A 57671-nucleotide genomic window follows, 5' to 3' on the forward strand; every position below is an offset into this window, starting at 1 on the left:
ACATTCCCCGCATTTCTTTGAGATTGCCTGCTTATCATACCATTTCCCAATAAGCGGCGCAAGAGAGCGCCCGTTCTCCTTCGACACGGCCCGCTCTCTGCCTAGGCCGCATCATACGAGAACCGCATTCCTCCTACGCTGATGTTTTTTCAGATACGGTGGCCCCATCAAGACCAACCCAGACTCATTTGTCCAGGCATAGCCTCCAAAATTTTTGACAAAATTATGTGAACTTTGCCGCATTGACATTGTGGATACAGCTCGTTATTATGAATGCAGATGGAACGTTCCCACAGAAAGGATAGGTGAGGGCACACGTGATTACGATTAAAGATTTGGCAGCTGTATCCGGCATGTCAAAGTCCACGGTTTCCCGGGTGATCAACAATGCGCCCAACGTAAAGCCAGAAACGCGTGAGCGTGTGATGAAAGCCGTTCAGAAGCTTGGCTACCAGCCGGATATTCTGGCCCGCGGCATGGTCACTGGTACGCTTCCCATGGTTCTTGTAATCGTCGGTGACATCCAAAACCACTTCTTTACCCAGGCTCTGGCCGGTATTGAGACAACCCTGGAAGAGAACGGTTTCATGGTTGTTGTTTTTGACAGTGGTTATGAGCATAAACGTGAAGTGACTTCCATCCAAATGGCAAAAATTTGCCATTTTGCAGGAATTATTCCGATGACCGGCTTTAACAGCGATCAGGTAAACCAAGAATTAAAGGAATCTGGTTGTCCGGTGGTGCTTTTGAATTGCCATCGGGAAAACGACCTGTTCGATCAGATTTTCGGTGATGACTACCAAGCCGGACTATATGCCACCAAGGCTTTAATTGAACGTGGATATCGGAAAATTTACCATTTTTCCGGTAACTCCACGATGTCTTTCATCAGCGCCGAGCGAGAGCGCGGGTATCGCCAGGCAATGGAAGATGCCGGGTTGCCGGTGACGCCGGATATGGTTCGCCGCGGCAATCTTCGGCAGGACAGCGGCTATATGCTGGCCCAGCAGTGTCTGAAGCAGGGTACCGACTCCGTGGCTCTTTGCTGTAATAATTTTCTGATGTGCCTTGGCGCCATGACCTATGCCCAGCAGCATGGCCTGGTGCTTCGAAGGGATTATGGAATGGCCATCTGTGAGCAGCCTCCAAGTTTCTATGGAGAGGGCGAGTTCATCTATGCGGGTCCAAGGCTGCAGGAAATCGGCAAGGCCGCAGCAACCCTCTTGCTGGATCGCATAAATCGCCCTGAAAAGGAAAAGGAAACACAGTTGTTTTCCTCTCTGGACGTATACAATCCCTGATCCCCTGTTATACCGGCGCAAGAACATTTTTCTTTCCTCCGTTGACAGGGGATGGTTTTTTGCCAGTATTGGGAACGGTCCCACTAAACAATTTTTATGCCATGTTTTCTTTGGTTCTCCCTGCCGCTATCTGTATTGCTTTTTCTTTTTGAAGCATCACAAGCACGCGGTTTTCATTTTTCTCATTTTTGGGAGCGTTCCCATTCTTGAATTTTACTTTGGGTTGAAGCTCCTTGTATTGTCCCGACAAAGTCTTTTGTTGAAATGTTATAGGAAATGCTTCCGCATTTTCTGAAACATATATTTTGAAAAAGAGGGTTTGGTTATGGAAAAGAAATTTGGCAAGCAAATGAAAAAAGTCACCGCGCTTCTCCTATGTACCGCAATGTTCGGCACGATGCTGACGCTGACTGGCTGCGGCAGTTCCAGTACCCCCAGTGATTCCGGAACTTCCGGCAGCGACGCCCCCACACAGAACGATTCTTCTGACGGCATTGTTTGCAAAATGGCCACTGGCGGGCAGGACACGCTCCCCAGTTACGCCACCGCTCTGGACGTCATTGACGACATTGAAGCCAACAGCGACATTCAGTTCTCCTACTTCGGTGCGCGCCAGCTGGGCGATGACGCAGAAATTCTGCAGCAGGTTATGGCCGGCACCATTCAGATGGGTGGCACTGCAGCCTCTGCCTTCAGCACTTACACCAACTTGTTGGACGCTTTTGCAGTTCCTTTTGTCCTGGACTCCTATGATAAGGAACGCGCGGCCATGCAGACCGAGGAGGCGCAGGCGATTTTTGATGCCGTGGAAGAAGCCACCGGCGTGAAGATTCTGGTCTCCTATGACTCCGGTATGCGGTACCTTGCTAATAACAAGCACGCCATTGCCAATTTGGAGGATCTGAAGGGGCTGAAGATGCGGGTGGTCCCCTCTGATCTGCTGATTGATTCCTTCTCCGCTATGGGTGCAAACCCCTCCAACCTGGCTTACGGTGATATCTATACCGGTCTTCAGAACGGCACCATTGATGGTGAAGAGATTAATATCACCTCCATTTATTCTGAAAAGCACTATGAGGTTCTGAAATATTTCAGCGACATGGGCATCTATCCCTTCGCGACCTGCATCTTTGCCAACGCCGAGTGGTTCAATTCCCTCTCCGCTGAGGATCAGGAGGTTTTGCAAAGCAGCTTTACCAATGGCTACAACTACCTCTTTGACCAGCACCTGCCTGAGGCGGAGGCCGCCGGTATGGAGGCGATGGAAACCGCCGGTGTGGAAATCACCGCTATCGAGGATCCCACGCCTTTCAAGGATGCCGTTACGGATGTGATTGAGGCCTATAAGAGTAAAGATCCCCTGATCAAGGCCTTCATTGAGATGGCAGAGGGGCTGTAAGTATCTTCATTCAACCTGCTGAAAAGGAGGATTTCTGTGAGAAAAGTTTTTGCGGCCTATGAAAAGCTGATGGGTGCGATCTATTCTTTGATCCGAGCCTGTATCGCCGTTATTCTGGTGGTCATGGTCTGTGTCACCTTTATGGAAGTCATCCGCCGCTATATTTTCGGCTTGTCCTTTATCTGGGCAGAAGAGCTGGTCCGCTTCCTTTTGGTTGCAACCTCCTTCTTTGGCGGTGCCGCAGCCTATCGCGCCGGCGCATTGGCCTGCCTTGATCTGGTAACCAGCCACCTTGGGGAAAACATCAAAAAGGCAATTGATATCGTGGTGACCATCCTGATCATCGGCGTATGCATCTATCTTTGTGTCCAAGGGTACACCTATTCATTCACGCCCCAGATTGCCAACATGTACAGCACGGGACTGAAGCTGAAAATGACCTACGTCTATCTGACCATTCCCATTGGCTTTACTCTGCTAGTTCTGTTCGCCATTGAGCATCTGTTCGATGCGTTTTCCTCGGATCTCACCCCCAAGAACACAAAAAGCGAAGGAAAGGAGAGCTGAGAAATGGGCATTGTTGCAATTATATTTGTCATTACTCTGCTCGCCGGCGTTCCCATGGCCTTTGTTTTGGGCCTGGCGGGCATCACGCACCTGTTTGCCATCGGCGAGCCGGCGTACATGTCCATCATCACCCAGCGCCTATTTACCGGCGTAAACTCCTTCTCTCTAATGTGTATTCCCTTCTTCGTCCTGGCCGGCGAACTGATGAACAAGGGCGGTGTTACCAAGCGGCTTTTGAATCTGGCACGGGAGATGGTTGGCTGGATTCCCGGCGGCATGGCTTACTGCTGCGTCATTTTGGCCATGGTGCTCTCCGCTATTCTGGGGTCTGCCAATGCCGTCACCGCCATTCTCTGTGCGATTCTCATTGCAGAGATGGCAAAGGATGGCTACGACGCTGATTTTACTGGCTCCCTAATCGCTGCATCCGGCGTGCTCGGCCCCATCATTCCACCCAGCATGACCTTTATTATTTACGGTGTGCTCACTGGTGTATCTGTCTCCAAGATGTTTATGGCAGGTGTGGTTCCCGGGGTTCTCCTGGGTGTCGGCTATGCAAGTGTCATCGCCTATTACACGAAAAAACGGGGCTATAAAAAGTCCAAGGAGCGCTTCGATCCCCAGGCCTGCGGCATCGCTTTTGTAAAAGCCATTCCCGCTCTGCTGGTTCCAATTGTCATCATCGGCGGTGTCATGGGCGGTGTCTTTACCCCTACCGAATCTGGTGCCGTGGCTGTGGTGGCCGCAGTACTTGCCAGCTTGATCTACCGTTCCTTTGATGTAAAGGCCATGCCCAATGTGCTGTTGAATACCGGCATCACCACGGCTGCCATTATGCTGATTGTTGCGTTCGGCAATATCATCGGCTGGAGCATGTCCATTGACGACATCCCCAATAAAATCACCAACGCGATTCTCTCCGTCACCAACAACCCGCAGGTGGTCATGCTTTTGATCATTGTATGTCTGCTGGGCATCGGATGCGTGATGGACGCCTTTGCCGCCATGTATGTTTTTACCCCGGTATTCTATCCCCTGGCAGCTGCGGTGGGGATTGATCCCATTCACTTCGGTATCATCTTCTGTCTGATGCTGACCATCGGTCTCATCACGCCGCCCGTCGGCATGCTGCTGTTCGTAACCTCCAATATCTCTGGCGTACCACTGGCCAAACTAAGCAAATCCGTTTGGCCGTTTGTCTTGGCCGCCATGGCAGTTGTGCTGCTGATGGCATTTATTCCCCAGTTGGTGATGTTTATTCCCAATCTGTTTTCCGCCACTTAAAATTGCAACGCTTCAATATAGAAAGGACTGGATTTCAACAATGAGCTTTTCCAAACGCATTCTGGAGGGATTTGTGGACATGCACGTTCACGCGGGTCCCTCTGTCGCCGTGCGCAGAGTTGACGCAGACGAAATGATGGAGATGGCCGGCGAGGCTGGTTACCGCGCCTTTCTGGTGAAGGATCACTACTTCCCCACCATGATGGGAACCCGGATGATTACCGAGCACCACTCCAAAAACGGCTGCCAGTGCTTCGGCGGGCTGGCTCTGAACCGCTCTGTGGGCCTGTTCAATGTCTATGCGGTGGACGCCGCCTGCAACATGGGCGCCAAAACCATCTACATGCCCACGGTCTCCTGCGTCAATCACATCGTCGGCCATTCCGGCGGCCACAAATTCGTTGGGTCCGGCGACAGTTCCGTGGTGGATAACGGCATCAAGTATGTGGATGAGGCCGGCAAGCTGAATCCCGCAGCAGAGGAAGTCATTGCCTTCATTGCCAACAAGCATCCCGAAGTCGTGCTGTGCACCGGCCACGGCTATGCCCACGAGGTAGACGCTGTTGTCCGCAAGGCGGCGGAACTGGGTGTAAAGAAAATTTGCGTCAACCACCCCCATTTTCTGGTCAACGCCACCTATGAGCAGATGCGGGAGTGGGCGGATCTGGGCGCCTACATCGAGCTGAATGCCGCCGTGTTCAGCTCCGTTGCAAAGTCCGGCACCTGCCCGGATGAAATGGCCGGCAAAATTCTGGAGACTATTCCCACCGAGAAAATCGTGCTGGACTCCGATCTTGGCCAAAAGATCAATGTGGATCCCATTACCGGCATGCTGCAGTTCATCAACCTGCTGGCGGACAAGTTCGGTGTCACAGAGGAGCAGATCAACCTCATGGGTAAGAAAACCCCCGCCATGCTGCTTGGTCTGGACTAATCCCTTTTACCTGTTTCCTTTTTCATTTTTAATAATTTTAATAAACATATCAATTGAATTTTTGGAGGTAAGTTATCATGGCAAAGGCAAGTGAAGCCGTACACGGCAATTTCTACGAATCCCCCTGGCAGCCCGTCCGCGCCGGTATCGGCCGCGTGGTATTTGCAGGCGCCCACACCAAGGGCTGCACATTGGCTGTGGCGGAGTGCCAGAACGGCAACGCCGTTCGTCCCCACACCCATCCCCATGCGCAGCTGGCTATCGTCCTGCGCGGCCAGTGTGATTACTATGTGGAGGGAAAGGCCTACCGCATGAAGGAGGGTTCCTGGCTGTGGGTGCCCGCCGGTGTGGAGCATTACATCCACGTTTATGACAGCGACGTGCCTGTCATGAATCTGGACGTCTTCTTCCCTGACCGCATGGAATATGTGGATGCTTACGACGAGTTCGTTGCCGGACTGGAGAAGTAACCTTTGATTGGCCGGGCCTCTGGACAGAGCGGAAAGGCCGCGGCCACTTTCACGGCATCTGCCTGCGGCCGCAGGCAGATGCCGTAAAAACATACGCGCCTTAAAAAGAGGGCGGTGTACATAGGAGGAATTTTACATTGGTCAACAAAGTGAAAACCGCACGGGAGGCGCTGAAGGGCCTCCACGATGGTGCGGTCATCATGATTGGCGGTTTTGCCGGCGCAGGGTCTCCAAACCAGCTGTGCGCGGCATTGGCCGAAATGGGATACAAAGATCTGACGGTTATCAGCTGTGACGCAGGACGTGCCGGTATCGGCGCAGGCGCCCTGCTGCGAAAGGGCCAGGTAAAGACCTTGTACGCTTCCCATGTGGGTGTGAATACGGAAGTCGGCAGCCGCAAACCCGGCGATGTTGTATACGACGTGGAGTATCATCTGATTCCCCAGGGAACCCTGGTGGAGCAAATCCGCGCGGGCGGTGTGGGGCTTGGCGGCGTGATTACGCCGGTTGGACTTGGAACCGTGGTAGCCGAGGGCAAGTCCACCATTGAAATCAGGGGGAAAACCTATCTGGTGGAAGAGCCTTTTCATGCGGAGTTCGCCCTGATCCGCGGCAGCATTGTGGATAAAAGCGGAAATGTTTTCTACAACATGGCAACCCGCAACTTCAACCCCGTGATGGCAATGGCGGCAGACCACGTCATCGTCGGTGCCGAAAAGGTCGTCGAGGTGGGCACGCTTGATCCCAACTATATTATGACGCCAGGCATTCTTGTGGAATCGATTGTAGAGGGGGAAGAGCCATGCTGGATTTAAAGGATCGGATTGCCCGCCGCGTAGCACAGGAGCTGAAGTCCGGTGATGTGGTCAATCTGGGGATTGGTCTCCCCATGAAGGTCGCACAGTTTATTCCGGCAGATATCGATGTGACATTTGAATCCGAAAATGGTTTTCTGGGCATTGCCACCGGCGCAGAGGTCACAGATCCCCAGCCGGATTTGCTGGATGCAGGCGGCCATTATTCCGCCATCAAGCCCGGCGCATGCTTTTTTGATTCGGCTGAGAGCTTCAGCTTGATCCGCGGCGGCCATATCGACATGACGGTTCTCGGCGCCATGCAGGTGGATGAACACGGCTCCCTTGCCAACTGGGCGGTGCCCGGCAAACTGGTGGTTGGCATGGGCGGCGCAATGGATCTGGTGGTGGGCGCCCGCAGGGTGATCATCGCCATGCAACACACCAGCAGGGGCACACCCAAAATCATGAAAAACTGTACACTTCCCCTGACGGCTGTGGGCGTGGTGGACACCATTGTCACAGAGATGGGAGTTATCAAGGTAACTCCAAACGGCCTGGAGCTGACAGAGCGGTTTGCAGACTATTCTGTGGAGCAGATTCAGGCAGCTACAGAAGCCCATTTGAGCATCAGCAAAAATTTGAATGTTCTGGAAGCTGTCTGAGCTTTCGGGTATTGACGGAAAGAAGGATTTCATGATGAGCGAGTTAAGAGATGTTGTGATTGTAGCCATGGCCCGCACCGCCACCGGAAAATTCGGCGGTTCCCTGCGGGATGTCCCCGCTCCGGTACATGGTGCTGAGTGCGTTAAAGCAGTGGTCCAGCGCAGCGGCATTGACCCCCACGAAGTGGACGAGGTCATCATCGGCACCCACTTTCAGGCGGGTACCAAGGCAAATCCGGCACGGCAATGCGCGCTTTACGCCGGTCTGCCGGAGACTACACCGGCATTTACCCCCAATAAAAATTGTGCCACGGCCATGAAAGCCATGCAGTGCGCCGCGCAGTCCATCCAGGTGGGTGACAACGATCTGGTGATTGCCGGTGGCTGCGAGACCATGAGCGCCATTCCCTACATCCTGCCGAAGGCCCGCTGGGGCTATCGCATGGGACCAGGCCGGGTGGAGGACAGTATGCTCCATGACGGTCTGGTAGACCCCTTCAAGAATTATCACATGGGCATTACCGCCGAGAATGTGGCTAAAAAGTGCGGCATCACCCGGGAGATGCAGGACCATTTTGCCGTGGAGAGCCATCGCCGGGCGGAAAAAGCCTGGGCCGGGGGCAAATACGACCAGGATATCGTGCCCATTACGGTGCGTCAGAAGAAGACGGAAGTTGTCTTTGATCACGATGAAACCTATATCAAGGACGCCCGGTACGAAAATTTTGCCAAACTGAAGCCCATCTTTATGCCCGACGGCGGCACGGTAACTGCCGGCAACGCCTCCCCCTGCAACGACGGCTCTGCCGTAGTCATGATGACTACCCCCGAAAAGGCCGCGCAGCTGGGACTCAAGCCTTTGGCCAGATTTGTTGCTGCCGTCTCCACCGCCCTGGATCCTGCCATTATGGGCTATGCGCCGGTCAGCGCCATTGAAAAGCTGGAGAAAAAAACCGGCATCAGCCGCAAAGATGTCGGACTTATAGAGCTGAATGAGGCCTTTGCCGCCCAAGCCGTCGCCTGCATTCAGGATCTGGATCTGGACCCCGCTCTTGTCAATGTCAACGGCGGCGCCATTGCACTGGGACACGCAGTTGGCTGCACCGGCTGCCGGATCAGTATGACACTGATTCGGGAGATGGCCCGCCGGAACGTACGTTACGGCATTGCCTCCTTGTGCATCGGCGGCGGTCAGGCCATGGCCACGATGTTTGAGCTATGCTGATTGGCCTTCAGAATTCGAATAAGAAGGAACAGTGATATATCCATGCATATGAAGAATCTTCTAAAGGAAAAGCTTGCAAAAAAAGATTACGTGCTGGGCGCTTTCGTTGCCTCCTGCAGCCCCACCAACGTTGAAATTTTGGGCATGAACGGTCTTGATTTTGTCATTCTGGACATGGAGCATTCTCCGCTGGGCCTGGAGACCATGGTGGATATGATCCGTGCGGCAGAGGCTTATGATATGGTAGCGATTCCCCGGGTCTATACGATAGAGACCAAGCTGATGCGCAGGATTTTGGACGTAGGTGCTCACGGTCTTTTGGTTCCAATGGTCAACAACATGACCGACGCCAAATACATTATGGATGCGGTAAAATTTCCGCCATTGGGCGCCCGGGGCATGAATGCCGGCCGCGGTCCCCGCTGGGGCGCGTATGACCATTACATCCAAGAGGCCAACGACGCGCTCTTTACCATGTTCCAATGTGAAACCTGCGAGGGCCTCCGCAACGTGGACGAGATCGCACAGATGGACGGTCTGGATTCTATTTTTATTGGTACCGGAGATCTGTCCCTGGACATGGGGCATCCTCAGGATCTCAAAAACCCGGAAGTTTCCGCTGCCATTGACAAAATTCTCTGTGCCTGCCAGAAGAACAACAAAATCCCCGGCATTGTCACCGGTTCCCCGGAGGCTGCCGCCGAGCGGATTCAGCAGGGATTCCGGATTGTAACAATTATGAATGATTTGGGAATGTTCAAAAAGCAATCCCAGCTTCAGATGGAAGCTGTACACGCCCTTTGTTCCGCTGAATAAAGATTTTTTGTTACCCGTGTGGCCATCCTAAAGTGTACACCCCAGATCTGGGCCGCTGTCCGGAAATGGGTTTCCCATTTCTCTTCCTGCTTTTTGCAGGTACAATTCCTTCCACTCGCTGCATCATTCATCGCGGTTTGAGGACTGAAAAAAGTCCGTCCAGAGTGCCCTCCCTCAGGGGGCCTGGACGGACTTTTTTTATGTCAATGATGCCTTCAGGCTCTCATCTTCCGGCTGCATTCTTTTTTCTGGCAGCCGCCGAGGCAATTCCAAGCTCACTCCGGTATTTTGCCACAGTCCTCCGCGAGAGGACAATACCAACACCGAGAAGCGCCCCGGTCAGCGCCTCATCAGAAAGTGGGCTCCGGGGATTTTCCGACTGAATAAAACGCCGGATATGCCGTTTGGCAGCATCAGGGGACACGGATGTCCCCTCTGTTGTCTGGACGGCCGCTGTGAACAGGCTGCGGAGCGCAAGCATTCTTCCGTTAAATTGGATGTATTTATCCCGTGCCGCACGGCTGACCGTGGAGACGCTTAAGGACAGTTCATCTGCAATCTGCTGCATCGTCAGCGGAATCAACTCACCATCCTCCAAAAAGTACCCTATCTGCCTTTGAACCGCTGCAGAAATCAAGCGGGACAAGGTAACCTGCCGATTCTGCACATTGGCAAGAACACTTTTTGCATCTGCAATTTTCTCTTTCAAATAGGGCTGCGCCTCGGCGCATTCCGGCTTCCCCAGTAGTGCGCAGTAGTCCTCCCGCAGGGAAACTCTTGGAATTGCGCGGGCATTCATTTCAATGGTAATCTGGCCGTGGCCGCAGGTCACCATCGCCTCTGGAAGAATATATGGTGTTTTGCTGTCCGCATAAAACCCTCTGGACGGAATAGGGTTCAGGGCCTGGATCACGTGAGCCGCCTGCTGGGCCGCCCGCTGCGAAACCTTTAAAAGCGCAGCAAGGCCAGCATAATCACCCGCGGCCAGCAGTGGAAGGCCCTCCTGCACCAAGTGGATATTCGTCTCTGTAAATTTCTCTCCCTCTGCCAGCTGCAGCAGCAAGCACTCCGAAAGGCTTCTAGCTCCTGTCCCAGGCGGATCCAAGGTCTGCACAGCGAAAAGCGCCTGTTCCAAATCGAACAGCGGTCGTTTCAGCTCTTCTGCCAATTCAGAAAGCGGGCAGTCCAGATAGCCCGCAGAATTCAAGCACCCGACCAGATAGTGGCACAGGGCCAGCATCGACGGATCTAAATTCGGCATCACATTGAGTTGGCTGTCCAAATACTCGGTATAGGAGATGGCGTGGGAAATATAAGCAGTAAAGTCCTTCCCTTCCACAGGGGACCTGTCCCAAATGGACCACTCCCCCTGCCGTTCGGCAATGAGCTCCGCATCTCCGCCGCGTTCCGCAGCCTCCAGATCCACCTGCCCCTGCGGAGTATCCTCAACTTCAAGCAGCGGGTTTGACAGGGCGGCCTCCTGCAGATAATCCGACAGCTCCATGGCAGACATTTGGAGGCACTGCAGTGATTGCCGCACAGCCTGTGTCAGGCTCAGTTTTTGCTCCTGTGTCAGATTTTGCTGAAGCTGCATAACCGCACATCCCCCGTTACATTTTTTATATGATACCATATTTTCAGGTTGCGGGCAAGGGTGACGCGTATCGTTTGCAGCAGAAGGGCTTTCCTCTGGCCTTCATTCCTGCGGCAAAGGATTTTTCCAGGTGCAGCAGAGCCGCGAGAAATTTTCACAGATCTGCTGCACCTGTCTTTACAGTACCAGGCACCACAGTGGGATCGCGGCCAAAGACAGCAAGGTGGAGACTGTCACGCAGCGGGCTGCAAATTCAGCGTTACAGTGGTACTTGACCGCCAGAATAGCGGTCGTTCCCCCCGCAGGCATCGCCGCCAGTATTACAGAAAGATTGGTGGCCAATGTATCCAAATGCATCAGGCGGCAGCCAAGCAGCACCAGCAGCGGAATCAAAACCAGTCGGATGGCAGAGTAGTACAGCGTCAGTCCGTCCAAAAAATCCCGCCAGCTTGCATCCGCCATCAGCATGCCAATCAAAAACATGCACATTCCCGTGTTGGAATTTCCCACCATGTAGATGGTATTGCCCAGTACCTCCGGAAGCTGAAATTGTGTGAGCATCAACAGCATGCCAATTCCAACTGCATCAATGCAGGGGTTCAATAAAATCTTTTTCCACACGGACTGCCTGTCTGCCCTTGTAAAAAATGACAGCCCGAGGGACCACATCGCCACCCGCTGCGGAATGAGGTAAATTGCCGCCAGCAATACACCCTGGCTTCCGAAAATGGCCTCTGCTACCGGTGTCCCCAAGAATCCTCCATTGGAGCAGATTGTGCCATATTGCAGTACTGGGCGCTGGGTGTCACTGCTGCTGCGGAACAGCACCACAGACAACAGCCAGCAAAGGATCTGAATGGCAACAGATACTGCCAGTACTTCTGCTGTCTGATAGAAAATATCCCTGTTGAATTCAACCTGAAAGGAACTGATGATGCTGCAAGGCAGCAGCAGGTCAAGAATCAGCTCTGTCAGTCCTCTTTGGAAGGATTCGCCCAGTATTTTTCGACGCTTGAAAAAGGCGCCCAGCAGCATCAGCAGGAAGAGCTGGCCCTGCAGATTGAACACGCCTGTCATGTCAATCACGTCTCTACCTCCTTACTTCCCGGCGATTTGCACATCATACGTATGATTTTTCCCCGGGGTCACTTCAGGTGTCAATTCACTTTCTTCATAAGAGAGGCGCAGTCCGATGGACTGCGCTTCTTAACCGGCTGGTTAAGAAAGAGTTTGTATCTGTTTTTTTTGTCCCAATTTGCGCTTCCAAATAGAAGGAGCAAACAGCAATAGCATGGGGAACAATTCCAAGCGCCCCGCCAGCATGTCAAATGCCAGAAGCAGCTTTGCCGGATTGGAAAAGCTGGAAAAATTCCCCATCGGGCCCACGATTTCCAAACCAGGCCCAATGTTGTTCACACAGGAAGCCACGGCAGTAAAGGTTGTGATCAGATCCATCCCCTCCAGTGACAGCAGCAGGCAGGATCCCGCAAATACCAGCAGATACACCGTCAAAAACAGATGAACGCTGCGAATCTGTGGATCCCGCAGAGGCTTGCCCTCCATACGGACCGTGGCCACTGCGTTGGGATGCAGCATCTGTCTCATATCGCATAAGGAGGTCTTCGCCAAAATCACAATTCTGGCAATTTTAATGCCGCCGCCGGTGGAACCCGCGCAGGCCCCGATGAACATCAGCAGCACCAGAATCGTTTTGGAAAATGCGGGCCAGGTATTGAAGTCCACGGTTGCATAGCCGGTGGTGGTTATAATGGAGGACACCTGGAAAAACGCGTGCCGCAAGCTGGTACCGAAAGCGTTGTAAATCTGATCAATATTACAGGCAATGGCCACCACGGATGCTGCCACCACCAGCAGATAGGTCCGCAGCTCCTCCGAGCGGAACACATCCCGAAAGCGACGAATCAGCAGAAAATAGTACAGATTAAAATTGATGCCAAACAGCAGCATAAACACGCCGATCACGATGTCAAAATATGCGTTGTCATATGCCCCGATACTCAGGTTCCGGCAGCTGAAGCCGCCGGTGCCCGCGCTGCCAAAGGAGTGGATACAGGCGTCAAACAGAGACATGCCGCCCGCCAGCAGCAGCACAATCTCCACAACTGTCATTACAAAATAGATGCCATAGAGGATTTTTGCGCTGTCGCTCATGCGGCTGACCAGCTTTCCTACCGTTGGACCCGGTACCTCTGCCCGCAGCAAATGCATACCATGGCCATCTGTCATGGGAAGGACTGCCATCACAAACACCAGCACGCCCATGCCTCCCACCCAATGGGTAAGACTGCGCCAGAACAGGATTCCCTTGCTCAGGCTCTCCACCTCTGTCAGAATACTGGCGCCAGTTGTGGTAAATCCAGACACTGTCTCAAAAAAAGCATCCACAAAACCGGGAATATCTCCGGAGATGGTAAATGGCAGCGCGCCAAACAAGGACATGACAATCCAAGCCAGCGCCACCACCGCCAAGCCATCCCGGGCATACAACGCTGTCCGCCGGGGTTTTTGGGCCCCCAGCATCAATCCGCAGAGCACCAAAAGCAGCGCAGGAATAAGAAATGGCTCCACAGATTCTCCATATAAAACTGCCACCAGCATCGGCAGCAGCAAAAGTGATGCTTCTGTCAGCAAAATTTTCCCGATGACGAAGCCAATCATACGATGATTCAAGGGATCAATCCACCTTTATTTCACTGCAGAATATCGCGGATATCATGCAGGGTCGTTCTTGTGGTGACGACGATAACGTCATCATTCAAATTCAAAACATCCTCACCGGATGGGATAATAATCTGTCCATTCTGCCGCACAATCCCCGCCAGCAGAACGCCGCTCTTCAGCTGCAAATCCCGCAGCGGTACGCCAATAAACGGCAGATCCTCTGTGATGCTGAATTCCAGCGCCTCTACCTTCTCGTCCACGATCCGGTGCAACGTTTTCACCTTGGTACCGGATGCATTCTGCATGGCCCGGACATACTGTAAAATCAACTCTGCAGTCACGGATCCTGCGGAAACCACGCTGTCGATCAGGCTCTCGGCGGACACCAAGTCTACCAGTGCTTTGCGGTTGATTTTCGCCACCACCTTACAGCCGTTTGTCTGCTTGGCGGCACTGATAGACATCAGGATATTCGCCTCGTCCATGCCGGTGATGGCTACAAAGGCGTCTGTTTGATCAAGGCCCTCTTCCTGAAGCAGTTCGCTGTCTGTGCCATCCCCGTGAATCACCAGTGCCTTTGGCAGCATTTCTCCTATTCGAATGCAGCGCTGCTCATCCTGATCGATAATTTTGACAGACATTCCCATCTCCAGCAGTTCTGAGGCCAGATAATAACAAATCTTACTGGCACCCACAATCATGACGGAGGTTGCCTTGCTGCGAAATACGCCCAAATGGCGAAAAAATTGCTCCAGCTGGTTTGGAGAGGAAGTTAAGTATATTTTATCACCAGCCTGCAAGACAAAGTCTCCTGATGGAATCATGGTCTCTCCCTTTCGGGTAACGGCACAGATTAAAACCCGGACCCGCAGATTTTGGTAAAGGGCGGACAGCTGAATGCCGTTCAGTGAGGTATCTTCCGGCAGACGGTACTCCACCAGCTCCAGCCGCCCCTTGGAAAAGGACTCCAGTTTCATCGCATTTGGAAACCGGAGCACCCGGGCAATTTCCCTGGCGGTAACTTTTTCCGGGTTAATCGCCATGGACAAGCCCAAATCACTTCGCATAAACCGGAGCTGCTTTTCATACTCCGGATTCCGAATTCTGGCAATGGTGTGATGCACGCCCATTTTTTTGGCAACCATGCAGGCCAGGATGTTAATCTCATCGCTGGAGGTTGTGGCAATCAGGAGGTTCGCATGAGCTACATCCGCCTCCTTTTGCACTTCATAGCTGGCACCGTTTCCGCATACGCCCATCACATCATAAATATTAATAATATTTTCCACAAGCTGTGGATTTTGGTCGATTACCGTGACCTTATTGTCTACAGACAGGTGCTGTGTCAATGCCACACCCACCTTGCCGGCGCCCACGATCACAACTTTCATACTGCTGCCCTCATTCTGCTTTGATATTCTTTGCAAGTTTTGCGATGGTACCATGTTGCATTATATCGGATGTTCTCTGAAAAGGGAATACCCTTCTTTGTTAAGGTTGTCGAAAAACGAAAAAAACTTTTTACATTCCCTTCCCAAATTTTACTTGACAAATTCCCTGTCCGTGCATACAATCAACTTAAATTATTTTAGTTAAATAATTTTAATTAAAATAATTTCATTACTTTCACACACAAGGAGTACTTTATATGGAATTTGAGAAAATGCGTGACATCATTGTGGAGACCTTGGGCTGCGAACCAGAGCAGGTGACTATGGAAGCCACCCTGACCGATGACCTGGGTGCAGATTCCCTGGCGTCCGTGGAGTTGGTCATGGCTCTGGAGGAGGCCTGCGGCGTTCACATTGATGACGCCGACGTGGCAAATCTCAAGACCGTTGGCGACATCTCCGCTTACCTGAACTCTCACAAGGCCTGATGAACATGCCGCCGGAGGGCTGTGCCCTCCGGCGGATGTGGTTCTTTTTGAGAAAGGAATTTTCATGACAAATCAAGAGATTTTTAGCCTGATGGACCGTTTTGAGCGCAGTTCTCTGCAGTCCATGAAGCTGTCCACACAGGAATATACCATAGAACTCTCCCGCGGAGTTTTCGGTGCCGCCATACCTGACGCCCCCACCCCGGCAGCCGCGGAGGTATCTCATGAAAGCACCAGCCCCTGTATCACCGCGCCGCTGGTGGGCACCTACTATGCTGCCTCCGCTCCGGATCAATCCCCCTTTGTCGCCGTCGGCGACCGCGTTGCCAAGGGGCAGACCGTCTGCCTCATCGAAGCCATGAAAATGATGAGCGAGGTCCCCGCCCCCTGTGACTGCGTCATCGAAGAAATTCTGAAAGCGAACGGAGACCTGGTGTCCTTTGGGGAGCCTCTGTTCCGCTACCGCACGGTGTAAGTCATGCTGAAGCGGATTTTAATTGCGAACCGTGGCGAGATTGCCCTGCGGATTCTGCGGGCCTGCCGGGAGCTGGGCATCGAAACGGTTGCCGTCTACTCCGAGGCGGACGCGGAGGCGCTCCATGTTCAGCTGGCAGGGCAGGCGGTGTGCATCGGCCCCGCCAGGGCCGCGGACAGCTATTTGAACCAGGGCGCCCTTTTGACCGTGGCAAAAGCCACTGGCTGTGATGGAATTCACCCCGGCTATGGATTTTTATCGGAAAATGCCGACTTCGCCGATGCCTGCGCCCAAGATGGTCTGACCTTTATCGGCCCATCCGGCGAGGCCATTCGAAAGGCTGGTTCCAAATCCGCCGCCCGGGATCTGATGCGGGCGGCAGGCGTTCCCGTGACCCCGGGTTCTGACGGGCCGGTCAACTGCGTCGAGGACGCTCTGGCTGCTGGAGAACGGGTGGGTTATCCTGTGCTGCTGAAAGCCAGCGCCGGCGGCGGCGGACGGGGCATTCGCCGCTGTGACAGCGCGGAGGCTCTGCCCTCCGCCTATGCGGAGGCCAGGGCGGAAGCCAAAGCCTGCTTCGGCAACGATGAGATGTATCTGGAAAAGCTGGTGCTGCGGCCCCGGCACATCGAGTTCCAGGTGCTGGCGGACCGCTTCGGCCATGTGCTTCATCTGGGTGATCGGGACTGCTCCGTTCAGCGGCGAAACCAAAAGCTGATTGAAGAGGCCCCCGCCCGGTGCCTGACTCCCCGGCTCCGCGCCGAGATGGGCGCAGCCGCCGTCCGGGCGGCAGAGGCTGTGGGGTATGAAAACGCGGGAACCGTGGAGTTTCTGCTGGATTCAGATGGAGAGCACTTCTACTTTATGGAGATGAACACCCGTATTCAGGTGGAGCACGGCATCACGGAGCTGGTCACCGGCGTGGATCTGGTGCGTCAGCAGCTGCGGATTGCCTCCGGCCTGCCCCTGGAGATTGCCCAGGAGGATGTGCAGCTGAAGGGGCACGCCATCGAGTGCCGCATCAACGCCGAAGATCCGGCTAAAAACTTCCAGCCCTGCCCCGGCAAGGTGGAGTTTCTCCACTTTCCCGGCGGGGCCGGGGTCCGGGTGGACTCCTGCCTGTATAACGGCTGTACCCTCTCCCCTTATTATGACTCCATGGCCGCCAAGCTCATGGTCCACGCCTCCTCCCGTCTGGAGGCCATCCGAAAGATGCGCCGCTGTCTGGAGGAGTTTGCCCTGGAGGGCTTCCCCACCAACGCGGAGCTCAGCTATCAGATCCTTTACCACCCGGTGTTCATTCGGGGCGCCTGCACCACGGCCTTTCTGGAGGAGCACCTTCCCGAGCTGCTGGACTTCAGCCGGCGGCTCAGTGAAAGCGGGGTGGATGCATGAACAACATCTTTGCCAAGCGCAGGGCCCGGCTTCTGGCTATGAAGGCCATCCGGGACAATCACGCCGCCGGTGAAACCGCCGTCACCTGCCCTAAGTGCGGGCAGATGAGTGATCGGAAGCTGGTGGCCCAGGAGCTCTCCGTATGTCCCAAGTGCGGATACCACTTTCCCATCGGCGCTTATTACCGTCTCAGCACCGTCCTGGATCCCGGTACCTTCCGGGAGCTGAACGAAAAATACCCTGCCGGGGATCCCCTGTCTTTTCCTGGCTACTGGGCAAAGCAGGAGCAAGCCCAGCGAAAAACCGGACTGAACGAGGCCGTGGTCACCGCCACTGGCGCCATCGGCGGGCACAAATGCGTGGTGGGCGTACTGGACAGCCGCTTTTTCATGGGCTCCATGAGCGCCGCCGTGGGGGAAAAAATTACGCTGGCCATCGAGTACGCCGGAAAGAACCACCTGCCCCTCATTCTCTTTGCCGCCAGCGGCGGGGCCCGGATGCAGGAGGGAATTCTCTCCCTGATGCAGATGGCCAAGACCAGCGGCGCTCTGGCCCGCTTTGCCGAAAAGAGGCTGCTGTATGTCTCCGTTTTGACGGACCCCACCACCGGCGGCGTTACCGCCAGCTTCGCTTCCCTTGGGGATATCATTCTGGCGGAACCGGGAGCCCTCATCGGCTTTGCCGGCCCCCGTGTGATTCAGCAGACCATCGGCCAAACGCTGCCGGAGGGGTTCCAGCGGGCGGAATATCTGGAGGAGCATGGCTTTGTGGATGCCGTGGTGCCCCGCATCCGGATGCGGGAGACGCTGATCCAGCTGCTGCGCCTTCATGAGAAAGGAGGCCATACATGAGTAACTCCTTATCCGCCGCCCAGCGGGTGGCCATTGCCCGAAATCCGCAGCGCCCCAACATCTCAGACTATATTGACGCGCTGTTTACCGACTTTTTTGAATGCAGGGGCGACCGCCTCTGCGGTGAGGATGCCGGCATTCTGGGCGGCGTGGCCCTGTTTCATGGCCGGCCCGTCACTGTCATCGGCACCCGGAAGGGCAAGACACTGGAGGAAAACCTCAAGTGCAGCTTCGGCATGCCGAACCCTGAGGGCTACCGGAAGGCCCGGCGGCTGATGCGGCAGGCAGAAAAGTTCCGCCGCCCCGTCCTCACCTTTGTGGATACCTCCGGAGCCTATCCCGGCCTGGAGGCGGAAGCCCACGGGCAGGGAGAGGCCATTGCCCGGAATCTCTATGAAATGAGCCGTCTCACCGTGCCTGTCATCTCCGTCATCACCGGAGAGGGCAACAGCGGCGGCGCATTGGCGCTGGCGGTTGCCAACCGGGTGCTGATGCTGGAAAACGCGGTATACGCCATCCTCTCCCCGGAGGGATTTTCCACCATTTTGTGGAAGGATGCCTCCCGGCACGACGAGGCCTGCGAGATGATGAAAATGACTGCGCCTGACCTGTTGGCACTGGGCGTCATCGACGACGTCATTCCAGAGCCCGACGGCGGTGCCCACCTGGCCCCCGCCATTGCCTTCCGCCAGCTGGACCGTGCCCTCAGGCACCACCTGGCGGAGCTGGACCGGGAGCGTGGGGCTGCCCTGGCGGCGGCGCGCTATCAGAAATTCAGACGAATGGGAGCGGCCGCTCCCCAGAAGGAGACGCAATGAACGGAATCAAAATCAAGGGAGCCGGCCGCTGTGCCCCCTCGAAAATTGTCACCAATGCGGACATGACCCAAATTGTGGACACCAGCGAGGAGTGGATTCTCTCCCGCACCGGCATCCGGCACCGGCATCACCTGGCCGAGGGAGAAACCATCACAGGCATGGCCGTGGAGGCCGCCCGCCGTGCTCTGGAGAGCGCCGGGGTTGCGCCGGAGGAAATCGGCGCGTGCATTGTCGCGACTTTGACGCCGGATACGCTGGTACCCTCCGCCGCCTGCGTACTGCAGCGGCAGCTGGGACTTCCCCACGACATTCCCTGCTTTGACCTGAACGCCGCCTGTACGGGCTTTCTCTTCGCCCTCCACACCATGGAGTGCCTGCTGAACGCCTCGCCCCGCAAGTACGGCCTGGTCATCGGCGCGGAGAATTTGAGCCGCATCACCAACTGGGCCGACCGGGGCACCTGCATTCTCTTCGGAGACGGCGCCGCCGGCGTGGTGGTGGAGTGTCGGGAGGGCTGGCCCTCCATCTCTGCTGAGCTCGGATGCCACGGTACCGACGAGATGCTGCGGGTGCCGGGGGTGGAAACCGGCGTCCCCAGCCTGATTTACATGGAGGGCACGAAAGTTTTCAAATTCGCCGTGCAGGCGGTGCCCTATTGTATTGACAAGGTGCTGGAGAAAACCGGAAAAACCGTGGACGACGTGGACTTCTTCGTCTTCCATCAGGCCAATGCCCGCATCATCGACCTGGCCGTGCGGAAATACCGGATTCCTCAGGAAAAATATTATAAAAACATCAGCGAATACGGAAACACCTCTGCCGCCAGCATCCCACTGGTCATCAGCGAGCTCTACGAGCAGGGCAGGGTCCGCAGCGGCAGCCGTGTGTTGGTGGTCGGTTTTGGCGGCGGCCTCACCTGGGGCGGCGCTCTGGTGGAGTTCGCGTGATAAGGAGGCTTCCATGAAAAAACTGAACGAAATTCTGGGAACCGAGTTTCCCTTTATTCAGGGCGGCATGGCCAACATCGCCACCGGAGAGTTCGCCGCCGCCTGCTCCAATGCCGGCGCTCTCGGCATGATTGCCACCGGCGGCTGGGACGGCGACCGGCTCCGGCAGGAAATCCGCCGGGCCAAGGAGCTGACGGATAAGCCCTTCGGGGTGAATCTGATGCTGATGAGCCCCTATGCCGACGACATTGCCCGCATCATTTTGGAGGAGGGTGTGCAGGTGGTCACCACCGGCGCCGGCAACCCCGGCAAGTACATCTCCGCCTGGAAGGATGCCGGCATCAAGGTGCTGCCGGTGGTGGCGGCCTCCGTTCTGGCCAAGCGCCTGGTCTCTCTGGGTGTGGACGCCGTCATTGCCGAGGGGACGGAGTCCGGCGGCCATGTGGGAGAGATGACCACCATGGCCCTGGTTCCCCAGGTCATCGACGCGGTGGATGTGCCCGTGGTGGCCGCCGGCGGCATTGCCGACGGGCGGCAGGCCGCCGCCGCCTTCGCTCTGGGCGCCTGCGGCATTCAGGTGGGCACCTGCCTGCTGGCAAGCCGGGAATGCCCCATTCACGACAACTACAAGCAGGCCGTTTTGAAGGCGAAGGATACAGACACCGTGGTCACCGGCCGCTCTGTGGGCGGCCCGGTCCGGGTGCTGAAGAACAAGATGGCCCGGGAGTATCTGGCCCTGGAAAAGCGCGGCGCCACCTTGGAGGAGCTGGAGCATGTGACCCTGGGCGGCCTGCGCCGGGCCGTACTGGAGGGCGACACGGAGCACGGCAGTGTCATGAGCGGCCAGGTGGCCGGTATGCTCCATGAAATCAAACCCGTGCGGCAGATTTTCGAGGAGCTGTACAGCGGCGGCAAAGCCGTACTGGAGGCAACCGGCAGAGAATGGCTGTAAACATCAAAGGGAAGCTGCTGCCCCTTCCCATCCTGCAGGGCGGCATGGGCATCGGCGTCAGTCTGGACCGTCTGGCCGGGGCTGTGGCGGCCTGCGGCGGCATGGGCACCATCTCCACCGCTGTGGGAGGCTTTGCGGAGCCGGATTTCACCTCCGACCCCCGGGGTGCCAACCTGCGGGCGCTGGCCCGGCAGGTGCGCAGGGCAAAGGAACTGGCCCACGGCGCGGGGCTTGTGGCCATCAACGCCATGGTGGCAACCTCCCAGTATGCAGACAGCGTCCGCACCGCGCTGAAGGCGGGCGTGGACGCCGTGGTCTGCGGCGCAGGTCTTCCGAAGGACCTGCCCGCCATTGCCCGGGAGGTGCCGGAAAGCGACGCCGCCCTGGCCCCTGTGGTCAGCAGCGGCCGGGCCGCAGGACTCATCTGCAGGCTGTGGGACCGGCACTACGAAACCGCACCGGACTTTGTGGTGCTGGAGGGTCCCCTGGCGGGCGGCCATCTGGGCTTTTCCAAGGAAGAGGCCCGGGAGGCCCAGGCTGGGCGCCCAGTCTCCCTGAGCGCACTTCTTCAGGATGTGCTGAATGCACTGGCCCCTTTCCGGGACAAATACCAGCGGGATATTCCCGTGTTTGTGGCGGGCGGCGTGAAGGACGGCGCAGAAATGGCCCGGTATATGCGGGAGGGCGCGGCAGGTGCCCAGTTTGCCACCCGGTTCATCGCCACCGAGGAATGCGACGCCAGCGATGCCTACAAACAGCGCCTGCTGGACGCCCGGCCAGAGGACGTGGCCATCGTCCAGAGCCCCGTGGGAATGCCGGGGCGGGCGCTCCGCTCCCCTCTGATTCAGCGGGTAGAGACGGGAACACAGCCCGCCGTGGAGCGGTGCATGAAATGCCTTTCCGTCTGCGACTGGAAGACCGCCCCCTACTGCATTTCCAAAGCGCTGATTGCCGCCGTGCGGGGGGACTGGGAGAACGGTCTCTTTTTCTGCGGAGCCGGTGCCGGATCGGTCAACGCACGCTCCACCGTGGGAGAGCAGATGGAACAGATTATGAACGAATGGAGGGCCGCGCAGTGAAGCTCGGTTTTTTATACGCCGGACAGGGCAGTCAGCACCCCGGCATGGGTGCGGACCTGTACGAGGCGTTTCCCGCCTTCCGGACCGTCATTGACGGCACGAAGGTGGACTTTGACCTGAAAAAAGTCTCTTTTAAAGACCCGGACGGCGTTTTGAATCAAACCCGGTATACGCAGCCCTGCATGGTGGCCTTTGCCGCGGGACTCACCGCCGTGCTGGCGGAAAAGGGCGTCATCCCCGCGGCGGCGGCAGGTCTTTCTCTTGGCGAGTACTCCGCTCTCCACGCCGCCGGCGTGTTTGACGCCGCCACCGCCGTCAAGCTGGTGGCCTTCCGCGGCAGAGCCATGGAGGAGGCCGCCGCCGGGCGGGAGAGCGCCATGATGGCGGTTTTGAATCTGGACCGGGCTTTGCTGCAGGATGCCTGTGACGCTGCCTCTGACCTTGGCTGTGTGGTGATTGCCAACTATAACTGCCCGGGACAGCTGGTCATCGGCGGTGAAAAGGCCGCCGTGGAGAAGGCCGCTGCCCTGGCAAAGGAAAAAGGTGCCCGTCGGTGTCTGCCTCTGAAGGTCAGCGGGCCCTTCCACACCCCGCTGATGGCCCCCGCGGGAGACGCCCTGCAAACGTATTTTCAGGGCGTGAACTTTGCTCTGCCCCGCATCCCGGTCATCTTCAACTGTTTGGGTAACGTGATGGGTGACGGGGATACCATCCCCGCCCTGTTGGTGCGCCAGGTACAAAGCAGCGTCTTCATGGAGGATTCCATCCGCGCCATGGCCGCCATGGGCGTGGACGCCATGGTGGAAATCGGCCCGGGCAAAGCCCTCAGCGGCTTTGTGAAGAAAACCGTGCCGGAGATGCCGGTGTGCGCGGTGGAAACTGCGGCGGATGTGGAACAGCTGGCGCAGACGCTGGAGCGCTTGATAAAGGAGAAGGCATGATGAACTTTACAGGAAAGACCGCTGTGGTCACCGGCGGCAGCCGCGGCATCGGCCGGGCCGTGTGTCTGGAACTGGCAAGGGGCGGCGCCAATGTGGTGCTGTGCTACGCCGGGAACGAGGCCGCAGCCCAGGAGACCGTGTCCGCCTGCGAGGCACTGGGTGCCCGGGCGCTGGCCGTCCGGTGCGACGTATCCGACGCAGCGCAGGTCAAGGGGCTGATGGACGCGGCCCTTCAGGCTTTCGGCGCCATTCACATTCTGGTGAACAACGCCGGAATCACCCGGGACAGCCTTTTGATGCTGATGAAGGAAGAGGACTTCGACGCCGTCATCAACGCCAATTTGAAAGGCGCGTTTCTCTGCATGAAGGCAGTGGCCCGCACCATGATGAAGCAGCGGTACGGACGCATTGTCAGTTTGAGCTCCGTGGTGGGTCTCCGGGGCAATGCCGGGCAGATGAACTACGCCGCCAGCAAGGCCGGCGTCATCGGTCTCACCAAGTCCATGGCCAAGGAGCTGGCCTCCCGGGGCGTCACCGCCAACGCCGTAGCTCCCGGCTTTATCGACACGGATATGACTGCCGCCATGCCGGAACCGGCCAAAGCCGCCACTCTGGACTCTATCCCCATGGGCCGTCTGGGCGCAGCAGCGGATGTGGCAAAGGCCGTAGCCTTCCTGGCCAGCGAAGAGGCCGGATATATCACCGGCCAGGTTCTGGCCGTGGATGGCGGAATGAGCATGTGACGAAGACACAATCTCCACATCCCTCATTGCGGCAAAAATAATTTCATTTTTGATTTCATCGGCCGGCGCCAATCGCCGGTCAGGGTCTGATACGAATTCAATTGGAGGTACACTATGGAACGACGCAGAGTCGTGATTACCGGCCTGGGGGCAGTGACCCCTGTGGGCCTTACTGCTGTGGAAAGCTGGCAGGCCGTGAAAGACGGCGTGTGCGGCATCGCACCCATCACCCAATTTGACGCCTCTGCCCAGAAGGTAAAGCTGGCCGCCGAGGTAAAGGGCTTTGTGCCTGAAGACCATCTGGGCAAGCCGGAGGCCAAGCGCATGGGCCGTTTTACCCAATTTGCCGTGGTTTCCGCCCGGGAAGCCATGGCGGATGCGGGCTTCGTCATGGGCGAAGAGGAAGCGGACCGCTGCGGCGTCATCGTCTCCAGCGGTATCGGCGGCCTCTCCATCACAGAGAGCGAGCACGACCGGGGTCTTGCCCGGGGCTGGGACCGGGTGTCTCCCTTCTACATCCCCACCGCCATCTGCAACATGGCGGCCGGACAGGTGGCCATCGACACAGGCTTCCGGGGGATGTGCTCCTGCCCTGTCACCGCCTGCGCCGGCGGCACCAACGCTGTTGGCGATGCTTTCCACTATATCCGGGACGGCTATGCAGACGTGATGCTTTGCGGTGGCACAGAGGCCAGCGTCACGCCGCTAGCTATCGGCGGTTTCACCTCTATGAAGGCCCTGACGCAAAGCGAAGATCCCAGCCGCGCCTCCATCCCCTTTGACGCCGAACGCAGCGGCTTTGTGCTGGGTGAAGGCGCCGGCATCCTCCTGCTGGAGGAGCTCGGGCACGCTATGGTCCGGGGCGCCAAAATTTACGCAGAAGTCGTTGGTTACGGTGCCACCTGCGACGCCTATCACATGACCGCCCCCCGTCCTGACGGCTCCGGCGGCGCCAAAGCCATGGCCATCGCCGTGGCAGACGCCGAAATTCAGCCGGAGGAAGTGGGTTATATCAACGCTCACGGCACCTCCACCCACTTGAACGACGCCGGGGAAACTGCCGCCGTCAAGGCAGTGTTCGGCAAACAGGCGTATCAACTGGCTATGAGCTCCACCAAATCCATGACGGGCCACATGCTGGGCGCCGCCGGCGCGGTGGAAGCCATCTTCACAGCCCTCAGCCTGCGGGACGGTTTCCTGCCCGCCACCATCAACTATCAATTCCCTGACCCGGAGTGTGATCTGGATGTGGTGCCCAATCAGGGCCGGAGCGCAGAAATTCACTATGCGCTCTCCAATTCTCTGGGCTTCGGCGGCCACAATGGCAGCCTGCTGCTGAAGAAGTGGGAGGCATGACCATGGGACTGCAGCTGAACTCCAACGAAATTGCAAAGATTCTGCCCCACCGCTATCCCTTCGCCCTGGTGGACCGCATTGTGGACGGCGAACCGGGCCAGTGGGCCAAAGGCATCAAGTGTGTCAGTGTGAATGAGCAGATTTTCTGCGGTCATTTTCCACAGGAGCATGTGATGCCCGGCGTGCTGCTGATCGAGGCTATGGCCCAGGTAGGCGCGGTGGCCATCCTCTCCCTGCCGGAATATGCGGGAAAGACCGCCTATTTCGGCGGCATCAAGAATGCCCGGTTCAAGTCCAAGGTGACTCCAGGCGATGTGGTGGAGCTGGAGTGCACCCTCACTAAGCGCCGCGGCCCCGTGGGTATCGGGGAGGCCAAAGCCACTGTGGACGGCAAGGTGGTTGCCCTGGCGGAGCTGACCTTTGCCATCGGCGGGGAGGCATAATTGCCTTTTTCCGTGAAGTGTGTATACTATTGTCGAAAGTACGCGGGAAAGAGAGAAAACGGAATGCTGAAAGATGCCTTTTTTGATGTGTATACCAAGTTTAAACTACATTTTTATCAGGAAATTTTCCAGCGTTTCCAGAGCCGGGAAGCCAGTCTCACCACAGTGGAGACCTTCTGTATGGAAACCATTCAGGCCCTTGGAAACCCCACTGTCAATGAATTTGCCACCTTTATGCGCATTTCCCCGCCAAATGCCGCCTATAAGGTAAACAACCTAATCAAAAAGGGATATATCCGGAAAGTCCAGTCTCCGGATGACCGCCGGGAATACCATTTGGAAATCACCCAGAAATATGTGGACTACTATAATATCAGCATCTCCTATATGGTGGAGGTGATGAACCGCATCGCCCAGCGCTTTCCTCCGGCCGACTGCGCCAAGCTGGAGGAGATGCTGAACATTGTCAGTCAGGAGCTGATGCCGGAAGTAGAGCTCCCGGAACGTCATTCTGCGGATTGAACCATACAACCCCCCGTCCATGTTGCAGCAGCACCCCAGGCATTTGCCTGGGGTGCTGTTTTGTCAGGAAAATAGGGTGGGCGGAATGCAGATGTCCTCTCCAGGCACCTTCTCCCAGGAAAAATCCTGCAGAAGGCTTTCTGCGTCTCTGGGCTCTGCCGACGGGTTAAATCCGGCCAGATACGCCAGCTTGCCCAAAATTTCCTCTGCCGTACAGTGCCCCCGCAGGCTCTCCAGTCCTGCGTCCGCATTCCGCTTGGAAAGGCGGTGTCCATCTGCTGCCAGTAACAGTGGAAAGTGGTAAAATGCCGGCGGCTTCAGTCCCAGCAGGTGATAGAGCAAAAGCTGCCTCGGTGTGGAGGACAACAAATCCGCTCCCCGCACCACTTCTGTAACGCCCATGGCTGCGTCATCCACCACCACTGCCAGCTGATAGGCAAACATGCCGTCGGAGCGGCGCAGCAAAAAGTCTCCGCACTCCCGGGCCAGATTCTCTTGATAAAATCCCATATGTCCATCTGTAAAGGAGATCTCTTCCTCAGGCACCCGCAGCCGCAGAGCCGGACTGCGGCCTGTTTTACGTGCTTTTTCCGCTGCTTGGGCGGAAGACAAAGCCCGGCAGGTACCTGCGTAGATCACCTGCCCATCCTCCCGGTGAGGAGCACTAGACGCGTGAAGCTCTGCCCGGGTGCAAAAGCATGGGTACACAAGCCCCCGATCCTGCAGGCGTTCCAAGGCAGCCTGATACAAATCATTTCTCAGGCTTTGGTAGTAAGGCCCACCCGGCCCGCCAACCTCTGGTCCCTCATCCCACCGGAGGCCCAGCCACCGCAAGTCCTCTTCCATCTGTTCGGCATAACGCCGGGGACAGCGCGCTGTATCCAGATCCTCAATTCGCAGAACCACGCGGCCCTCCTTCTGCCGTGCACTGAGCCACGCCAGCAGGCAACAGAGCATATTTCCCAAATGAATCCGCCCGCTGGGCGAAGGCGCAAAGCGTCCCACAGTCATGTTCCCATTCACCTGTTCTTTCGTTTTTCCCTTTTATTATAGCGGCCTATCCTCCATCGCACAAGTGGCTGCTACCAAACTGCTACCAATGTCAAAGCTTTACCGCCCAATGCTTTTATAGAGCTCAAAATGCTGTTGGTAGCAATCCTTTTGTCAATTTGCTACCAGCTTGTTTTTTGTATCGGTTGTGTTCCAAGTATTTTTTATATGTTGTTTGGGGATGTATACTCTGCACGGCACTCTTTCAACTGGTTTTGGAACGGTAAATTTTAAAGGAGGAAATCCCATGAAGAAGTTCCTTTCTCTGGCACTGGCTCTGGTGATGACCATGTCTCTGATCACCATCAGCGCCGGCGCCAAGGACTTCACGGACAACAGCAAGATCACTTATGAAGAAGCTGTCGCCGTGATCTCCGAGATTGGCGTTGTCGACGGCTATACCGACGGCGCGTTCAATCCTCAGAACAACCTGACCCGTGGCGCGGCTGCAAAGATCATCTGCAACCTTGTCCTGGGCCCCACCACCGCCTCTGCGCTGAGCGCTGATGCGGCTCCCTTCTCTGATGTGCCTGCCACTCACGAGTTCGCTGGCTACATCGCCTACTGCTCTCAGCGGGGTATCATCAACGGCTACGCTGATGGCACCTTCAAGCCCGCCGGCACCCTGACCGGCTATCATTTCATGAAGATGCTGCTGGGCGCTCTGGGTTATGACGGCGAGGTCGAGGGCTTTACCGGCCCCAACTGGACCGTCAACGTTGCAAAGCTGGCCCTCGGCGTCAAGCTGAACGCCGGCAACGACGAGTTCTCCGGCAATGCCTATGTGAACCGTGAAGAGGCCTGCCTGTATGCCTTCAACACCCTGAAGGCCGACATGGTGGAGTATGATGCCAAGACTCAGGTCTCCGTTGGCGGCTCCGAGGTCATCATCGCTGGTTCCAAGGCGAAGCCCGTCAGCGAGGCCAACGGCTGGGTCGGTACCAACGACGGCAACATCGATGACGACAATGTCCAGCAGTTCGCCGAAAAGTACTTCGAAAAGCTGACCAAGACCAAGAACGACACGGATGATTTCGGCCGCCCCGCTGTGGAGTGGAAGTACAAGGCCAACATCATCGGCAGCTATGCGGATCGCAGCGACCTGGTCGGCTCCTGGACCGCCAAAGCTCCCAAGAGCGAGATGTTCAAACTGGTCGGCTCCAGCATCGTGGATGACCTGCAGACCAGCGACTCCAAAAAGGACTATTACTTCACCGCTTATGTGGACGGTGAGGAGATCACTCCCGATCCCGATAACTACTTCGAGAAGAACAACACCTCTGCTGCCGGCACCAAGGATGCTGTGAAGCGCGGCACCAACGTCGGTATGTCCGGCAACGGCGTTCTGACCGAGCTGTACATGGACGACGACAACAACGTCACGGTTGTGATGATCAACACCTATCTGGTGCAGGCCACTTCCGACTACAACTCCACCAAGGAGACGGTCAACGTCGAGGCCATCGACACCGACGAAACCACCAAGAGCAACTACAACAATGTGGTTCTGCCCAACATGGACACCTCCATTGACCAGGATGACTTTGATGTCTCCGGCGTGAAGGAAGATGATTACCTGCTGGTGACCTGGTCTGTGAGCGCAGACGAGTTCAAGTCTGTGGAACCCGCCACCATGAAGAAGGGCACTGTGTCTCAGTACACCGAGCGCGACAACGTGGTTGTGGACGGCGAAACCCTGAAGTATGCCCGCCTGACCGGCGATACCGAGCAGGAGGAGCAGTTCTCCATCAACTCCGAGGCTTCCCTGGTTCTGGATGCCTATGGCTACATTCTGTATGTGGACGATGCCAACAGCACCAGTTCCTATGTGTTTGTGAATGCTATCCAGGGCAAGACCAACCTGAACAAGGACGCCGTGGGCGATGCCTACTTCACCGACGGCACCTCTGCTGAAATCAGCATCAAGAAGCTGTACGACAAAGACGGCGATGACTATGACAGCGGCAAGAATATCATTGCCAACGGCCAGGCCGGCTGGTACACCTTCACCAAGAACTCCAGCGACAACTACACCCTGACCGCTGTGAAGGATTACAACAGTGCTAAGACGAATAGATACGAGGAGTCTGTCACGATCACCGCGGACAAGGAGAAGGATCAAATCGTATTCAGCAGCCGCGTAAACTTCCTGGGCGAAGTGGCCGGTACACAACCAGCAACCAAGCCCAGAGCAAACGAAAAGACCCTGTTCCTGACCCTGGACAGCGACGAGTCTGTGGACGTCTACACCGGTGTGTCCAACGCCCCCGACGTGTATCTGAGCGAAAGCGGGAAGACCGCTGTTGTGACATATGTGGTGGATACGAACGGCTATGCCAAGTATGTGTTCATCGACGTGTCCGCTGATGAAAACGCCAACATTGACGGCAACAACAACATCGCCGACTACATGTTCGTCCTGTGGGACAACGGCAAGAAGACCGTGGTCGAGGGCGACGAGTACTGGCAGTATCAGGTCATCATTGATGGCAAGGAAGAGACCCGTTTCATCGCCGAGTCCCTGGTGGGCAGCAACGGCGGCGCAAAGGGCAAGCTCTTCTATGACATCAAGATGAACTCCAAGGATTACATCACCGACGCCACCAAGACCTTCAAGGATCATGACAAGGGCGGCAAGAGCGAGTTTGTCGTAAACAACTTTGCTGATGAGACCATCTCTCAGAAGAGCGGCAGCATCACCATCGGCGGTGAGAGCTACCTGGTTGATTCCGCTACCGAGGTCTACATGAACGTCCGCGCCAAGGCTCTGATGAAGAACAAGGGCAACGACTATGAGGCCTATGTGAAGACCACCATCGGCACCATTGCCGGCCTGTGCACCAACTATGACGTCACCGGCACCGCTTATGTGGTTCTGGACGACGACTTTGGCACCACCGACCGCGCTGATTACCTGTTCGTGGACATCACCGGAGCTGTGGGAACTGGTAGCAGCAACAACGGTTCCACTGGTAGCGCCGGAGATGTGGACTATGAAGTCACCATCTCTAAGAGCGGTTTGGCCAACGTGAAGCTGACCAACTTGGTTTGGCCCGAAGATGTCTGCAAGGATGCCGTAGTCACCTACACCCTGAAGGACGAGGACGGCAACATCGTTGCGAACGAAGAGACGGTTACCATCGACTATCCCGGTTCCAGCGTGACGGACTTGGTCAATGTTTCTCCCTACAACAACACTGACAAGCTGACTGTTGCCGACGTCTCTGTCGAATTCAACACGCTGGCGAGCATCGCTGTGACCGCGCAGCCCACCAAGCTCACCTATGTTGCCGGTGATAAGTTCGAGACTACCGGAATGGTGGTGACTGCAACCTACAAGGATGCAACCACAGCTGTTGTCTCCGGCTACACGGTGAATAAGACTGTTCTAGCACTGAGCGACAATTCTAAGGCTGTGACTGTCACCTACGGCGGCAAAACTGCTGACACAAACACCCTCACGGTGACCGGCCGCACGACCGCGGTGGTTTCTGTGAGCAAGAGCGCACTCGAGATGGAGACGACTGCTGTGGATAACAGCATCACCGCTTCTGTCAGCAACGGCGGTAGCCTCGGTGATTTGAGTGTCACTGGTAAGGACAGCGCTGACACCTCCAAGATCACTGCTGAGTGGATTAACAGCTCCATTCTGATCAAGACGAACGGTGCGACTGCGGGTGCCGTATACGAGATTTCTGTGGCTGGCACTGCCGAAGACACCAGCACTCCTGCTACTGCGGCGACTATCACTGTCACCATTAAGTGAGGAAGCCCTTAACCGACTTCGCGTGAAGACAGAGTCCTGCTTTCATTATACAAAAGCCCCGCACCAAATGGTGCGGGGCTTTTTCCGTCCGCTCTTATGCGGCGTCCGAGCCCAGGTACATCACAAAGCACAGCGCATAATAGGGCGGCATGTTGTTGTGTGAACTGCCGCCCCCGGTGGAGGTGGTGATCTTGTTCACGGGGAAGTAGGTCTTGGGGGTGCCGTACCCGATGGTGTCTCCCGCGCCGGATTGGGACCCCTTCTGGGGCATTTCGTAGAAGTGGCTGTGTCCGGGCAGCTCCGAAATCGTCAGGGTGTGGTTTGCCTCGCCGCCGGTCTTCCACGGGGCGTAGCTGCCACCGGCACCCAGCAAAAACCTTCCCCGCAGATCCGGGGTGCCGCCCGTGCCGTCGCACAGCGCCCACCCGGCGGGGATAGCGTCTACACTTCCGGACCAGGCGCAGATCATGCCCACCATGTAGTTGACGCACTGCGCCAGCGCCGCGTCAATTTTTTCGTTGTCGCTGTTGAAATCCGTCCGCAGGATCCGGTCGGCCGGATCCCACTGGTTCAATTGATAGTTGGTCGTTTGCTGCAAATTGGTTCCTCTTTTCTTCGTTTGTGCTGCCGCTCCGGTTTGGCCGGACCGGAGCGGCGCAAGGGGGAAGGTTCGGGACGCAAGGGACGGTTTTTTGACTGCATTCCCGCGCCGGCGCCGCCGCAGGTTTGCCCGGCGCCGCTTTGCCCTACACTACTTCGTAGCGTAGGGCAAATGTTGCACACCGGCGTGCAGCAGAAAAAAAGAATTTTGTGTTGCACAGCGGCGTGCAAAATTTCCCTACACTATCCATGATAGTGTAGGGATGGTTTTCGAAGCCGGGTTTCTTGGTCGTTTCCCGGCTGATGAACGCTTCCCACAAACAGTGCCTGCCGGAGCCGGCCGCTCCGGCGAAGAGGGGGAATTTTTTGAATCAAACAGCCAATTATCAATTGAACCAGTGGGATCCGGCCGACCGGATCCTGCGGACGGATTTCAACCGTGACAACGAAAAAATTGACGCCGCCCTGAAAACCAGTGCCGATGCCATTGCCGCTGAGACGGCAGCGCGGGAGAGTGCCGTATCCGCTGTGAGCGGAAGGGCAGGCCTGCAGCTTATCCGGGAGGGAAGTATCACAGAAGATGCCAACACCATCAACCTCCAGCTAACGGACATTGACTGGAGCCAGTGGCGGGCGGTGCATCTCTATGTGGAGCCCTATACCAGCACCACATCCAAAACGTTTTCTGCCACCTGGGGCAGCAACAGCAGCTATTCTTTCGGCTCCATGTCCGGCAACACGGCAGGGGAAGCGCCGAGAAACCTTCTGCACATTATGTTGTTTTCCCTGTATCAGAGCCAGCGGTACGTCTGCGCCATATCCATGGGCGTCAGCAGTCCGGGGTTCGTGGAATTTTCCAGCCGCTTCGGCGCCGACAAATACATCCGTCTTTCGTATACGGATACCACCTATCTGTTTCAGGCAGGAACCATTTACAAAATCTGGGGGGAGAAATGATGGAGCGGAGAATTTTAACCTGCTGGCCGGACGGCAGCCAAACACTGGAAATCGTGGAGGAACCGGAAGTTCCCGAAGCGGACCCCGCCGGGGAGCCCGCGGAATAACGCAGCAGCCCCGCACCATTTGGTGCGGGGCTGCTGTTGTTATCACACAATCGTAACTGATTTTAAAAATCAGGCAACGGAGGTGTTGGTAACAGTGATGGAAACAGTCAGCTTCTCGGAAGCGGTCTGCTCGTTCACAGTTGCGGAGACAGTCACCTCAGCGGTAGCGGAGGTCACGTTGCCGGCAGTGGGAGTGCTGAAGGAGGTCACTCTGACAGACACGGTCACGCCGTCAGCGGCATAGTCCGTAGCCATCTTGCTCTTCAGATCGGAAGCAGTGGGAGTCTCGGACTCGTAGTCATACTCCAGGGCAGCGGTGTCGCTTGCCAGATAGTCGTCGACCAGCTTCTGAGCGGCTTCCAGATCCTCTTCTTCGGTGGTCTCGTCATTGACGGGGCCAACATAAGTCGCAGAGGAAACCCAGACATAGATGTCGGTGGCAACCTCGCTGTTGTCGTCGTCCACAGCAATGTAGGCGGTACCGGTCAGGTTGTAGTTCTTCAGGTAGTTGGCCATGCTGCGGGCAGAACCCTGGCTCAGGTAATAATCATTACCCTCGTCAATCAGGTCGGCGTGAGCATTCTTGCCAATGCCCAGAGTCACATTGCACTTGTCGCCAATGATGTAGTCCTCGCCAACGATGGTCAGCGTATCACCGCTGAAGGTGATCTGATCGCCGTCGGCCTTGGTCATCTCAACGACGTCGCGCTTAGCAGCGTCCTCAAAGACAGTAGCCTTGGTCACATAGCCCTTGCTGTTCTCCTTGATGTTGCGGAACAGAGTGCCGTTGGAATCGCCGCCGTCAACCAGGCTGGACTCCACGAACTTCTCAGTCTCCTTGCCATCCAGAACAACCTTGTACTTGTAGTAGGTGTCCTCGCCGGAGGTGGTCTTGTTGCCGGTGTACTTCAGCAGGAACAGATAGTCAGCAGCGCTGTTGGCGTCGTCGATGACAGCATCAGCATCCTCGCTCACGTCGATGAAGACGTACTTGGCATAGCCGGTGCTCTGCTTGTAAACCACGCTGATGGCAACGGTACCATCAAACTCTGCGCTGGTGGTGATGTCGGGCACGTTAGCCACGCCAGTGTAGGTGGTCACTTCGTCGTCAGCATCCATCACCACGAAGATGGTGGAGCTGTCGCCCTTGATGTCAGCAACACTTGCGCTCTCGTTGGTACCAATGGTGATGTCTTCGCCCTCAGCATTGGGCATAAAGCGAACCTTACCATTTGCGGTGACAACCGTCTCAGCACCGCTCACAGTTGCGTCAGCAGTAGTCAGAGGATTCTTAACAGTGCTCAGGGTGTACTTATCAGCAGAGTCCTTGCTGAAGGTGTACCAGCCGGAAGCATCGCGCATAGCGGCAGCACCAGTCTCACCGGCAACCTTCTTCACGGTGATCTCGCCGAAAGTGCCGTCGGTGAAGTAAGCATTCAGCTTCACGGTCTTGCTGTTCTCGGTGCTGGCCAGAGACTCAATGTACACATAGCTGCTGGTGCTGATGGCCTCATCGATGTAGAGGATATAGCCATACTCGTCCAGAACAACCTTGGCATCCTCGCCAATGGTGTACTCGGTGCGGCTCTGCTCCTTACCAACCAGCTTGTTGTACTTGTAAGTAGTGCCGTCGATGATGACGTTGTCAGTCTCAGTGAACTCGGAAACCTCACCGGTGACGACCTCGGCCAGCTCAGCAGACTCAATGGCCTTGCTGTCATAGGAATAAGTCACCAGGATGTAGTCGTCTTCCTTGAAGCTCTCAACATTCACATCATCGTTGTCAATGCTGTTGCCCAGAGGAGGCATGTCAATGGGGTTGTCGCTCTCGGCAGTGTCCGTGTTGATGTCAACAACCTCAAAGGTCAGAGTGCCCTTGCTGCTGCTGTAATCATCAGTGGCCTTCACCAGATAGGTGTTGATCTGCACGATGGTGACATTGTTGTCGTCGTCCATGTAAACTTCGGTCAGAACGCCGTTGCCGGACACGCCAGCAGCAGCAGAGCTGTTCTTGTTGAAGTAGTTGGAAACTGTGGGATCCTTGACCTTGGCGCCGTCCACATAGACGGTCAGATCATACTCGTCGGTCAGATCGTTGACAACGCTGGAGCCAACCAGAGTATACAGATCGCCACGCTTTGCCTTGGCAGTGTAGGTCTCCAGCAGGTCGCTGGTATCAGCATAGCTGCCGATGACATTGGACTTGTACTTCCACTCAGCGGCGGGACGGCCGAACGGATCGGTGTCGTTCTTGGTCTTGGTCAGCTTGGGGAAATACTTCTCGGCAAACTGCAGGCCCTTTGCATTCATGGTGTCGTCATAGACGCCCTGATCAGCAACCTGGGCCTTGGAGCCGGCGATGACAACCTCGGCGCCGCCGATGGAGACGGAAGTCTTGGAGTCATACTCGACCATGTCAGCCTGCAGGGTGTTGAAGGCATACAGGCAAGCTTCTTCACGGGTCACATAAGCGTTGCCGGAGAACTCGTCGTTGCCGTCGTCCAGGCCAACGCCCAGAGCGAGCTTTGCAACGTTGACTGTCCAGTTAGCACCGGTGAAGCCCTCGATCTCGCCGTCATAGCCCAGAGCGCCCAGCAGCATCTTCATGAACTGGTAGCCAGTCAGGGTGCCGGCGGGCTTGAAGGTACCATCAGCGTAGCCGTTGATGATGCCCTGCTGAGAGCAGTAGGCGATGTAGCCAGCGAACTCGTGAGTGGCAGGCACATCAGAGAAGGGAGCCGCATCAGCGCTCAGCGCAGAAGCGGTGGTGGGGCCCAGGACGAGGTTGCAGATGATCTTTGCAGCCGCGCCACGGGTCAGGGTGTTCTGAGGATTGAAGCTGCCGTCGGAATAACCGTCGACAACGCCAATCTCGGAAATCACGGCGACAGCTTCATCATAAGCAATCTTGCTGTCATCCGTGAAGTCCTTGGCGCCGGCGCTGATGGTGACCAGAGACATGGTCATAACCAGAGCCAGAGCCAGAGAAAGGAACTTCTTCATGGGGATTTCCTCCTTTAAAATTTACCGTTCTAAAGCCGCCAAATTTTCCCAACGCAGAGTATACATCCCCAAACATGGATGCTTTTGGATGCATTCCGCAGGCGGAATCTTTTTTTGGTTTTTTCCCGGCATTTTGTTGAACGTCCGAGGAGCTTTCCCATGCGCACGGCACACATACCGTGGCTAGCCTTACCCTGTATCTGTGTCGGGCTGCCGGACAAAGCATCTCTTCTGTTCATGTTGCATTTTAGCAAACCCCATTTTTGATTGCAAGTGATTTTAGCGATTTGTAACATAGTCGTAACAGAATGCGACGTATAAAATTCCGCATTCCGTATGCGGTATATGTGCTCTGTGCAGTTTGTCTTCAGATTTCGCATTTGTTATATAAATGTATCACGTATTCTGGTGCACATTTTCGTGCAGCAGCAGGAAAAAAACACGGCTGCCGCCTGGCAGCCGTGTTTTTTTGTCTTTTCCAGCAAGGCGATTTCCTTTACGTTGTCCGCTCTATCACATTGGAGAAGGAAGACCACCCGCGCGCGTCCCGGCAGACGCCGACGTAGCGTTCCCGCAGCTCCCAGGATGTCCCTGTGGTATACAGCGGAGCCAAGGTACTGTCGTCCAGCAGCAGCGCCTCCGCATCGTGAAGGCAGCCCATCCGGGCGGTGCCATCCTCTGCGCTTGCAATAATGGACAACAGCGTGTCGTATGCACTGTTGGCGTATCCAGTGACATTATCCAAGCTGTCGGTGGCCCATTGCATCAAGAAGCACTCCGCATCGTTTCCAACGGCGCTGATCCATGTGCCCGCCAGTGTATACGCTCCGCTCTGCAATGCCGTTTCCAGCTCCTCTGCCGCCAGTGCCACGGGCGTCACCTGAATTTGAAGCGTATCCCGCCACATCTGTGTCAAAGCCGCCGCCACCGCGGCATTTGCCCCCTCATCTGTATAGTAGTACTCCAGACCGTCGATCCCGCGGCCATTGTCATAGCCCGCCTCGCTCAAAATGGCCCGGGCCTGTTGGCACAAATCCGCATAGTGATCCGGATCGTTATCCAGCAGCGCGCCGTTCTCCGTCCGGAAATCCTCTCCATCAGATCCGGGAACACCGGGCGGCACCAGCCCCTCTGCACTTTTAGCGGCAGCCCCCGCCGCCCGGGCCAATGCATTTCGGTCAATCACCAGCGTCATCGCCTGGCGAACCGCTTGATCTGCCAAAACCTCCTGGCTGCTGTTCAGCAGCACCGTGTAGGTTCCAAGTTCCGGTGTCAGTGCTGACGTCTCGGCCGCCGCCAATTCCGCCAGCTGTGTCACCGGCAGGCTCCACACAAAGTCTACCGTCTTCTCCTCATAAAGTGTCCAGGCCTCATCTGCCGTCTCTGCAAAGCGGAAGGTCAATTCCAGCGGCCCGCTGCCGTCCGTATAATATTTATCGTTCGATACAGTTCGGAGATACTCACCGGGCACATATTCCGCCGGCGTATAAGGGCCGTTGGTCACCAGCGAAGTCACCTTTGACCACCATTTTTCCGGCACTTCCGCCAAGGCCTCCCCGTCTGCCTGGGCTGCCGTCATCTGGTCCCGCCATTTTTGAATGACATCTTTCCGCAGCGGCAGAGTAGCGGGAGCTGTGCAGACCTGGGTCAAGAACCAATCGTATCGGCCATTGAGCACTACGATGAACGTGTTGTCGTTCTTGGCGCTCACCTGCAGCAAGGAAACGTCACCCGTCTCCTGTACCTCATCATATCCAGCCACCACAGAGAGAATCGACTGATAGGGGGAATTGCTGGCAGGATCCGCCAGCCGCTGCCAGGCAAAGACAAAGTCATCCGCTTTCACGCTGCGGCCATCAGACCATTTTGCCCCCCGCAGCCGGAAGGTATAGGTAACCGTGCCGTCGTAATTCTCTTCCTGGTCCACGCTTTTCGCAATTCCGTTTGCTACTGTTGTTTCACCGGAGACATCCACAGTTGTCCGCATCAGATTTTCATAAAGGCTCATTAAAACAGTCTGATCTGCCGAATTTTCCGCATAAATTGGATCCAAACTCTCCGGTGCACCGCCGGCGCAGACGGACAGCGTCACGCCATCCGTTCCACTGCCGCAGCCTGCCAGTGTGCACATACACAGCACGACTGCCAATACAAGTGCCGTGTACCGTTTCCAAGCTCTCATACAACGTCTCCTCTATCTGGCATATCAAAGATAGACGCCGCTGTTCGCGGCGGCATCTCAAAAAATTCAGAGCGTTGTTATTATAAAGAATTTTCCCGCCTTTGTAAAGTAATACCGCTTAAAAAGTAACAAAAAATTACAAAATTTAGGGTTTGTTCATAATATCAGCCAATCGTTTGCTTTCATCTCCAGGCAGCTAAAAGCGCCCGGCCAACTCTGGCCAGGCGCAGCTTTCAGGTATCCTCTTCCAGGTTCCCGTTTTCGCCAAATTTTACCGGCACAATTTCATTTCGGGTGTTTTTTGCGATGTCGTCAATCCGCATTTTAGAGGGATAGTCCGCGATAAATGTCACAGCAATCCCCTGCCGCTTCGCCCGGCCGGTACGGCCGATACGGTGAATATAGTCCTGATTCTCATCTGGCACGTCACAGTTAAAAACAATGTCCACATCGTCCACGTCGATACCGCGGGCAGCCACATCCGTGGAGACAAATACCCGAAGGGCTCCCCGCCGAAACTTGTCCATCACCTGTTCCCGCTTTTTCTGGGGAATATCTCCGTGAATACATTCCGCATCAATACCCTGCATCTGTAAAAACTTCGTAACGCGCTCTGTCGCACCCTTTGTATTACAAAAGGCCATCGCCCGTTCAAATCCGGTTTCCTCCAGAATTTTAGCAATGGCATCCGCCTTGCCGTTATAGCTGACATCCATGCGGAACTGCTTGATGTCCGGTTTATTTTGCTCGTCCTCCCGAACCGTAACCTCTTCCGCATCCCGCTGGTATACCCAGGCGATGTCCATCACCTCCCGGGAGATGGTGGCGGAAAACAGGCCAAGATTCTTTCGCTTGTCCATCCAGTCCAGCAGTCGGGTCACATCGTGAATAAAGCCCATATCCAGCATTCGGTCCGCTTCGTCCAGCACAACGGTCTGGGCGGTGTCCACCCGAACGGTACGGCGCTTCATATGGTCGGAGAGCCGCCCAGGGGTAGCCACCACAATCTGCGGCCGCTTTTTCAGTGCGTCAATCTGTTTTCCAATTGGCTGGCCGCCGTAAAGGCAGACGATGCGGACACCAGGTTTAAACGCCGCAATATCCCTCAGCTCCCCGGTAATCTGAATGGCCAGTTCCCTGGTAGGGGCCAGGATAACCGCTTGAACGCTCTCGTCCTCCGGATCGATGTGCTCGACAATGGGGATTCCATAGGCAAATGTCTTTCCCGTACCGGTAGGGGCCTTGGCAATCACGTCCTTCCACGCCATCATCGGTGGAATGCACCCCGCCTGCACTGGCGTTGAAGCCTCAATTTCCCGTTTTTCAATGGCCCGCATAATCTCCGGTGACAGCCCAAGGCTGTCAAACCGGACGCCTTCTTTCAATTCCATGTCTGATTCCTTTTCTTTCGTTTCCAATTCCTTACACTCCGGTGCGGTCTTTTCCTTGCATGAAACCGGCAAAAATACCGCAAACTGAAAAATGTCGTTATTTATTATACCTTGAAATACAAAGCTTGTAAAGCTTCTGTAAAAAACGGCAAAAAGTCATTATTTTTATAAATATCATTTATTTTTTCTGTTATTTTTCATTTTATAAAACTGTTTCCATTCATATCATATTTTACCATCTTTGTGCAGATAATATGATGTTCTCCATAGTAAAATTGTGTATTTTGTCGCATTGTGATTCATTTTTTATGCTAGATTATTTTTGTATGGGATACCGGATTTGGACACTGCCGAACATGGTGTGGAGCAAGGGGGACGATCGGAATGGATTATGTGCGGATTTTACGAGATCTTCGGGAGGATGCCGATAAAACGCAGACCCAAATCGCTGAAGTTCTCGGGACTTCTCAAACCATGTATGCGCGTTATGAGCGCGGTGCGAACGAGCTGCCAATCCACCACTTAATTACATTAAGCAAATATTACGGTGTCAGCACCGATTATCTGCTTGGTCTTACAAAAGAGCGCTGAAAAATGAGGGCAGGAAAGAATCCTGCCCTCATTTTTTATGCAGATTTTGTTATTTGTGGGGGACATGCCAGATATTCTCCGCATACTGCGCCACAGCCCGGTCCGCCGCAAAGATGCCGCTGCGGGCAATATTGTGCAGACTCATGCGATTCCAGCGCTCGGTATCCGTGTAGACCTCTGTCATTTTCCGCTCCGCCTGGCAGTAGCTGGAAAAATCCGCCAGAAGCAAATACTCATCCGCCGCGCTGCCCTGGGTGCCAAACAGCAGTCTCTGGTACAAGTCCTCATACTGAACGCCATCCCGAAATCCGGTGCGCAGCGCATCCAGGCAGCGGTGCAATACCACATCCCTGCTGTAAAGCCTCTGTGGGACGTAATTTCCCTCTCTGAGCCTTGCCACTTCGTCTGCCCGGAGGCCGAAGAGGAACATATTCTCGTCGCCCAGTACCTCGTGCATTTCCACATTCGCACCATCCAATGTGCCTATGGTCAGCGCACCGTTCATCATGAACTTCATGTTGCCTGTGCCGCTGGCCTCCTTGCCGGCCAGCGAGATCTGCTGGCTGACCTCGCTGGCCGGCATCAGTTTCTCTGCCAGGGACACTCGGTAATTCTCCAGGAACACCACCTGCAGCTTGTCTTTGCACACAGGGTCATGGGCAATCTGATCCGCAAGGGAATTGATAAGGTGAATAATCCGCTTGGCCACAGCGTATCCCGGAGCCGCCTTGGCGCCAAAGAGGAAGGTATGAGGCTGGATAATGGTGCCGGGGTCATCCTGCAACTTCTGATACAGTGCGATGATATGCAATACGTTTAAAAGCTGCCGCTTATACTCATGAAGCCGCTTGACCTGCACATCAAAGATCGCATCCGGATTCAGGACGACTCCCTGCGTCTTATGCGCATAGGCGGCAAAGGATTCCTTGTTGGCCCGCTTGATTTCCGCAAGGCGCTGCCATACATTTGGATCTTCCGCAAAGGCATCCAGTTTCCGCAGGCTCTCCGGCCGGAGCAGGTAGGCATCTCCGCCGGTCAATTCCCGAATCAGGGCATCCAACCCCGGATTGATCTCGCTGAGCCACCGGCGGTGGTCGATGCCGTTTGTCACGTTCTGGAATTTCCAAGGCTCCATGGCGCAGGCATCCTTGAAAACCTCGCTGCGCAAAATTTCGGAATGCAAGCCGCTGACGCCGTTTACCGCCATTCCCCCGGCGATGCAGAGGTTTGCCATCCGCACCTCTCCGCCCCAGATGATCGCCATTTTCTCCGTCTTGGCGCCATCATGATAATAATCGTCCACTTTTCTCTGCCAGCGGCCGGAGATCTCCTGAAGAATCTGCCAAATACGGGGCAGCAGACGCTGCACCAAATCCTGCGGCCACCGCTCCAGAGCCTCCGCCAAAACTGTGTGGTTTGTATAGGCCACCGAGCGCGTAGTAATCCCCCACGCCTCGTCCCAGCCCATGCCGGCCTCGTCAATCAAAATCCGCATCAGCTCCGGAATCACCAGCGCCGGATGGGTATCGTTGATTTGAATCACATTCTTCTCATGGAAATTTTTCAGCGTACCGTAAGTCTCCAGGTGCTTGGCCGTAATGGACTGCATCGTGGCGGACACAAAGAAATACTGCTGTTTCAGCCGCAGGGATTTTCCCTCATAGTGATTGTCCTCTGGATAGAGAACCTTGGCAATGGTTTCCGCCATTGCCTCCTCTTCCGTGGCCTTCAGGTACTCGCCTCTGGAAAACAGGGACATGTCCACGGGCTTTGTGGAACGCGCGTCCCACAGCCGCAGCACGTTAACATGCCCCGTTCCGTATCCGGCAACCTCCATGTCGCAGGGAATTGCCTGCACGATGGTGGCTCCTTCGTTAACGATGTGGAGATGTCCGTCCTGCCAAAACTCCCGGATTGTGCCGCCAAAGCTCACCTCTCTGGCCTCTGCAGGCTTTGGCAGCAGCCAGGCAGCCCCTAAATCCTTCCAGTTGTCAGGCAGCTCCACCTGCTGGCCCTCTACGATTTTCTGCTTGAAAATACCAAGCTCGTAGCAGATGGAATAGCCAGTGGCGGGAATTTCCAGCGTGGTCATGGAGTCCAGATAACAGGCCGCCAAGCGGCCCAAGCCGCCGTTTCCAAGCGCTGCGTCCGGTTCGACCTCAAAGATATCGGCGGCCTGGAACCCCAAATGCTCCAGTGCCTCCCGCAGCTGCGGCAAAAGGCCCAGATTATAGGCGTTTTTCATCAGGCTGCGGCCCATCAAAAATTCCAGGGACAGGTAATGCACCTGCTTCTTTTTGTCGCGCCGTGTCTCCTGGCGGGTTTCCACCTCCCGCAGGGTCATCATATCCCGCAGGACCAATGCGCTGACGCGCATCATCTCCTGATCCGTGGCCTCCTCAGGCGTCTTTCCAAAGCTCAGCATCAGCTTGGCGGCGAGGGCTTCCTCCAGTACATTTGCAGTCAATGGTCTCATGCGTCTTCCTTACTCCGCCGACGGTTCTTTCTTCCTCGTCTTCGCGGCGGCTCCATTCTTTAAAGTGTTTTCCCGGCTTGTGGATGACTTTTTTACAGTCTTTGCAGCTTTTTTCACGGTCTCCGCTTTTTTCCCCGTACCCGCCCGCTTTGCGGGCTCTTTTTCTGCAGCGGTTTTTTTCACACATTCCTGTTCTGCCGTTCTCTCAGGGGCAGCATGGGCCTTCTCCGCAGCAGGGCGCATAGCCTCTTGTTTTTCCGGCACCTGGACCAGTGCCGTTGTGGGCCGCAGAATCACGTCCGTTCTCTGGTCCGCGGAGTTCTCCGTCTGCTCCGGATCCGGCCAGGGCTGGCCCGTAATTCCTGCATAAATATGCAGATACTCCCTGGCGCTGCGCCCCCAACTGAAGTCGCTGTCCATGGCTCTTGCCCGCAGACGGGTGAATGCGTCGCGGTTGTTTCTGTAAAGTTCCACAGCTTCCCGGATCACGTACAGCATATCTCCGCTGGCATAATTGGCAAAGGTAAATCCGTTGCCGGCGTCCCGCCAGGACTCATAGGGCTGAACGGTATCCTTCAGTCCCCCGGTTTCCCTAACAATGGGCACTGTGCCATAGCGCATGGCGATCATCTGTGAAAGGCCGCAGGGCTCGCTCTTGGACGGCATCAAAAACAAGTCTGCCCCGGCGTAGATTGCCATGGACAATTCTTCGTGGTAGTCCAGGCAGACCGCCATCCGCCCCGGATACTGCTGCGCAGCCCAGTGGAAAAACTCCTCGTACTTTTTATCGCCCTTCCCCAGTACAACCAGCTGCAGCGGAAGCTCCATCATATCATGGAGCACCTCACAGATCAAGTCCAGGCCCTTATGGCTCACCAAGCGGCTGACAATCCCGACGATGGGCACATCCGCCTCCTCCCGCAGCCCCATCAGCTTCTGAAGCTCCGCCTTGTCTATGGCCTTTCCGGACATGTCCGCCGCAGAATAGCAGGCGGCGATATTGAGATCCCGGGACGGATCATATCTCTGCACGTCAATTCCATTGAGCACACCGGAGAGTTTATAGCTGCACTGGCGCATAATGCCGTCCAGCCGATGAGCAAAGTAGCTGAGTTTCAGTTCATTTGCATAAGTGGGAGATACAGCGTTTACGGCATCTGCGCAGAGAATAGCCGCCTTCAGCAGGTTGACATCTCCGTCCATCAAAATCGTGCCGTCATCCGCCCATCCGTGATCCAAGCCGAACAGATCACCTAAGGTCTCCAAACCATAGCGCCCTTGGTATTCAATATTATGGATGGTCAGTACGGTCCGAATGCTGCGCAGCCTCTCCTCCCGTACGCCATCATCCTTCAAATACACCGGAATCAGGGCCGTCTGCCAGTCATTGCAGTGGAGTACATCCGGCCAGAAGTTTATATGCGGCAGCATCTGCACCACTGCCCGGGAGAAAAATCCGAACCGTTCACCGTCGTCCATATAACCGTACAGATCCGGCCGCCGGAAATACTGCTCATTATCCAAGAAGTACCAGGTCACGCCGTCCTTTTTGATAGAGAACAGCCCGCAGTATGCATGACGCCAGGCAAGATCCACATAATCAAAGCCCAAGAATGTCAGCTGATTCTCAAATTTCTCCTTAACCCGCTGGTACAGCGGCAGTATCACCGCTACCTCGGCCCCCTGGGCTGCCAGTGCAGCCGGCAGGGATCCGGCCACGTCTGCAAGGCCGCCCGTTTTGCAGAAAGGCACCGCCTCGCTGGTCGCATACAGGATTTTCATAAACGTCTCCTTTCCACATAGGAACACTCATTCCGGAACACTCCGGGCATGTTAAATCTGCGCACCCTTTGCCAATACAATCGGATAGGAGCTGTGTCCCATCAATGTCCGGTCCGGCAAGACTTCTACATTCTTATCGGCAATAATGTATGCCAGCTCCGCATTGCGGCGGACCGTCGTCTCCTTAAACAGCACACAGTTGCGGACCACCGCACCGGACTCCACGCTCACGCCGGGAAAGAGAATGGAATTTTCCACAATTCCTTCAATACAGCACCCGTCCGCCACCATGGAGTTTAAGCATCGGCCATCCGGGCCGATGTAGGCAGAGGACTTATCGGCACCTTTGGCCAGGATAGGCCGATCCAGGCGAAACAGATCCGCACGGATGGCCGGATCCAACAGCTGCATGCTGCGGTCGTAATATTCCTGTACGGAGCGAATCTGGGCAGCAAATCCGTTCCAGATATAGCTGCGCAGATACAGCGGCCCCTTCCGGGCCTGCAGCACATCCCGTCTCCAACTGTACTCATCACGGCTGGTACAGTCATCTACCAACTCCTTCAGCAGTGCGGTGGATAGGACATAGACCTCCAGTCCCCGATAGCCCCGGGGGGTATGCAGATGATACAGCACGTCCGTAACACGGCCATCCTGGTCAAGCTGAAAATAGGTACCATTCTCTGTTTCAAAGCTGTCGTTTCCGCAAACCACCGTGATATCCGCGCCAGACTCCACATGGCTTCTGTAAATATCAGAGAGAGGCAGGTTCACCACCAAATCCCCCTCCATCATCACCACATAGTCCTGCCGGATGGTATCCAGATAGGAGCGCACATCCGCCAGCGCCTCCATCTTCCCCCGGAAAGCGCTCTTTCCGCCCCACTTTTTCTTGTAATCGAACAGCGGCAGCACCTTCAGCCCGCCCCGCTTACGGGAAAGGTCCCAGTCCTTCCCCGTGCCCAAGTGGTCAAGCATGCTCTGATAGGGACCATGGAGCACGATGCCGACGTCGGTAACGCCGGCGTTTACCAGATTTGACAGGGCAAAATCCACTGCCCGGTACCGGCCGCCGAAGGGAATGGAAGAGGCAGCGCGAATCTCTCCAAGCTCCCGCAGGTTATTGCGCTTTTCGTAGGAAAAAATCATGCCGTGCAGCCCGTTCATCTGGACACCTCCTTACCGTTCCGATCCAGCATGGTGCCGGCCGGTACCCGCCGTTCTTCCTCCAGGGTGCAGTCCGGCGCCAGCACGGTCAGTCCCCATTGCTCCGCTGCTGTCTGCTCTGGTGTTCCGCCTACGTGGCAGCCTCGCCCCACATGGCAGCGTTCGCCCAAGATGGCATATTCCACCACCGCTCCCGGCTCCACCGTCACGCCCGGCAGCAGCACCGAGTAGCTGACCCGTGCGCCTTCTCCGATATGGACCAGCGGCGACAGAACAGAATTTTCTACCGTTCCCTCAATGTCACTGCCACGGTTAAAGGCACTGTGGCTCACCTTGGAACGGTATCCCAGAAATGCAGGCGACGCATTGATGGAGCGGGCGTAGACAGGCCAGGATTCATCCAAAAGATCCAGTCCGGACTCCGGGGACAGCATATCCATATTGGCATCCCACAAGGACTCCAGTGTCCCCACATCCTTCCAGTAGCCGGAAAAGCGATATGCCGCCATCCGCTCTCCGGCCGCCAGCATTGCCGGAATCACATTCTTGCCAAAGTCATTTTCCGAAGCGGAATCTGCCTCATCCGCCTCCAGATATTTCCGCAGCACCTTCCAGGAAAACACATAGATGCCCATGGACGCCAGGTTACTCTTGGGGTCCTTTGGCTTCTCTGCGAATTCCGTCACATAATCGGAGTCGTCTACATTCATGATGCCGAATCTGGATGCCTCTGCCCAAGGTACCTCCATGACGGAAATGGTGCAGGCTGCGCCGGCAGCTTTATGGCGCGCCAGCATTTTGGAGTAATCCATCTTATAGATATGGTCACCGGAGAGAATGACCACATATTCCGGGTCATACAGATCCACAAATCCGATGTTCTGGTAAATCGCATTTGCCGTCCCCTTGTACCAGGTACCACCCTCGCTGCCCATGTAGGGCGGCAGGACATGAACGCCGCCGGAGGAGCCGTCCAAATCCCACGGCTGGCCGCTTCCAATGTAACTGTTTAATTCCAACGGGCGGTACTGTGTCAGCACCCCCACCGTATCAATACCGGAATTGGTACAGTTGGACAGCGGGAAATCAATGATGCGGTATTTTCCGCCGAAAGCCACTGCGGGCTTGGCCATTTCGCTGGTGAGAACGTACAGGCGGCTACCTTGGCCGCCTGCCAGCAGCATCGCAATGCACTCCTTTTTCATGTCGTCTCCATCTCCTTTGCCTGTTTTTTCTTCCGCGGCTGTGGAAACACGCCCTCTCCACGCAGGAACACCGCACCGAAAGCCGGAACCCGGATTGCAACGGAACAGGCTCTGCCGTGGGTAGAAATTCCTTCCACAACTACCGGGCCTGTATCGCCGAATCCGTCTCCGCCATAGGCAGTGTCATCCGTATTAAACGCAGGGACATACCGTCTGTGGGACGGCACTCCCATCCGGTAATTTTCATAGGTATTGGGAGAAAAATTCACCGCGCACAGCAGATCCCGCCCCCGCTTGTCTTTTCTCAGAAACGCCACCATATTGTTATGGTTGTCATCGGATACCAGCCACTCAAACCCTGCCCAGTCGAAATCAACCTCCCATAAGGCCGCTTCCCGTTTGTAAAAGGTATTGATATCCCGAAAGAACTGCTGCGTCTGCTGGTTTTCCTGCTGCTCCAGCAGATACCAGTCCAGCTGTCCATTGTCATCCCACTCGTGCCACTGGCCAATTTCCGGCCCCATAAACATCAGCTTTTTCCCCGGGTGGGCCAGAAGATAGGCATAAAATCCCCGAAGGCACCGCAGCTGGTTTTGATAATCGCCCGGCATCTTTCCCACAAGGGAGCCCTTCATATGCACCACCTCGTCGTGGGAGATGGGCAGCACAAAGTTTTCCGAAAAAGCGTACATCATAGAGAAGGTAATGTCCCGGTGGTGGTCCTGGCGGAACCATGGATCCAATTTCAAATAGTGGCACATGTCGTTCATCCAGCCCATGTTCCACTTTAGGTTGAAACCCAGCCCGCCCGTCTCCGGCGGGCGGGTCACCAGCGGCCAGGCCGTGGACTCCTCCGCAATCATCAGCACCTGGGGATTCACTGCAAATGCCATGCGGTTGAGTGCCTGCAAAAAGGCCACGGCCTCCAGGTTTTCTCTCCCGCCGTCCTTGTTGGGCGTCCATGGACGTCCCTCCCGTCCATAGTCCAGATACAGCATGGAGGCCACAGCGTCTACCCGCAGCCCGTCGATGTGGTACTCCTCCAGCCAGAACCGGGCGGAAGAGAGGAGAAAGCTCAGCACCTCCGGCCGTCCGTAGTCAAAGACCCGGGTCCCCCATCCAGCGTGCTCCCACTTGTTGGGGTCGCTGTACTCATAGCAGCAGGCCCCGTCAAATTCGTACAGGCCCTGCTCGTCCTTGCAGAAATGAGCGGGCACCCAGTCCAGAATCACTGCAATGCCGTTTTTGTGCATGTGGTTCATAAACCACTGGAAGTCTGCCGGGGTTCCGAACCGTGAAGTGGGGGCAAAATAACCTGTGCACTGATAGCCCCAGGAAGCGTCCAGAGGGTGCTCCGTCACCGGCAGCAGTTCAATGGCCGTATAGCCCATGTCCTTGACATAGGCTGCCAATTCTTTCGCCAAGGTCCGGTAATCGAGAAAGTCTCCATTTTCCCGCTTGCGCCAGGAGCCCAAATGCACCTCGTAGATGTTCAATGGCGCGTTGTAAATAGGATGCTTTGCCTGCCGCTCCCGAAATTTTTCATCGCTCCAGCGAAATCCGCCGATGTCATACAGCTTACTGGCGGTGGCAGGCCGTGTCTCCGTGTGGAAACCGTAGGGATCTGCCTTATATCGGATCTTTCCATCCGTGCCTTGTATCGCATATTTGTAAGACGTATAGACCACCAGGTCCGGTATAAACCCCTCCCAGATCTCACCGCTGCGGCGCAGGCGGTTGGCAGATACATCCCAGTGATTAAAATCGCCCACCACAGAAACGGCGGCGGCGTGCGGCGACCAGACGCGAAACGTCCAGCCCGCTCTCCCCCGCTTCCTCTCTGGGTGGGCGCCAAACCACTGCCATCCATCTGTCAGGGTTCCTGCATGAAATCGGTCTCTCCATTCGCTGTTTGTCATGTCGAGCTCCTCTCCTCCAGCCGTCCTGTAGTGGCAGAAGCACGTACTTTCCCTGCGTTCCATGTGCTCAATCGGTCTTCCGGCGGTTCATTTGTTGAGTTTATTATACTTCCTGGCGAAAATACCGTCAAGAACTGTCCTGTCGAAAAGGAAATCAGATATCTGGCATATTTCGCTAATATTTTTTTGATTTTTCAAAAAATTTTATACCACTTATCCAATATTAAATTGCATTTTACTGAAACTTTTCCAGAATTTAAGTCGTCTTATTATACGCTTTCTGTTTATTCCGTGAATAAGCAGTGCTTTGGAGAGGAGTGTTTCCATGAAAGAGTTGTTTTTTGCAGTCGTTTTTTTAACGCTGCTCACTGCCTGTCGTCAAACGGTGCCATCAGAGCAGCCTGCGGAAGCGTTGGAGCCAGCCCTCGTTTCCATCACCGCAGAAGAGGGCGCTCAGGTACTGGAGGACCAGTTGGGCACAGTGGATGAAGCCGCAGGAAATTCCATGTCCTATGGTTACGAGGGCACTGTAACGCTGGATGGTACGGAGTACTATAATTATCGGGTTTCCTGGTTGGTGAATGGAGACCATCTTTCCTACCTGACCAATTATCTGGTTTCTACGGATGGGCGGGTGGTTCAGGAATACCTGCTGGATGCGCCTGCTGCTTAAGAAAAAACCGTCTGCTCGCCGCAGACGGTTTTTTTGCCAAATGAAACCACTTCGCTATCCTGTATAGGCAAACAAATCCTGCGGATACTATCTTTTGCCAAGCAGCAATGCATGATGAGACGAAAGAATCTGAAAAGCAGAAGGAGTTTTCAATATGAAGGCAACTGGAATTGTGCGGCGGATTGATGACTTGGGCCGAGTCGTTATTCCAAAGGAAATCCGCCGCACCATGCGTATTCGCGAGGGAGACCCCCTGGAAATTTACACCAGCCGCGACGGCGAGGTGATTTTTAAAAAGTACTCTCTATTGGGCGGTGTGGAAGACTTTGCCGCCCAGTTGTGCGACACTATGAGTCGTTCCACTGGCAGTATTTGTGCCGTGACCGATCGGGACACGATTATTGCCGTGGCCGGCGGCGGCAAGCGGGAACTTATGGGACGGCACATCACACCGGAGCTGGAACAGATTATGGAAAGCCGCAAAATATACAGCTATACGGGGGAAACCAGGCCTATCCCAGTATCCGACAGCACGGATAAGCTGTTGACGACTGTAGCGGCCCCCATTCTGGCCGAAGGGGATCTGCTGGGGCTTGTGTTGTTTATCAGCAATGACACGCCCACTGTCACTGGTGACGCAGAGTACAAGCTGGCTCAAACCATTGCCGCATTTTTAGGCCGGCATATGGAGAGCTGACTTCGCTTTCCGGCGGATGCCCCGTGGGGCATCCGCTTTTTTGATGGAAAAAGACATCTCCGCAGCAGTACGCTATGGATGCATCCGGCAATGGGCCTAAAAAGTGTTTTTCCATTTTACAGTTTTTAGTAGAAATTACAGCTTTGATTTTCCAGAAAATTCCGCTAAACTAAACATAATTTTGTGATTTGCAGATGGCTTGCCTTTTTGCAAATGATAAGCGGATGTGCACCGTATCCAGGAGATTACAATCATGTGAGGAGAGAAAACCATGACCTTTGCTGCGTGGATTAAGGCAATCGACGATGTCGTCTGGGGCCCTGTTATGCTGGTGCTGCTGGTGGGTACCGGAATTTTTTTGACTGTCCGTACAAAATTTCTTCCTTGGCGAAATTTGGGATATGCGCTGCACAGCGTGATGAGTAAAGAGGCCCGTACGAAATCCCGGGGAACCGGAGATGTGTCCCCCTTCTCCGCGCTGATGACGGCTCTTGCCGCTACCATCGGCACCGGCAACATTGTGGGGGTCGCCACAGCGCTGGCATCCGGAGGCCCCGGCGCATTGGTATGGATGGAGATCTCTGCTGCGTTTGGCATTACCTCCAAGTTTTCCGAATGTATGCTGGCGGTCAAATACCGGGAGGTCAATGATCGGGGCGAGATGTCCGGCGGCCCGATGTACACCATGCAAAAGGCACTGAAGTGGAAAGGGTTCGGCGCCGTCTTGGCCTTTTTGTTTGCCCTGTTCACTGTCATTGCTTCCTTTGGTATTGGCGACATGACCCAGGCTCACTCTATTGCAGAATCCATTTATGATACATTCTCCGTCCCCACATGGATTGTGGGCGCCGTCATCACGGTTCTGGCACTGGTCGTCGTGATCGGTGGCATTAAAAGTATTTCCAAGGTCTCCTCCGTTGTAGTTCCGGTCATGGCCATCTTCTATTTAATCGCCGGCCTTCTTGTCATCGCCGGCAATATCCGTATGGTTCCATCTGCCATTGTGAGCATGTTCCAAATGGCCTTCAGCCCCTCCGCTGCCGCTGGAGGCTTTGCGGGTACCATCACCACCTCTGTCCTGAATGCCGCCCATTACGGAGTGGCCCGGGGATGCTTTTCCAACGAAGCCGGTATGGGGTCGGCCGCCATCACCGCCGCCTCCGCCACCACGGATCACCCTGTCCGCCAAGGCTATATCAACATGACCGGCACCTTCTTTGACACCATCGTGATCTGCACAGTCACCGGCCTTTCCATCTGCTCCTCCGGAGTGCTGGGCACCTTGGATCCAGCCACCGGAAAGGTGGTGGATGGGGCCGCTCTGACGATTTTGGCGTTTGAAACGGTTCTTGGCCGGGCTGGGGCTGTCTTGGTGACCATTGGTATCGCACTGTTTGCCTTTTCCACAATTCTGGGATGGGAGTACCATGGTGAAAAGGCCTTTGAGTACCTTTTCGGCATGAAGCCCGTCATGGTTTACCGGGTGGTCTTTGCACTGGTGGCCTATGTGGGCGCCACCCAGTCCCTGGATGTAGTTTGGAATATCTCTGATATTTTTAACGCGTTGATGGCCGTTCCCAACCTGATCTGCCTGCTCCTGCTCTCCGGCACTGTCGCCCGCGAAATAGAAAAATTTCAGCCGGAGGTAGAACTGCAGAAAAAGGCCTGGCGGCAGGCCCGGCGCTGACCGCATTCCTCCCACTTGATATGGACGGCGTGGTTTTCACCGCGCCGTCCTGTCTGATTTTTAGCCTTTTCCCCCATAATCTGTAAATTTTCCGTGATGGAGTTGCATTTTCCTGTTTTAATGGTATATTAGTTCTGTTCAGGAATTTGAAGCAAAGGACTTGATAGTATGACAAAAATTGACATTGTCTCCGGCTTTCTTGGCGCCGGTAAGACAACCCTTATTAAAAAGCTGCTGGCCGAGGCATTCCAGGGTGAGCAGCTGGTGCTGATTGAAAATGAGTTCGGCGAAATCAGCATTGACGGCGGTTTTTTGAAGGAATCCGGCGTCCAGATCTCCGAGATGTCCTCCGGCTGCATCTGCTGCTCCCTGGTGGGTGACTTCGGTCAGGCGCTGCAGGATGTGCAAAGTCAGTTCCACCCCGACCGCATTCTCATTGAGCCCTCCGGCGTGGGAAAGCTCAGCGACGTGATCGTGGCGGTGCAGAATACGGTGGCGGATATTCCGGATATGCAGCTCAACAGCTTTGTCACTGTTGCGGACGCCACCAAGGTCAAAGTCTATATGAAGAACTTCGGCGAGTTCTACAACAATCAGATTGAATCCGCCGGCACCATCGTCCTCTCCAGAACGCAGAAGCTCTCCCAGGAGAAGCTGGAATCCGCCGTCACCATGCTGCAGGAAAAGAATCCCGGTGCCGCCATTTTGACAACTCCCTGGGACGATCTGAGCGGGGCGGTCATTCTGTCGGCCATGGAAAAGGTCTCTCTTGCGGACGAGCTTCTGGCCAAAATGCGGGCGGAGCATGAGGCGGAAGAGGCTGAGCACGCGCACCACCATGATCATGACCACCATGAAGGGCATGACGGGGAAGAGCACGACCATCACCACCATGACCACGAAGAGCACGAGGCGCATGCCCACCATCACGATCATGACCACGAGTGTGCGGATCCAAACTGTTCCTGCCACCACCATCACCATCACGCGGACGAGGTGTTCACCTCCTGGGGCAGGGAGACACCCAAGCCCTTCACCCAGGCGGAAGTTGCGCGCATCCTGACGGCGCTGGACTCCGGCGACTACGGCAAAATTCTCCGCGCGAAGGGAATTGTCCCCTCCGCAGGCGGCGCATGGCTGGAGTTCGACTATGTACCGGAGGAGCACGATGTCCGCAGCGGGCACCCGGATTACACGGGACGGCTGTGCGTCATCGGCGCGGAGCTGAAGGAAGACAAACTGGCTGAGCTTTTCGGCCTGTAATTCCGGAAAGGAAACGGACTTTACAATGGCTGATATTCCTGTTTATCTGATTGCCGGCTTTTTGGACGGCGGCAAAACCAATTTCATCAACGGCATCTTGGAGGACGGCTTCGCCCGTCAGGACAAAACCCTTCTCATCTGCTGTGAGGAGGGCGAAGAGGAATACGAAAAAAAGGCCCTGGACAATGTAACGGTCGTCACCATTGAAGCGGAAGAGGATTTGAAGTGCTCCTACCTGAAGGAATTGGAAAAACAGCTTCACCCCAAGCAGGTTTTGATTGAGTACAACGGTATGTGGCAGATGGAACGCCTTTACCGGGAGGTTCTTCCGGCCAACTGGGTGCTCTATCAGATTATGACTTTTGTCCATGCCCCTACCTTTGAGATGTACGCCAAGAACATGGGACAGCTGATGATGGAGAAAATCACCAATGCTGATATGTTGGTATTCAATCGTTGTACACCTGCCCTGCGGGATGCCCTGCGAAAGCGAAACCTGCGGATGGTGAATCGGCGGGCGGACATCTATCTGGAAAACGAAGACGGCACCAGCGAAGACTATCTCACCGGCGATGAGTGCCCCTTTGATCTGAATCAGGAGATCATCGACATTCCGGACGATGACTTCGGCGTGTGGTATGTGGACGTGATGGATCACCCGGATCGCTACGACGGAAAGCTGGTTCACATGAAGCTGGTCATGTGCCACTCCAAAAAGTATCCCGGTATTCACTGCCCCGGCCGCTTTGCCATGGTGTGCTGTGAAAACGATGTCACCTTCTTCGGCCTCATCGCCAAGGGTGAGGGACTGGACCAGTATGAGAACCGGGACTGGATTGAGGTCACCGCGAAGATGAGCGTGGAAAAGCATAAGGCGTACAGAGGCAAAGGGCCTGTGATGAATGTGCTCTCCATTGCCCCCTGCGAAAAGCCCGGTCAGGAAGTCGTGACATTCTGACGGGTTCTGACAAAAACGGATACACTTCGTAATATTATGACAGGAAACTCCCCTCTGTTGTCAAACAGAGGGGAGTTTCCTGTCAGTCAGCAGGCGTCACGGCCGCAAAGTCACCGCTGCTATTTTTCTCAAAGAGTCTGTGATTTTCATCCAGCAGCCTGGGAAAGGCATGGATGCCTTGCTGGTCCGGCAGGACAAATACTTCCAGCACATAGCCCATCCGGATGGGGCCGGTGTAGGTGATGCCGCTGTTTTCAAAGGTGTAATAGCAGGCCTCCTTCGGCAGGTTCCATCCGCCCAGAACAATGACCGCCTCCTGGGGCGTTCCAAAGTTCCAGCTGCTGAGCTCTCCTTCCTCCACTCCCTGCAAAGAGCCATTGGCTCGCCAGCGGTTCGAAAATACCGGATCCCGGTCATAGATGCAAAGGTCCCAGCCGCTGCCATCCTCTTCCACGCACAGAGCCGCCAGATAGTCCCCTCGCCGCTTCAGATCCACGATAGAAAGCTCCCCCGGAGCAAACCGGTCCCATTGGTTCATATAAGACTCTGCTTTTTGAGCCAGATCCTCTCGGTTCGCTTCATGTTCATTGGTAAATGGCACGGTGGTGCAGTAGTGATACCCCAAATAGACACCGGCCAGCAGTGCCATGGCCAGCAGCGCCCCCAGTGCGCCCATCCAGGTGCGGCGGACGCTCTGCTTCATTCTCTCCACAATCTGCCCACCTGCCGCCGCAGGCAGCTCTTCCGGTGTCAGCCGTTTTCCGCTCAAAAGTTCGCTGACGGACAGCCCCAGCGCCGCCGCCAACGGCTCCAGACTGTCGATAGCCGGCATTCCCCGACCGGTCTCCCAGCGGCTCACCGCCTTGTCTGTCACATGAATCCGCTCTGCCAGTTCCGCCTGGCTCATCTCCAGCGCCTTCCGGCAGGCGGCAATCAATTCGCCCGTGGCCTTTGCATTCATCCGCGTCACGCCCCTTTGTTTTCATTTTATCACAGCGGTCCCAAAAGAGCACCCTATGGCACGTAGTCCCCGTCAAATTCCGTCCATTTTCGATACTTTTTGTATAATTTCAACTCCAAAATACATTTTATTATCGCTCCCATCCTGCACGCCTTGCATTTTCTCGTGAAATCCATATAATAGAGGTATTCTGTGTATCTGACTGGAAAGGACGCTGTGCTTTGAAGCTTCTCGACCGTTTTCCAAAATTTCGCCTGCCCTTGTGGGCTTCTTTTCTGGGGGCCGTCTTACTTGCCGGCGGCATCACGCTGCTGGCCCTGTGGTGCCAGCCCAACGCCCTGCGGACCGTGCTGACCATTTTCCGGGCTCAGCCGCTGCTGATTATCCTGAACGCCATGCCCATCGGTCTGCTGCTGCTGACCTTCACCTTTCTGTTCCGCAATGTCTTTTTCGGAGCGGCACTGGTGAACTTCGGCGTCTGTGCGCTGTCCATTGCAAACCGCATCAAGCTGGAGGTGCGGGACGAGCCGGTGTTCCCGCGGGACTTCGCCCTGCTGAAGGAAGTGGGCAGCGCCATGGGAACCTATGACATTCGCTTTCCAGTAAAGGTCATCGCCGTGGTGATTTTGGTATCTTTGATTTTAGCAGCGGCAGGTCTGTTTGTCGGGAGCCGCCCCTTTCCGGTTGCCCGGCTCCGGGGCATTTTCGGCAGCTTTCTGGGTGCCGCGGCCAGCCTTGGTATACTGGCCGTTCTGATTTTCACAGTGTACGCCTCCGACAGCCTCTACAACTCCTTCACCGTCTCCAACGCCTACTATATTCCCTCCGTCTTCAATGAGCTGGGATTCCCCTACTGCTTCTGTCATCAGTTCACCACTTATTCCGTGGACAAGCCGGAGGGCTTCAGTAAGAGTGAGGCGGTCGGCTGGGAGACCGGCGATACCTCCGGGCTGGGGAAGGACGTTCATGTGGTCATGGTGATGAACGAGGCCTTTTCAGACATCACGGATGATCCCGCCTTTGCCTACACGGAAGAGAACGACCCCCTGCCCAATCTCCACGCTCTGCGGCAGTCCCCCCACGCCATCTCCGGCCATGTGGTGGTGCCCGGTTTTGCCGGCGGCACCGCCAACACGGAATTTGATGTGCTGACAGGTATGCAGACCAACGCGCTCTCCGCCACTACCACCTCCTCCTTCCGGGTGGTAAATCGGAATCTGGACAGCCTGTTCCGTGTATTTTCCAAGGACGGTTACCGCACCTCCTTCTTCCACCCAGGGGACGACTGGTTCTATAACCGCGAAAATGTCTACCGCTGGCTGGGCGCGGAAACCACCCGTTTTGCCGACGAGATGGAAAATCTGCAATACAAGGGCCGTTGGGTCACGGATGACTATATGGCCCGGTATATTGAAAATGCCTTTGAGGAGTCCGTGGCAGACGGGAAACTGCTCTGCAGCTACACCACCACCATCCAAAACCACATGTCCTACACCGCCGACAAGTACGGCGCCGGGTATGTCTATCCGGAGGTGCCCTTGAACGTCTCCGTGTCGGAACAGGCAGAAACCCTGCTGAAGGTCTATATCGAGGGAGCACGGGACGCCGACGCCATGCTGGGACGGCTGACATCCTACTTTTCCGGCACAGAGGAGCCGGTGGTTCTGGTGTTCTGGGGCGACCACCTGCCCTATCTGGGGGATAATCAGCTGGCCTATGCGGAGCTTGGCATGGAGATAGCCGTTCAAGCAGATGATCTGGCAAATTCCCTGGCCGCCTATGAAACACCTTTTGTAATCTGGGCCAATGATGCCGCTGCAGAAACACTGGATTGGGAGAGTGCCGCACCTGCCTTGGATCTGCCGGAAAACGGGACGATTTCCGCCAGCTTCCTGGGTGCCGCCGTGTTGGAGCTGACGGGGCGCAAAGAAGAAAGCCCCTGGTTCTCCTTCCTGAATGATCTGCGGCGGGAGCTGCCGGTGGTACAGAAGGAAGCCTATATGAAGATGGACGGCACCTATACCAAATTGATCGGCAGCAGTCAGCTGGAGGAGATTCGCAAGTGGCGCTGTTGGAGCTACTACAAGCTAATGGATAAGGATGTAGCGGAATGAGGAGCCGCGAGATAGCCCTGTGCGGCGTTTTGACGGCGGCAGCCGTTGTCGTGTTGTTGTTGGGCGGCCTGATCCCGGCGGCCACCTTCTGTGCTCCTTTGTTGGCCATGGCAGTCCTGCTCCCGGTACTGTCGGAATGCGGTTCCCGTGCTGCCGGAGCCGCTTATGGCGCCACGGCCATACTGGCCCTCCTGCTGGTGCCGGATCCGGAGCTGGCGCTGGTATACGTGTTTTTCGGCTGGTATCCTCTTCTGCGTCCCCACATTGCAGCCCTTCGTTCCCGGCTTCTTCGGCTCATTTGCCGTCTTGCTGTATGCAACCTTTTGATTGCCCTGCTGTACGGCGTGGTGATCTCCCTGCTTGGGCTGGGCGCAGCGACGGAGCTGCCTGCTTCTGCGCTTCTCACCGCCGCTTTGGTATTCGGCGGCAACGTCACCTTTCTGCTGATGGATCTGGCGTTGGCCCGGCTGACGCTTTTCTGGCAGTGCAGGATACGCCGGCAGTTTTTTAAGGGAAGCACTTGAAAACCGATGTTGTTTCGTTAAGGGTTTCCGCTTTTAAGTTAAAAACTCCCCCGTACATCTGCATCAGTTGCAGAAATGAACGGGGGAGTTTTTATATCACGACTTATGAAGTACAATCCAAAAATTGGGAGTTCACTTTTCACCAGGCGCTATTTTCTGATATTAGGATGGCGTAAAAAGTTCATCAACTGTGATCTGCAATTCTCTTGCCAAGCTGAATGCCAAAGACAGTGTAGGGTCATATTTATTATTCTCAATTGCATTGACGGTCTGTCGGGAAACACCACACTTTTTTGCCAGCTCTTCCTGTGACAGCCCCAGTTCCTTTCGTCTGCCCCGAATTCCATTTTCCATATCAGCCGCCATGCCTTTTTTTATAGTACAGGAGGGCCGCAAAATAAATAATGGCGGCAACTTCCAGTTGAATAAAAGGGTTTACAGCCATGGGCTGCGCCCTTACAAAGTT

At 55.6% G+C, this 57671-nt stretch carries 50 protein-coding genes (1 of these 50 cut by a window edge); 33 read left to right on the forward strand and 17 right to left on the reverse strand.

The window, feature by feature from the left end; all coding sequences use genetic code 11:
• The first annotated feature begins 317 nt into the window (after window positions 1-317).
• The 10 genes from BMZ81_RS00575 to BMZ81_RS00625 all read left to right on the forward strand — a co-directional run bounded on the left by BMZ81_RS00575 (window position 318) and on the right by BMZ81_RS00625 (window position 9455).
• The gene (locus tag BMZ81_RS00575) at window positions 318-1301 is read left to right on the forward strand and encodes a LacI family DNA-binding transcriptional regulator (RefSeq protein ID WP_091127655.1); all 984 of its coding nucleotides are present in this window, start codon (window positions 318-320) and stop codon (window positions 1299-1301) included.
• 325 nt (window positions 1302-1626) lie between these two features.
• Complete coding sequence (locus BMZ81_RS00585) at window positions 1627-2700, forward strand: TRAP transporter substrate-binding protein (RefSeq protein ID WP_091127657.1); 1074 nt, start codon at window positions 1627-1629, stop codon at window positions 2698-2700.
• Between the two features lie 36 nt (window positions 2701-2736).
• Window positions 2737-3267 carry a TRAP transporter small permease gene (locus BMZ81_RS00590; protein WP_091127658.1) on the forward strand — a complete coding sequence of 177 codons (531 nt, stop codon included), beginning with the start codon at window positions 2737-2739 and terminating at the stop codon, window positions 3265-3267.
• Window positions 3268-3270: 3 nt separating this feature from the next.
• On the forward strand, window positions 3271-4551 hold the full coding sequence (locus BMZ81_RS00595; protein ID WP_091127659.1) for a TRAP transporter large permease: 1281 nt from the start codon (window positions 3271-3273) through the stop codon (window positions 4549-4551).
• A gap of 40 nt (window positions 4552-4591) precedes the next feature.
• Window positions 4592-5485: a DUF6282 family protein gene (locus tag BMZ81_RS00600; protein ID WP_091127660.1), complete on the forward strand. Its 894-nt coding sequence runs from the start codon at window positions 4592-4594 to the stop codon at window positions 5483-5485.
• Window positions 5486-5562: 77 nt separating this feature from the next.
• Window positions 5563-5955 (forward strand): AraC family ligand binding domain-containing protein, encoded by a 393-nt coding sequence (locus BMZ81_RS00605; RefSeq protein ID WP_091127661.1) that lies wholly within the window; start codon window positions 5563-5565, stop codon window positions 5953-5955.
• A gap of 137 nt (window positions 5956-6092) precedes the next feature.
• Window positions 6093-6770, forward strand: coding sequence for a CoA transferase subunit A (locus BMZ81_RS00610; RefSeq protein ID WP_091127662.1), 678 nt, complete (start codon window positions 6093-6095; stop codon window positions 6768-6770).
• Window positions 6758-7414, forward strand: coding sequence for a 3-oxoacid CoA-transferase subunit B (locus BMZ81_RS00615; protein WP_091127663.1), 657 nt, complete (start codon window positions 6758-6760; stop codon window positions 7412-7414). Before BMZ81_RS00610 ends, BMZ81_RS00615 begins: the two co-directional genes overlap by 13 nt.
• A 34-nt stretch (window positions 7415-7448) precedes the next feature.
• On the forward strand, window positions 7449-8639 hold the full coding sequence (locus tag BMZ81_RS00620; RefSeq protein ID WP_091127736.1) for a thiolase family protein: 1191 nt from the start codon (window positions 7449-7451) through the stop codon (window positions 8637-8639).
• 42 nt (window positions 8640-8681) lie between these two features.
• Window positions 8682-9455 carry an HpcH/HpaI aldolase family protein gene (locus tag BMZ81_RS00625; protein ID WP_242942526.1) on the forward strand — a complete coding sequence of 258 codons (774 nt, stop codon included), beginning with the start codon at window positions 8682-8684 and terminating at the stop codon, window positions 9453-9455.
• Window positions 9456-9678: 223 nt separating this feature from the next.
• On the opposite strand, the gene rpoN is transcribed toward BMZ81_RS00625, so the two are convergent.
• From rpoN to trkA, 4 genes are all read right to left on the reverse strand, one after another.
• A complete protein-coding gene (gene rpoN / locus BMZ81_RS00630) occupies window positions 9679-11049 on the reverse strand; it encodes an RNA polymerase factor sigma-54 (protein ID WP_177187142.1) in 1371 nt (456 codons plus the stop codon).
• Window positions 11050-11226: 177 nt separating this feature from the next.
• Window positions 11227-12126, reverse strand: coding sequence for an AEC family transporter (locus BMZ81_RS00635; RefSeq protein ID WP_242942528.1), 900 nt, complete (start codon window positions 12124-12126; stop codon window positions 11227-11229).
• Window positions 12127-12267: 141 nt separating this feature from the next.
• Window positions 12268-13740 (reverse strand): TrkH family potassium uptake protein, encoded by a 1473-nt coding sequence (locus BMZ81_RS00640; RefSeq protein WP_091127666.1) that lies wholly within the window; start codon window positions 13738-13740, stop codon window positions 12268-12270.
• Between the two features lie 20 nt (window positions 13741-13760).
• On the reverse strand, window positions 13761-15122 hold the full coding sequence (gene trkA / locus BMZ81_RS00645) for a Trk system potassium transporter TrkA (protein ID WP_091127667.1): 1362 nt from the start codon (window positions 15120-15122) through the stop codon (window positions 13761-13763).
• 257 nt (window positions 15123-15379) lie between these two features.
• On the opposite strand from trkA, the gene acpP reads away from it, so the two are divergent.
• The 13 genes from acpP to BMZ81_RS00710 all read left to right on the forward strand — a co-directional run bounded on the left by acpP (window position 15380) and on the right by BMZ81_RS00710 (window position 26132).
• The gene (acpP, locus tag BMZ81_RS00650) at window positions 15380-15610 is read left to right on the forward strand and encodes an acyl carrier protein (protein WP_091127668.1); all 231 of its coding nucleotides are present in this window, start codon (window positions 15380-15382) and stop codon (window positions 15608-15610) included.
• A gap of 64 nt (window positions 15611-15674) precedes the next feature.
• Window positions 15675-16085 carry an acetyl-CoA carboxylase biotin carboxyl carrier protein gene (locus BMZ81_RS00655; RefSeq protein ID WP_091127738.1) on the forward strand — a complete coding sequence of 137 codons (411 nt, stop codon included), beginning with the start codon at window positions 15675-15677 and terminating at the stop codon, window positions 16083-16085.
• Window positions 16086-16088: 3 nt separating this feature from the next.
• Window positions 16089-17480: an acetyl-CoA carboxylase biotin carboxylase subunit gene (accC, locus tag BMZ81_RS00660; RefSeq protein ID WP_091127669.1), complete on the forward strand. Its 1392-nt coding sequence runs from the start codon at window positions 16089-16091 to the stop codon at window positions 17478-17480.
• Window positions 17477-18331, forward strand: a complete 855-nt coding sequence (gene accD, locus BMZ81_RS00665; RefSeq protein WP_091127670.1) for an acetyl-CoA carboxylase, carboxyltransferase subunit beta — start codon at window positions 17477-17479, stop codon at window positions 18329-18331. Before accC ends, accD begins: the two co-directional genes overlap by 4 nt.
• Window positions 18328-19149, forward strand: a complete 822-nt coding sequence (locus BMZ81_RS00670) for an acetyl-CoA carboxylase carboxyltransferase subunit alpha (RefSeq protein WP_091127671.1) — start codon at window positions 18328-18330, stop codon at window positions 19147-19149. The genes accD and BMZ81_RS00670 overlap by 4 nt, the downstream gene beginning before the upstream one ends.
• Window positions 19146-20096: a beta-ketoacyl-ACP synthase III gene (locus tag BMZ81_RS00675; protein ID WP_091127672.1), complete on the forward strand. Its 951-nt coding sequence runs from the start codon at window positions 19146-19148 to the stop codon at window positions 20094-20096. The genes BMZ81_RS00670 and BMZ81_RS00675 overlap by 4 nt, the downstream gene beginning before the upstream one ends.
• A gap of 13 nt (window positions 20097-20109) precedes the next feature.
• Entirely contained in the window at window positions 20110-21048 is a 939-nt protein-coding gene (locus BMZ81_RS00680) for a DUF561 domain-containing protein (protein ID WP_091127673.1), read from the forward strand.
• A complete protein-coding gene (locus BMZ81_RS00685; protein WP_091127674.1) occupies window positions 21039-22127 on the forward strand; it encodes an NAD(P)H-dependent flavin oxidoreductase in 1089 nt (362 codons plus the stop codon). Before BMZ81_RS00680 ends, BMZ81_RS00685 begins: the two co-directional genes overlap by 10 nt.
• Complete coding sequence (gene fabD / locus BMZ81_RS00690) at window positions 22124-23068, forward strand: ACP S-malonyltransferase (protein ID WP_091127675.1); 945 nt, start codon at window positions 22124-22126, stop codon at window positions 23066-23068. The genes BMZ81_RS00685 and fabD overlap by 4 nt, the downstream gene beginning before the upstream one ends.
• The gene (fabG, locus tag BMZ81_RS00695) at window positions 23068-23811 is read left to right on the forward strand and encodes a 3-oxoacyl-[acyl-carrier-protein] reductase (RefSeq protein WP_091127676.1); all 744 of its coding nucleotides are present in this window, start codon (window positions 23068-23070) and stop codon (window positions 23809-23811) included. The genes fabD and fabG overlap by 1 nt, the downstream gene beginning before the upstream one ends.
• 114 nt (window positions 23812-23925) lie before the next feature.
• Complete coding sequence (gene fabF / locus BMZ81_RS00700; RefSeq protein WP_091127677.1) at window positions 23926-25167, forward strand: beta-ketoacyl-ACP synthase II; 1242 nt, start codon at window positions 23926-23928, stop codon at window positions 25165-25167.
• A gap of 2 nt (window positions 25168-25169) precedes the next feature.
• The gene (fabZ, locus tag BMZ81_RS00705; protein ID WP_177187143.1) at window positions 25170-25610 is read left to right on the forward strand and encodes a 3-hydroxyacyl-ACP dehydratase FabZ; all 441 of its coding nucleotides are present in this window, start codon (window positions 25170-25172) and stop codon (window positions 25608-25610) included.
• Window positions 25611-25673: 63 nt separating this feature from the next.
• Window positions 25674-26132 carry a MarR family winged helix-turn-helix transcriptional regulator gene (locus BMZ81_RS00710; protein WP_091127740.1) on the forward strand — a complete coding sequence of 153 codons (459 nt, stop codon included), beginning with the start codon at window positions 25674-25676 and terminating at the stop codon, window positions 26130-26132.
• 63 nt (window positions 26133-26195) lie between these two features.
• On the opposite strand, the gene gluQRS is transcribed toward BMZ81_RS00710, so the two are convergent.
• Window positions 26196-27143 (reverse strand): tRNA glutamyl-Q(34) synthetase GluQRS, encoded by a 948-nt coding sequence (gluQRS, locus tag BMZ81_RS00715; RefSeq protein ID WP_091127678.1) that lies wholly within the window; start codon window positions 27141-27143, stop codon window positions 26196-26198.
• A 286-nt stretch (window positions 27144-27429) separates the two neighbouring features.
• On the opposite strand from gluQRS, the gene BMZ81_RS00720 reads away from it, so the two are divergent.
• On the forward strand, window positions 27430-30948 hold the full coding sequence (locus BMZ81_RS00720) for an S-layer homology domain-containing protein (RefSeq protein ID WP_177187144.1): 3519 nt from the start codon (window positions 27430-27432) through the stop codon (window positions 30946-30948).
• Between the two features lie 94 nt (window positions 30949-31042).
• Here the strand turns inward: BMZ81_RS00720 and BMZ81_RS00725 are convergent, their stop codons facing one another.
• On the reverse strand, window positions 31043-31546 hold the full coding sequence (locus tag BMZ81_RS00725; protein WP_091127680.1) for a hypothetical protein: 504 nt from the start codon (window positions 31544-31546) through the stop codon (window positions 31043-31045).
• 368 nt (window positions 31547-31914) lie between these two features.
• Here BMZ81_RS00725 and BMZ81_RS00730 point away from each other — a divergent pair, with 368 nt between their 5' ends.
• Entirely contained in the window at window positions 31915-32505 is a 591-nt protein-coding gene (locus BMZ81_RS00730; protein WP_143072714.1) for a hypothetical protein, read from the forward strand.
• A 176-nt stretch (window positions 32506-32681) separates the two neighbouring features.
• On the opposite strand, the gene BMZ81_RS00735 is transcribed toward BMZ81_RS00730, so the two are convergent.
• From BMZ81_RS00735 to BMZ81_RS00750, 3 genes are all read right to left on the reverse strand, one after another.
• Window positions 32682-35615, reverse strand: a complete 2934-nt coding sequence (locus BMZ81_RS00735) for an S-layer homology domain-containing protein (protein ID WP_091127682.1) — start codon at window positions 35613-35615, stop codon at window positions 32682-32684.
• A 496-nt stretch (window positions 35616-36111) separates the two neighbouring features.
• Window positions 36112-37797, reverse strand: a complete 1686-nt coding sequence (locus tag BMZ81_RS00745) for a peptide ABC transporter substrate-binding protein (RefSeq protein ID WP_091127684.1) — start codon at window positions 37795-37797, stop codon at window positions 36112-36114.
• A gap of 233 nt (window positions 37798-38030) precedes the next feature.
• Window positions 38031-39188 carry a DEAD/DEAH box helicase gene (locus BMZ81_RS00750; RefSeq protein ID WP_091127741.1) on the reverse strand — a complete coding sequence of 386 codons (1158 nt, stop codon included), beginning with the start codon at window positions 39186-39188 and terminating at the stop codon, window positions 38031-38033.
• 384 nt (window positions 39189-39572) lie between these two features.
• Here BMZ81_RS00750 and BMZ81_RS00755 point away from each other — a divergent pair, with 384 nt between their 5' ends.
• Window positions 39573-39779 carry a helix-turn-helix domain-containing protein gene (locus BMZ81_RS00755; RefSeq protein ID WP_091127685.1) on the forward strand — a complete coding sequence of 69 codons (207 nt, stop codon included), beginning with the start codon at window positions 39573-39575 and terminating at the stop codon, window positions 39777-39779.
• Window positions 39780-39828: 49 nt separating this feature from the next.
• Here the strand turns inward: BMZ81_RS00755 and BMZ81_RS00760 are convergent, their stop codons facing one another.
• The 5 genes from BMZ81_RS00760 to glgB are packed head-to-tail and all read right to left on the reverse strand — an operon-like array spanning window position 39829 to window position 48328.
• A complete protein-coding gene (locus tag BMZ81_RS00760) occupies window positions 39829-42255 on the reverse strand; it encodes a glycogen/starch/alpha-glucan phosphorylase (RefSeq protein ID WP_091127686.1) in 2427 nt (808 codons plus the stop codon).
• Between the two features lie 9 nt (window positions 42256-42264).
• Window positions 42265-44037 (reverse strand): glycogen synthase GlgA, encoded by a 1773-nt coding sequence (gene glgA / locus BMZ81_RS00765; protein WP_091127687.1) that lies wholly within the window; start codon window positions 44035-44037, stop codon window positions 42265-42267.
• 51 nt (window positions 44038-44088) lie between these two features.
• Window positions 44089-45204, reverse strand: coding sequence for a glucose-1-phosphate adenylyltransferase subunit GlgD (gene glgD / locus BMZ81_RS00770; protein ID WP_091127688.1), 1116 nt, complete (start codon window positions 45202-45204; stop codon window positions 44089-44091).
• Window positions 45201-46409, reverse strand: coding sequence for a glucose-1-phosphate adenylyltransferase (locus BMZ81_RS00775; RefSeq protein WP_091127689.1), 1209 nt, complete (start codon window positions 46407-46409; stop codon window positions 45201-45203). The genes glgD and BMZ81_RS00775 overlap by 4 nt, the downstream gene beginning before the upstream one ends.
• Window positions 46406-48328: a 1,4-alpha-glucan branching protein GlgB gene (glgB, locus tag BMZ81_RS00780; RefSeq protein ID WP_091127690.1), complete on the reverse strand. Its 1923-nt coding sequence runs from the start codon at window positions 48326-48328 to the stop codon at window positions 46406-46408. Before glgB ends, BMZ81_RS00775 begins: the two co-directional genes overlap by 4 nt.
• Before the next feature lie 325 nt (window positions 48329-48653).
• Here glgB and BMZ81_RS00785 point away from each other — a divergent pair, with 325 nt between their 5' ends.
• From BMZ81_RS00785 to BMZ81_RS00805, 5 genes are all read left to right on the forward strand, one after another.
• Window positions 48654-49001: a hypothetical protein gene (locus tag BMZ81_RS00785; protein ID WP_091127691.1), complete on the forward strand. Its 348-nt coding sequence runs from the start codon at window positions 48654-48656 to the stop codon at window positions 48999-49001.
• Between the two features lie 154 nt (window positions 49002-49155).
• Window positions 49156-49698: a stage V sporulation T C-terminal domain-containing protein gene (locus tag BMZ81_RS00790; protein ID WP_091127692.1), complete on the forward strand. Its 543-nt coding sequence runs from the start codon at window positions 49156-49158 to the stop codon at window positions 49696-49698.
• A 271-nt stretch (window positions 49699-49969) separates the two neighbouring features.
• Window positions 49970-51385: an alanine/glycine:cation symporter family protein gene (locus BMZ81_RS00795; RefSeq protein WP_091127693.1), complete on the forward strand. Its 1416-nt coding sequence runs from the start codon at window positions 49970-49972 to the stop codon at window positions 51383-51385.
• A gap of 168 nt (window positions 51386-51553) precedes the next feature.
• Complete coding sequence (locus BMZ81_RS00800) at window positions 51554-52648, forward strand: CobW family GTP-binding protein (protein ID WP_091127694.1); 1095 nt, start codon at window positions 51554-51556, stop codon at window positions 52646-52648.
• Window positions 52649-52673: 25 nt separating this feature from the next.
• The gene (locus BMZ81_RS00805) at window positions 52674-53606 is read left to right on the forward strand and encodes a TIGR03943 family putative permease subunit (RefSeq protein ID WP_091127695.1); all 933 of its coding nucleotides are present in this window, start codon (window positions 52674-52676) and stop codon (window positions 53604-53606) included.
• An 82-nt stretch (window positions 53607-53688) separates the two neighbouring features.
• On the opposite strand, the gene BMZ81_RS00810 is transcribed toward BMZ81_RS00805, so the two are convergent.
• The gene (locus tag BMZ81_RS00810; protein ID WP_091127696.1) at window positions 53689-54567 is read right to left on the reverse strand and encodes a helix-turn-helix domain-containing protein; all 879 of its coding nucleotides are present in this window, start codon (window positions 54565-54567) and stop codon (window positions 53689-53691) included.
• 221 nt (window positions 54568-54788) lie between these two features.
• On the opposite strand from BMZ81_RS00810, the gene BMZ81_RS00815 reads away from it, so the two are divergent.
• On the forward strand, window positions 54789-56681 hold the full coding sequence (locus BMZ81_RS00815) for an LTA synthase family protein (protein WP_091127697.1): 1893 nt from the start codon (window positions 54789-54791) through the stop codon (window positions 56679-56681).
• Complete coding sequence (locus BMZ81_RS00820; protein WP_091127698.1) at window positions 56678-57205, forward strand: hypothetical protein; 528 nt, start codon at window positions 56678-56680, stop codon at window positions 57203-57205. Before BMZ81_RS00815 ends, BMZ81_RS00820 begins: the two co-directional genes overlap by 4 nt.
• A 162-nt stretch (window positions 57206-57367) precedes the next feature.
• Here the strand turns inward: BMZ81_RS00820 and BMZ81_RS00825 are convergent, their stop codons facing one another.
• The gene (locus BMZ81_RS00825) at window positions 57368-57559 is read right to left on the reverse strand and encodes a helix-turn-helix transcriptional regulator (protein ID WP_177187145.1); all 192 of its coding nucleotides are present in this window, start codon (window positions 57557-57559) and stop codon (window positions 57368-57370) included.
• Window position 57560: 1 nt separating this feature from the next.
• A protein-coding gene (locus BMZ81_RS00830; protein WP_091127700.1) for a hypothetical protein crosses the window boundary here: on the reverse strand, window positions 57561-57671 show its final stretch. The gene runs 180 nt beyond the window's last position; only the last 111 of its 291 coding nucleotides appear in the window; the start codon falls outside the window, past its right edge; the stop codon is at window positions 57561-57563.

The sequence above is a fragment of the Oscillibacter sp. PC13 genome, from assembly GCF_900115635.1.
GTDB lineage: Bacteria > Bacillota > Clostridia > Oscillospirales > Oscillospiraceae > Oscillibacter.

Excerpts from the sequence above, each read along its gene's own strand:
- BMZ81_RS00585 (WP_091127657.1), top strand. The coding sequence starts at position 1,627 with ATGGAAAAGAAATTTGGCAAGCAAATGAAAAAAGTCACCGCGCTTCTC.
- BMZ81_RS00595 (WP_091127659.1), top strand. The coding sequence starts at position 3,271 with ATGGGCATTGTTGCAATTATATTTGTCATTACTCTGCTCGCCGGCGTT.
- BMZ81_RS00600 (WP_091127660.1), top strand. The coding sequence starts at position 4,592 with ATGAGCTTTTCCAAACGCATTCTGGAGGGATTTGTGGACATGCACGTT.
- BMZ81_RS00605 (WP_091127661.1), top strand. The coding sequence starts at position 5,563 with ATGGCAAAGGCAAGTGAAGCCGTACACGGCAATTTCTACGAATCCCCC.
- BMZ81_RS00615 (WP_091127663.1), top strand. The coding sequence starts at position 6,758 with ATGCTGGATTTAAAGGATCGGATTGCCCGCCGCGTAGCACAGGAGCTG.
- BMZ81_RS00620 (WP_091127736.1), top strand. The coding sequence starts at position 7,449 with ATGAGCGAGTTAAGAGATGTTGTGATTGTAGCCATGGCCCGCACCGCC.
- BMZ81_RS00625 (WP_242942526.1), top strand. The coding sequence starts at position 8,682 with ATGCATATGAAGAATCTTCTAAAGGAAAAGCTTGCAAAAAAAGATTAC.
- rpoN (WP_177187142.1), bottom strand. The coding sequence starts at position 11,049 with ATGCAGCTTCAGCAAAATCTGACACAGGAGCAAAAACTGAGCCTGACA.
- BMZ81_RS00635 (WP_242942528.1), bottom strand. The coding sequence starts at position 12,126 with ATGACAGGCGTGTTCAATCTGCAGGGCCAGCTCTTCCTGCTGATGCTG.
- trkA (WP_091127667.1), bottom strand. The coding sequence starts at position 15,122 with ATGAAAGTTGTGATCGTGGGCGCCGGCAAGGTGGGTGTGGCATTGACA.
- acpP (WP_091127668.1), top strand. The coding sequence starts at position 15,380 with ATGGAATTTGAGAAAATGCGTGACATCATTGTGGAGACCTTGGGCTGC.
- BMZ81_RS00655 (WP_091127738.1), top strand. The coding sequence starts at position 15,675 with ATGACAAATCAAGAGATTTTTAGCCTGATGGACCGTTTTGAGCGCAGT.
- accC (WP_091127669.1), top strand. The coding sequence starts at position 16,089 with ATGCTGAAGCGGATTTTAATTGCGAACCGTGGCGAGATTGCCCTGCGG.
- accD (WP_091127670.1), top strand. The coding sequence starts at position 17,477 with ATGAACAACATCTTTGCCAAGCGCAGGGCCCGGCTTCTGGCTATGAAG.
- BMZ81_RS00670 (WP_091127671.1), top strand. The coding sequence starts at position 18,328 with ATGAGTAACTCCTTATCCGCCGCCCAGCGGGTGGCCATTGCCCGAAAT.
- BMZ81_RS00675 (WP_091127672.1), top strand. The coding sequence starts at position 19,146 with ATGAACGGAATCAAAATCAAGGGAGCCGGCCGCTGTGCCCCCTCGAAA.
- BMZ81_RS00680 (WP_091127673.1), top strand. The coding sequence starts at position 20,110 with ATGAAAAAACTGAACGAAATTCTGGGAACCGAGTTTCCCTTTATTCAG.
- BMZ81_RS00685 (WP_091127674.1), top strand. The coding sequence starts at position 21,039 with ATGGCTGTAAACATCAAAGGGAAGCTGCTGCCCCTTCCCATCCTGCAG.
- fabG (WP_091127676.1), top strand. The coding sequence starts at position 23,068 with ATGAACTTTACAGGAAAGACCGCTGTGGTCACCGGCGGCAGCCGCGGC.
- fabF (WP_091127677.1), top strand. The coding sequence starts at position 23,926 with ATGGAACGACGCAGAGTCGTGATTACCGGCCTGGGGGCAGTGACCCCT.
- fabZ (WP_177187143.1), top strand. The coding sequence starts at position 25,170 with ATGGGACTGCAGCTGAACTCCAACGAAATTGCAAAGATTCTGCCCCAC.
- BMZ81_RS00710 (WP_091127740.1), top strand. The coding sequence starts at position 25,674 with ATGCTGAAAGATGCCTTTTTTGATGTGTATACCAAGTTTAAACTACAT.
- gluQRS (WP_091127678.1), bottom strand. The coding sequence starts at position 27,143 with ATGACTGTGGGACGCTTTGCGCCTTCGCCCAGCGGGCGGATTCATTTG.
- BMZ81_RS00720 (WP_177187144.1), top strand. The coding sequence starts at position 27,430 with ATGAAGAAGTTCCTTTCTCTGGCACTGGCTCTGGTGATGACCATGTCT.
- BMZ81_RS00735 (WP_091127682.1), bottom strand. The coding sequence starts at position 35,615 with ATGAAGAAGTTCCTTTCTCTGGCTCTGGCTCTGGTTATGACCATGTCT.
- BMZ81_RS00745 (WP_091127684.1), bottom strand. The coding sequence starts at position 37,797 with ATGAGAGCTTGGAAACGGTACACGGCACTTGTATTGGCAGTCGTGCTG.
- BMZ81_RS00750 (WP_091127741.1), bottom strand. The coding sequence starts at position 39,188 with ATGGAATTGAAAGAAGGCGTCCGGTTTGACAGCCTTGGGCTGTCACCG.
- BMZ81_RS00755 (WP_091127685.1), top strand. The coding sequence starts at position 39,573 with ATGGATTATGTGCGGATTTTACGAGATCTTCGGGAGGATGCCGATAAA.
- BMZ81_RS00760 (WP_091127686.1), bottom strand. The coding sequence starts at position 42,255 with ATGAGACCATTGACTGCAAATGTACTGGAGGAAGCCCTCGCCGCCAAG.
- glgA (WP_091127687.1), bottom strand. The coding sequence starts at position 44,037 with ATGAAAATCCTGTATGCGACCAGCGAGGCGGTGCCTTTCTGCAAAACG.
- glgD (WP_091127688.1), bottom strand. The coding sequence starts at position 45,204 with ATGAACGGGCTGCACGGCATGATTTTTTCCTACGAAAAGCGCAATAAC.
- BMZ81_RS00775 (WP_091127689.1), bottom strand. The coding sequence starts at position 46,409 with ATGAAAAAGGAGTGCATTGCGATGCTGCTGGCAGGCGGCCAAGGTAGC.
- glgB (WP_091127690.1), bottom strand. The coding sequence starts at position 48,328 with ATGACAAACAGCGAATGGAGAGACCGATTTCATGCAGGAACCCTGACA.
- BMZ81_RS00785 (WP_091127691.1), top strand. The coding sequence starts at position 48,654 with ATGAAAGAGTTGTTTTTTGCAGTCGTTTTTTTAACGCTGCTCACTGCC.
- BMZ81_RS00790 (WP_091127692.1), top strand. The coding sequence starts at position 49,156 with ATGAAGGCAACTGGAATTGTGCGGCGGATTGATGACTTGGGCCGAGTC.
- BMZ81_RS00795 (WP_091127693.1), top strand. The coding sequence starts at position 49,970 with ATGACCTTTGCTGCGTGGATTAAGGCAATCGACGATGTCGTCTGGGGC.
- BMZ81_RS00800 (WP_091127694.1), top strand. The coding sequence starts at position 51,554 with ATGACAAAAATTGACATTGTCTCCGGCTTTCTTGGCGCCGGTAAGACA.
- BMZ81_RS00805 (WP_091127695.1), top strand. The coding sequence starts at position 52,674 with ATGGCTGATATTCCTGTTTATCTGATTGCCGGCTTTTTGGACGGCGGC.
- BMZ81_RS00810 (WP_091127696.1), bottom strand. The coding sequence starts at position 54,567 with ATGAATGCAAAGGCCACGGGCGAATTGATTGCCGCCTGCCGGAAGGCG.
- BMZ81_RS00820 (WP_091127698.1), top strand. The coding sequence starts at position 56,678 with ATGAGGAGCCGCGAGATAGCCCTGTGCGGCGTTTTGACGGCGGCAGCC.
- BMZ81_RS00825 (WP_177187145.1), bottom strand. The coding sequence starts at position 57,559 with ATGGAAAATGGAATTCGGGGCAGACGAAAGGAACTGGGGCTGTCACAG.